General features: G+C 66.4%; 47 protein-coding genes and 3 pseudogenes (1 of these 50 running past the window's edge). 27 read left to right on the top strand and 23 right to left on the bottom strand.

Going from position 1 to position 51,930, the window contains the following annotated elements:
- Positions 1-637: 637 nt before the first annotated feature.
- Positions 638-1,006 carry a hypothetical protein gene (locus AC0Z36_RS04400; RefSeq protein ID WP_485461321.1) on the bottom strand — a complete coding sequence of 123 codons (369 nt, stop codon included), beginning with the start codon at positions 1,004-1,006 and terminating at the stop codon, positions 638-640.
- Positions 1,007-1,386: 380 nt separating this feature from the next.
- Positions 1,387-1,680, bottom strand: coding sequence for a hypothetical protein (locus AC0Z36_RS04395; protein WP_485461320.1), 294 nt, complete (start codon positions 1,678-1,680; stop codon positions 1,387-1,389).
- 1,854 nt (positions 1,681-3,534) lie between these two features.
- On the opposite strand from AC0Z36_RS04395, the gene AC0Z36_RS04390 reads away from it, so the two are divergent.
- Positions 3,535-4,911, top strand: coding sequence for a DNA primase family protein (locus tag AC0Z36_RS04390; RefSeq protein WP_485461319.1), 1,377 nt, complete (start codon positions 3,535-3,537; stop codon positions 4,909-4,911).
- Positions 4,908-5,354 (top strand): DUF6009 family protein, encoded by a 447-nt coding sequence (locus AC0Z36_RS04385; RefSeq protein WP_485461318.1) that lies wholly within the window; start codon positions 4,908-4,910, stop codon positions 5,352-5,354. Before AC0Z36_RS04390 ends, AC0Z36_RS04385 begins: the two co-directional genes overlap by 4 nt.
- A 1,120-nt stretch (positions 5,355-6,474) precedes the next feature.
- Here AC0Z36_RS04385 and AC0Z36_RS04380 read toward each other — a convergent pair.
- The 3 genes from AC0Z36_RS04380 to AC0Z36_RS04370 form a co-directional block, all read right to left on the bottom strand.
- The gene (locus tag AC0Z36_RS04380; protein ID WP_485461317.1) at positions 6,475-8,061 is read right to left on the bottom strand and encodes a DUF2637 domain-containing protein; all 1,587 of its coding nucleotides are present in this window, start codon (positions 8,059-8,061) and stop codon (positions 6,475-6,477) included.
- 266 nt (positions 8,062-8,327) lie between these two features.
- Positions 8,328-9,209, bottom strand: coding sequence for a hypothetical protein (locus AC0Z36_RS04375; protein WP_485461316.1), 882 nt, complete (start codon positions 9,207-9,209; stop codon positions 8,328-8,330).
- Positions 9,206-10,306, bottom strand: coding sequence for a ParA family protein (locus AC0Z36_RS04370; protein ID WP_485461315.1), 1,101 nt, complete (start codon positions 10,304-10,306; stop codon positions 9,206-9,208). Before AC0Z36_RS04370 ends, AC0Z36_RS04375 begins: the two co-directional genes overlap by 4 nt.
- A 548-nt stretch (positions 10,307-10,854) precedes the next feature.
- Between AC0Z36_RS04370 and AC0Z36_RS04365 the strand changes: the two genes are divergently transcribed.
- Positions 10,855-11,805, top strand: coding sequence for an NADP-dependent oxidoreductase (locus AC0Z36_RS04365; protein ID WP_485461314.1), 951 nt, complete (start codon positions 10,855-10,857; stop codon positions 11,803-11,805).
- Between the two features lie 34 nt (positions 11,806-11,839).
- Here the strand turns inward: AC0Z36_RS04365 and AC0Z36_RS04360 are convergent, their stop codons facing one another.
- Positions 11,840-12,229 (bottom strand): RNA-binding S4 domain-containing protein, encoded by a 390-nt coding sequence (locus AC0Z36_RS04360; RefSeq protein WP_485461313.1) that lies wholly within the window; start codon positions 12,227-12,229, stop codon positions 11,840-11,842.
- Positions 12,230-12,422: 193 nt separating this feature from the next.
- A complete protein-coding gene (locus AC0Z36_RS04355) occupies positions 12,423-12,671 on the bottom strand; it encodes a dsRNA-binding motif domain-containing protein (RefSeq protein WP_485461312.1) in 249 nt (82 codons plus the stop codon).
- A gap of 967 nt (positions 12,672-13,638) precedes the next feature.
- Between AC0Z36_RS04355 and AC0Z36_RS04350 the strand changes: the two are divergent.
- Positions 13,639-14,244: pseudogene (locus AC0Z36_RS04350) on the top strand (maleylpyruvate isomerase mycothiol-dependent enzyme family protein); the annotation flags it as partial.
- Here the strand turns inward: AC0Z36_RS04350 and AC0Z36_RS04345 are convergent.
- Both AC0Z36_RS04345 and AC0Z36_RS04340 read right to left on the bottom strand, forming a co-directional pair.
- Positions 14,241-14,807, bottom strand: coding sequence for a GNAT family N-acetyltransferase (locus AC0Z36_RS04345; protein WP_485461311.1), 567 nt, complete (start codon positions 14,805-14,807; stop codon positions 14,241-14,243). The pseudogene AC0Z36_RS04350 and the gene AC0Z36_RS04345 overlap by 4 nt on opposite strands.
- A 659-nt stretch (positions 14,808-15,466) precedes the next feature.
- A complete protein-coding gene (locus AC0Z36_RS04340) occupies positions 15,467-16,297 on the bottom strand; it encodes a TrmB family transcriptional regulator (RefSeq protein ID WP_485461310.1) in 831 nt (276 codons plus the stop codon).
- Positions 16,298-16,544: 247 nt separating this feature from the next.
- Between AC0Z36_RS04340 and AC0Z36_RS04335 the strand changes: the two genes are divergently transcribed.
- Positions 16,545-18,563 (top strand): putative Ig domain-containing protein, encoded by a 2,019-nt coding sequence (locus tag AC0Z36_RS04335; protein ID WP_485461309.1) that lies wholly within the window; start codon positions 16,545-16,547, stop codon positions 18,561-18,563.
- 318 nt (positions 18,564-18,881) lie between these two features.
- Here AC0Z36_RS04335 and AC0Z36_RS04330 read toward each other — a convergent pair whose 3' ends face one another.
- Positions 18,882-19,475: a TIGR03086 family metal-binding protein gene (locus AC0Z36_RS04330; protein ID WP_485461308.1), complete on the bottom strand. Its 594-nt coding sequence runs from the start codon at positions 19,473-19,475 to the stop codon at positions 18,882-18,884.
- A 349-nt stretch (positions 19,476-19,824) separates the two neighbouring features.
- On the opposite strand from AC0Z36_RS04330, the gene AC0Z36_RS04325 reads away from it, so the two are divergent.
- The 5 genes from AC0Z36_RS04325 (at position 19,825) to AC0Z36_RS04305 (ending at position 24,414) form a co-directional block, all read left to right on the top strand.
- Positions 19,825-21,891, top strand: coding sequence for a TerD family protein (locus tag AC0Z36_RS04325; RefSeq protein ID WP_485461307.1), 2,067 nt, complete (start codon positions 19,825-19,827; stop codon positions 21,889-21,891).
- Between the two features lie 104 nt (positions 21,892-21,995).
- Positions 21,996-22,784, top strand: a complete 789-nt coding sequence (locus AC0Z36_RS04320; RefSeq protein ID WP_485461306.1) for a DUF5984 family protein — start codon at positions 21,996-21,998, stop codon at positions 22,782-22,784.
- Between the two features lie 11 nt (positions 22,785-22,795).
- Positions 22,796-23,038, top strand: coding sequence for a GNAT family N-acetyltransferase (locus AC0Z36_RS04315; protein WP_485461305.1), 243 nt, complete (start codon positions 22,796-22,798; stop codon positions 23,036-23,038).
- A 7-nt stretch (positions 23,039-23,045) separates the two neighbouring features.
- Positions 23,046-23,450 carry a hypothetical protein gene (locus AC0Z36_RS04310; protein WP_485461304.1) on the top strand — a complete coding sequence of 135 codons (405 nt, stop codon included), beginning with the start codon at positions 23,046-23,048 and terminating at the stop codon, positions 23,448-23,450.
- A gap of 109 nt (positions 23,451-23,559) precedes the next feature.
- The gene (locus AC0Z36_RS04305) at positions 23,560-24,414 is read left to right on the top strand and encodes an MOSC domain-containing protein (protein ID WP_485461303.1); all 855 of its coding nucleotides are present in this window, start codon (positions 23,560-23,562) and stop codon (positions 24,412-24,414) included.
- Between the two features lie 55 nt (positions 24,415-24,469).
- Here the strand turns inward: AC0Z36_RS04305 and AC0Z36_RS04300 are convergent, their stop codons facing one another.
- On the bottom strand, positions 24,470-25,411 hold the full coding sequence (locus AC0Z36_RS04300) for a beta-ketoacyl-ACP synthase III (protein ID WP_485461302.1): 942 nt from the start codon (positions 25,409-25,411) through the stop codon (positions 24,470-24,472).
- 125 nt (positions 25,412-25,536) lie between these two features.
- Here AC0Z36_RS04300 and AC0Z36_RS04295 point away from each other — a divergent pair, with 125 nt between their 5' ends.
- Positions 25,537-26,145 (top strand): TetR/AcrR family transcriptional regulator, encoded by a 609-nt coding sequence (locus AC0Z36_RS04295; protein WP_485461301.1) that lies wholly within the window; start codon positions 25,537-25,539, stop codon positions 26,143-26,145.
- Positions 26,146-26,303: 158 nt separating this feature from the next.
- Here the strand turns inward: AC0Z36_RS04295 and AC0Z36_RS04290 are convergent, their stop codons facing one another.
- The 3 genes from AC0Z36_RS04290 to AC0Z36_RS04280 form a co-directional block, all read right to left on the bottom strand.
- Positions 26,304-27,518 (bottom strand): NsdA family TPR-like regulatory protein, encoded by a 1,215-nt coding sequence (locus tag AC0Z36_RS04290; protein ID WP_485461300.1) that lies wholly within the window; start codon positions 27,516-27,518, stop codon positions 26,304-26,306.
- 140 nt (positions 27,519-27,658) lie between these two features.
- Positions 27,659-28,090 carry a hypothetical protein gene (locus AC0Z36_RS04285; RefSeq protein ID WP_485461299.1) on the bottom strand — a complete coding sequence of 144 codons (432 nt, stop codon included), beginning with the start codon at positions 28,088-28,090 and terminating at the stop codon, positions 27,659-27,661.
- Positions 28,091-28,146: 56 nt separating this feature from the next.
- Complete coding sequence (locus tag AC0Z36_RS04280; protein WP_485461298.1) at positions 28,147-28,884, bottom strand: SAM-dependent methyltransferase; 738 nt, start codon at positions 28,882-28,884, stop codon at positions 28,147-28,149.
- 422 nt (positions 28,885-29,306) lie between these two features.
- Here AC0Z36_RS04280 and AC0Z36_RS04275 point away from each other — a divergent pair, with 422 nt between their 5' ends.
- The 7 genes and pseudogenes from AC0Z36_RS04275 to AC0Z36_RS04245 form a co-directional block, all read left to right on the top strand.
- The gene (locus tag AC0Z36_RS04275) at positions 29,307-30,698 is read left to right on the top strand and encodes an ATP-binding protein (RefSeq protein ID WP_485461297.1); all 1,392 of its coding nucleotides are present in this window, start codon (positions 29,307-29,309) and stop codon (positions 30,696-30,698) included.
- Positions 30,695-31,135, top strand: coding sequence for a roadblock/LC7 domain-containing protein (locus tag AC0Z36_RS04270; RefSeq protein WP_485461296.1), 441 nt, complete (start codon positions 30,695-30,697; stop codon positions 31,133-31,135). The genes AC0Z36_RS04275 and AC0Z36_RS04270 overlap by 4 nt, the downstream gene beginning before the upstream one ends.
- Positions 31,132-31,491 (top strand): DUF742 domain-containing protein, encoded by a 360-nt coding sequence (locus AC0Z36_RS04265; RefSeq protein WP_485461295.1) that lies wholly within the window; start codon positions 31,132-31,134, stop codon positions 31,489-31,491. The genes AC0Z36_RS04270 and AC0Z36_RS04265 overlap by 4 nt, the downstream gene beginning before the upstream one ends.
- Complete coding sequence (locus tag AC0Z36_RS04260; protein ID WP_485461294.1) at positions 31,472-32,095, top strand: GTP-binding protein; 624 nt, start codon at positions 31,472-31,474, stop codon at positions 32,093-32,095. Before AC0Z36_RS04265 ends, AC0Z36_RS04260 begins: the two co-directional genes overlap by 20 nt.
- Positions 32,095-33,285 (top strand): cytochrome P450 family protein, encoded by a 1,191-nt coding sequence (locus AC0Z36_RS04255; RefSeq protein WP_485461293.1) that lies wholly within the window; start codon positions 32,095-32,097, stop codon positions 33,283-33,285. Before AC0Z36_RS04260 ends, AC0Z36_RS04255 begins: the two co-directional genes overlap by 1 nt.
- A gap of 51 nt (positions 33,286-33,336) precedes the next feature.
- Entirely contained in the window at positions 33,337-34,578 is a 1,242-nt protein-coding gene (locus AC0Z36_RS04250; RefSeq protein WP_485461292.1) for a cytochrome P450 family protein, read from the top strand.
- Between the two features lie 251 nt (positions 34,579-34,829).
- A pseudogene (locus AC0Z36_RS04245) lies at positions 34,830-34,940 on the top strand (SDR family NAD(P)-dependent oxidoreductase); the annotation flags it as partial.
- Between the two features lie 102 nt (positions 34,941-35,042).
- Here the strand turns inward: AC0Z36_RS04245 and AC0Z36_RS04240 are convergent.
- Together AC0Z36_RS04240 and AC0Z36_RS04235 are read right to left on the bottom strand one after the other, a co-directional pair.
- Positions 35,043-36,005 (bottom strand): annotated as a pseudogene (locus AC0Z36_RS04240) (amidohydrolase); the annotation flags it as partial.
- 153 nt (positions 36,006-36,158) lie between these two features.
- On the bottom strand, positions 36,159-36,563 hold the full coding sequence (locus tag AC0Z36_RS04235) for a hypothetical protein (RefSeq protein ID WP_485461291.1): 405 nt from the start codon (positions 36,561-36,563) through the stop codon (positions 36,159-36,161).
- A gap of 157 nt (positions 36,564-36,720) precedes the next feature.
- On the opposite strand from AC0Z36_RS04235, the gene AC0Z36_RS04230 reads away from it, so the two are divergent.
- Positions 36,721-37,449, top strand: coding sequence for a tyrosine-protein phosphatase (locus AC0Z36_RS04230; protein ID WP_485461290.1), 729 nt, complete (start codon positions 36,721-36,723; stop codon positions 37,447-37,449).
- A 30-nt stretch (positions 37,450-37,479) separates the two neighbouring features.
- Here AC0Z36_RS04230 and AC0Z36_RS04225 read toward each other — a convergent pair whose 3' ends face one another.
- Positions 37,480-37,704 carry a helix-turn-helix domain-containing protein gene (locus tag AC0Z36_RS04225; RefSeq protein WP_485461329.1) on the bottom strand — a complete coding sequence of 75 codons (225 nt, stop codon included), beginning with the start codon at positions 37,702-37,704 and terminating at the stop codon, positions 37,480-37,482.
- 612 nt (positions 37,705-38,316) lie between these two features.
- Here AC0Z36_RS04225 and AC0Z36_RS04220 point away from each other — a divergent pair.
- From AC0Z36_RS04220 to AC0Z36_RS04200, 5 genes are all read left to right on the top strand, one after another.
- Positions 38,317-39,348, top strand: a complete 1,032-nt coding sequence (locus AC0Z36_RS04220; RefSeq protein WP_485461289.1) for a glycosyltransferase family 2 protein — start codon at positions 38,317-38,319, stop codon at positions 39,346-39,348.
- Positions 39,349-39,655: 307 nt separating this feature from the next.
- Positions 39,656-40,750 carry a non-hydrolyzing UDP-N-acetylglucosamine 2-epimerase gene (gene wecB / locus AC0Z36_RS04215; RefSeq protein WP_485461288.1) on the top strand — a complete coding sequence of 365 codons (1,095 nt, stop codon included), beginning with the start codon at positions 39,656-39,658 and terminating at the stop codon, positions 40,748-40,750.
- Positions 40,751-41,238: 488 nt separating this feature from the next.
- Complete coding sequence (locus AC0Z36_RS04210; protein ID WP_485461287.1) at positions 41,239-42,015, top strand: alpha/beta fold hydrolase; 777 nt, start codon at positions 41,239-41,241, stop codon at positions 42,013-42,015.
- Between the two features lie 285 nt (positions 42,016-42,300).
- Entirely contained in the window at positions 42,301-43,491 is a 1,191-nt protein-coding gene (locus AC0Z36_RS04205) for an NAD(P)/FAD-dependent oxidoreductase (RefSeq protein ID WP_485461286.1), read from the top strand.
- 10 nt (positions 43,492-43,501) lie between these two features.
- Positions 43,502-44,440, top strand: coding sequence for a sigma-70 family RNA polymerase sigma factor (locus AC0Z36_RS04200; protein ID WP_485461285.1), 939 nt, complete (start codon positions 43,502-43,504; stop codon positions 44,438-44,440).
- 116 nt (positions 44,441-44,556) lie between these two features.
- Here the strand turns inward: AC0Z36_RS04200 and AC0Z36_RS04195 are convergent, their stop codons facing one another.
- The 4 genes from AC0Z36_RS04195 to AC0Z36_RS04180 all read right to left on the bottom strand — a co-directional run bounded on the left by AC0Z36_RS04195 (position 44,557) and on the right by AC0Z36_RS04180 (position 49,275).
- Positions 44,557-45,051 carry a hypothetical protein gene (locus AC0Z36_RS04195; RefSeq protein ID WP_485461284.1) on the bottom strand — a complete coding sequence of 165 codons (495 nt, stop codon included), beginning with the start codon at positions 45,049-45,051 and terminating at the stop codon, positions 44,557-44,559.
- 180 nt (positions 45,052-45,231) lie between these two features.
- Positions 45,232-45,915 (bottom strand): response regulator transcription factor, encoded by a 684-nt coding sequence (locus tag AC0Z36_RS04190; protein ID WP_485461283.1) that lies wholly within the window; start codon positions 45,913-45,915, stop codon positions 45,232-45,234.
- Positions 45,912-47,090, bottom strand: coding sequence for a sensor histidine kinase (locus tag AC0Z36_RS04185; protein WP_485461282.1), 1,179 nt, complete (start codon positions 47,088-47,090; stop codon positions 45,912-45,914). Before AC0Z36_RS04185 ends, AC0Z36_RS04190 begins: the two co-directional genes overlap by 4 nt.
- A 106-nt stretch (positions 47,091-47,196) precedes the next feature.
- A complete protein-coding gene (locus tag AC0Z36_RS04180; protein WP_485461281.1) occupies positions 47,197-49,275 on the bottom strand; it encodes an MMPL family transporter in 2,079 nt (692 codons plus the stop codon).
- A 223-nt stretch (positions 49,276-49,498) separates the two neighbouring features.
- On the opposite strand from AC0Z36_RS04180, the gene AC0Z36_RS04175 reads away from it, so the two are divergent.
- Positions 49,499-49,660 carry an HAD-IA family hydrolase gene (locus tag AC0Z36_RS04175; RefSeq protein WP_485461328.1) on the top strand — a complete coding sequence of 54 codons (162 nt, stop codon included), beginning with the start codon at positions 49,499-49,501 and terminating at the stop codon, positions 49,658-49,660.
- 36 nt (positions 49,661-49,696) lie between these two features.
- Here AC0Z36_RS04175 and AC0Z36_RS04170 read toward each other — a convergent pair whose 3' ends face one another.
- Positions 49,697-50,074, bottom strand: a complete 378-nt coding sequence (locus AC0Z36_RS04170; protein WP_485461280.1) for a DUF6210 family protein — start codon at positions 50,072-50,074, stop codon at positions 49,697-49,699.
- A 248-nt stretch (positions 50,075-50,322) separates the two neighbouring features.
- Here AC0Z36_RS04170 and AC0Z36_RS04165 point away from each other — a divergent pair, with 248 nt between their 5' ends.
- Complete coding sequence (locus tag AC0Z36_RS04165; RefSeq protein ID WP_485461279.1) at positions 50,323-50,706, top strand: STAS domain-containing protein; 384 nt, start codon at positions 50,323-50,325, stop codon at positions 50,704-50,706.
- Here the strand turns inward: AC0Z36_RS04165 and AC0Z36_RS04160 are convergent.
- A complete protein-coding gene (locus AC0Z36_RS04160) occupies positions 50,617-51,591 on the bottom strand; it encodes a sigma-70 family RNA polymerase sigma factor (RefSeq protein ID WP_485461278.1) in 975 nt (324 codons plus the stop codon). The two genes, AC0Z36_RS04165 and AC0Z36_RS04160, sit on opposite strands and share 90 nt — an antisense overlap.
- Positions 51,592-51,794: 203 nt before the next feature.
- Between AC0Z36_RS04160 and AC0Z36_RS04155 the strand changes: the two genes are divergently transcribed.
- A protein-coding gene (locus AC0Z36_RS04155) for a DoxX family protein (RefSeq protein WP_485461277.1) crosses the window boundary here: on the top strand, positions 51,795-51,930 show its start. Its footprint extends 308 nt past the window's final position; only the first 136 of its 444 coding nucleotides appear in the window; the start codon lies at positions 51,795-51,797; its stop codon lies off the right edge, out of view.

Here is a 51,930-nt window from a genome sequence, read left to right as displayed (position 1 = left end):
TGCTGAATGCTTTCTCGACAATCGCATCCTGGCAGGTCAGGGGCACCTTTTCAGTTCAACTTGACGGTTGGTCAACTTCCGTTGAATAGGCGAGGTCAGCTTCTCGGCTGGAGGATCAGACAGCTGCTCGACACGGTGAACAGCAGACGCCCGTCGTCGTCGGTCACTCTGCCTTCGCAGATCACGACCTGACGCCCGCGGTGCATGACCTCAACCTCCGCTCCCAGCCGGGATTCCCCTGACCGGCGGACCTGGAAGCGCTGGCCGACAGGCTTGCGTGATCCGGTCCCTCGCCACCGAAGGACACCGATTCGGGTGCCCCGTGTTTGCCCGAGAATTTCACGGAGGACGGCAGCAGCACGATCGTCGAGGGTCGCGCCGAAATGGTGTAGTTGAGCACGTCGCTCCGCGTCGCCTCGCTCGACCAGGGCCGTGGCCCACAAGCACATTTGCTCGTCGGTAACTCCCCCGTCGCATGGAACAACGCCTACAGGGCGTACCAGCGCACATCGTTGCTATCGTCCTCGGACAGCCGCAGGAGGGCCTCGACGACCCGGTCCTGCGTACGGTCGGGATCGGCCAGGCAGGGAAGCGCGGCAGCGACCGCGAAACGTACGGGCTGCGCCGCATGAGCCTGCTAGCCCAGCACCAGGTCGAGGGTTTCCCGGGCATTGTGGTAGCCGAGGACAGAGATCACGCACCCGAGGACCCAGGAGTCCGGCTCAGTATGCATCGCCGCCACGATGACATCGATCGTCTCCCTGGCGAACGGCCGACGGCCCTCATCGTCACGGGGACCCAGCTCGCGCAGAATCGGTGCCCCTAGCTCCCGCTCCACCGGCTCTTCGCACACCAACAGGGATGCGGCACGCTCAAAGACGTGGCGGGTCGGGCGGCCGTGCAGAGCAACCAGACAAGGAGCGGAACCGTCATCGTCCCCACGGATCTCACCCAGCGCCCCCACAAACAAGCAGTCCGTGGCTGCACCAACCTCATCGATTCCCACGCTGCTCCCTCAGTTTCCCGACGCCCAGTATCGCCTCCAGCAGCCGCTGACGACGCTGCTCAGGTAGGCATCCGGGCCCCGCATGGTCGAGATCCAACTCCTTTGCCAGCAAAGCGAATCCGACACTGGTGTTGCAACGATCACTTGAATCCGCCAGCCACTTTTGCCGAAGTTCCGGGCAACGACATCGCAGGGTTGCAGCAAACCCAGAAACCTTCTTCCAGCGTGCGGGCGGTCCTGGAGATCTCCGCTCCCGTCGACCAGTAGCGCACCAGATCAGAGCAGCTCGACGTACAGTTTCTTGAACCTTCGGAAGAAGGTCCTGATGTGCCGTACACGGCTCCGACCCGATGCCGTCCTCCTGCCACGCGATACGCCACTCACTTGAACGAGACGTACCTCGAGTACGGGTCGAACTTACGCGGCACGTCCACAAACGCCTCAATCGCTGAGTACCGGGTCGTGAACGCGAAGTCCTTCTTCCCGTCAGCACATTGCCGGGCCGCCTCAGTACCACCTGTGATGCTGCCGAAGCGTGGATTCCCGACCCACACGGCAGCGCACCCCTCGGCCGAGGGATCTCGGTCGATGGTGCCGTCCACGTGCCAGACGCCCTTCTCCTTGTGTGCGGAGAAAGTCACCCAAGCCCAGGTACCGACAGGCACGTCGACCACGAGTCGGTCGCTCTGTGCTTGTGCAGTACCACCTGTAGCGACCACCAGGCCGCCGGCCAGTAGTGCGGCGGTCAAACCGCGCGCCCAATTCTTGATCATGTCTGGATTTTGTGCTGAGCCGAATGCCCGAAGACACCACTCGCGTACCAGACCACCCGATCGTCCGTATGAAGTCGCCCTAACAGCCCATCAGAGCCCGCTGTAGCACTGGGATTTGATCTATCAATCATACGAAGCTGATTCTTGACGGTGGATCACTGTGCCGGAGAGGTCAACTGCCGGGGTCTGCCCCGAAGACAGGCGACCTGGTGCCCTCTCCTCTGAGGCTCCGTCAAGCACCAGTCAAACTGTCTCGACCGAATGGGTGGCCGAGTGCTGGGACCGTAGACCATCCTGGACGTCACTGCGTAGAGTCGCATCTGCATCCCTGCTGTCTTTTCGCAGAGCGAGTGAGTCCGGTCTCTACTTCAGTCCATAACAAATCCCCAGGTCAGAGGCCTGCATGGAGTGTTATAGCGACTGATGGACCGAAGTTCAGTAGTTATTCGCATGTACTGCACTCTCAAGTGCACCTCAATATGCGAAGTTCGGTCCTTCAGTCGCTCGTTCTGTCAGATCATGCCTCTGACCTGCGTTTTTATCAGGGACTGAGGCAGAGACCCACGCTTGGAACCTGACTGGCCTTACGGTCATGCCGGCAAGCCTGCCCTGTGCAAGTAGAACCCCGTGCTCTGTGAAGACAAAAATCAGAGTCGCTCAGCTGTCTCGTTCTGACAGTCGGCCCCAGTCACAAGTCAGCTGATCTCCAGAAGGTCAAAACACGGCACCAACGACAAACCCCCACCCGGCGACCCGATGCAGCGGGTGCTCCAGCGCCAACGCGCTTCACCCCGTGCAGAACAGGTGGCGTTGGAGTGCCCGCTGCGTGGGGCGCGAACCCGAGGTGACCAGCGACTCAGTCATTGCGTCCAGATAGGCGAAGGACCAGGTCAGACCGTGCGCAGAGCTCCCGCCAACGGCGGGAAGGGACTGAGGCACCGCAGTACGGTCGCTCAGGAATGACTGGACCGAACCGGTGATTGGCTTCGGTCCAGCGCTTCAGTCCAGGGACAAAACCGCAGGTCAGAGGTCTGGTCTTGAAACTTGAGGGACCAATGGACTGAACTTGAGCTTTTCCAGTGGGGAAGCGTGCGTGCGTGCGCGCGCGTAGGAGAGGAACATAGAGATTACAGTCCATCAGTCTCTGTTTTTAGTTCTTTAGGCTTTTGACCTGCGGTTTTGTCCCTGGACTGAAGCGCTGGACCGAAGGGCTTCAGTCCACCTTCAGTCCAGAGTTTCCGTCCAATGGTTGGTCAGTAGGGTCGCTCAATAGGTATAACTGCAGGTCAGCTGGCTGGTCTAGGCCGATCAGGCAATCCGATAGGCCAAACGTTGGCTTCTGGGCAACATCGGCCGACACGCCGAGAGCGACCGAAGGAAGTCCCTGATGGGATGAAAGACAGTCGCTATCCTGTCTGTGCGCACCAACCACATCAGCGGGACAACGGCTCAGGAGACCCACCGGTGACGAGCATTCACGAGCCGCCTCCCCCTCTGCCTGGAGCAACCCAGGGGGCGCAGGCAGCAGCCGACCCTCTGTCGGCTCTTGGTACTCTGCTGCCCAACATCGACCAGGCGGCGCTCTCCGATCCTGCGGTGCTCCAGGCGCTGAGCCAACTGGCATCGGCCCTGAGCGCCAGCAAGCCTCCGGAGCCCGCGGCTGTCGTTCCGCCGGCGAGGCCCCGGCAGAAGACCCGGCGGGCAAAACCTGTACCACAGGCGCGGGTTACTAAGTCCGATGATGCGATTGTCCCAGTGAGCCTTGACGACCAGGGCAATGCTCTGGCACTGGCAGAGCACTACTCGGACCGCTTCCGCTACATCCCGGGCATCGGCTGGTACCGCTGGCAAGGACATCGTTGGACCTACGACAACGAGGCTCTGACGGTCCAACATGCAGTGATGCAACTGGCGGACAACCTGGCCACCACAGACCCTGGCCGCCAGCACACGGACACGGTCTTGTGGCGGCACCGGACCCGCACCCGGTCCCTGTCCGGCCGTAACGCGACCATCGCCATGGCACAGTCACTGCCGTCGTTCATCCTGCATGCGGACGGCCTCGACGCGGACCCGTACAGCCTGTGCACCCCCGGCGGGATCGTCGACCTCCGGACTGGCGAAGTCTCGCCCCCGCACCCGGAGAAGGCGCACTCCCGCTCTACCACCCTCGCGCCAGACCCGGGGATGGCAACTCCTTTGTGGCACCGGTATCTCACCGACACCTTCGGCGACGACGCCGAAGGCCGGGCGATGATCGACTACATCCAGTTGATGGCGGGTTACTCCATCACCGGAGACGTCGGTGGCCACGTCCTGCCGTTCCTCTACGGCGCCGGCCAGAACGGCAAGAGCGTTCTCCTGGACCTCCTCCTGCTCCTCCTCGGCGACTACGCCCACGCAGCCCCACGCGGCTTCCTGATGGCCCAGAATTACAGCTCACACCCGACTGAGCTCACAGATCTTCACGGCCGACGCATTGTCATGTGCAACGAAGTCGGTCCGAACGACAAGTTCGACACAGGAAAAATCCAAGAACTCACCGGCAACAACCGCATCACCGCACGCCGGATGCGCCAGGACAACTACACCTTCAACCCAACACACCACCTGTGGTTGATCGGTAACCACAAACCACTGGTCGACTCCGCCAAGCACGCCTTCTGGCGTCGGCTCCGTCTGGTCCCCTTTCAGCGTGCCGTGCCGGAACACGCGAAGATCCAGAACCTGTCTGACCGCCTCTGCGACGAAGAAGGTCCTGGCATCCTGGCCTGGCTGATCCAGGGCTCCCGCCGATACCTCGCAGGCGAACGCGATTTGGGCGGACCAGGGAGGGTACGGATTGCCACCAGGGCCTACGCCACCGAGGAGGACACCATCGGACGGTTCCTCGACGAAATGTGCCTGCTCAAGCCCGGGGACACCTCGATCCGCTGCGAACAGGCGACTTTGTACGCCGCCTACGAACAGTGGTCGCTTGCCGAAAGTGTGCGTCCTACATCGTCCCGGGCATTTGCGGCCCGCATCCGTGAGACTGTAAATATCGCTTCGCCCGCTCAGATGCTCCGTTCGAACGCGCGCAAGTTCTACCCGGGCATCTGCCTGACGACCTCAGAGGAGGAGGAGAAGTGAGCGCACTCATCACTCCCGATGCGATCGCCTACGAAGCTGAGATCGTCTGGCTTGAGCCTGTGGACGACTTCGACTACATCAGGCAGAGCCTCGAAGCACTGCCCGACCGAAGGCGGAAACCGCACTACTACCCAGGTCGGATGCTGGGTTACGCGATCCTCCACCCCGGAACCCGCAGCTCGATGGCGTCCGGCCGTTTCCGTCGTAGGGTCTTCTGGCTCAAGGACAACGACCGCGCTCTGGTCCCTGACGGGCTGTACGCCTACGGTGCCCCCAGCGAAGCCGTCGACCCTCGCACGATCTCCCCCGGAGTCACCGGAGTTGTCACCGACCGGGCTTGGGGCGGCCCACCATCGGAGGCCGAGCAGAAGCTGGGAATAACCCGTCAACCGGGAACTCCAGTATCCGTTGTAGCTGAACAGGGTGAACTTTTCGCTTCGTGACAGTCGTCTCTGAGCAAACGGTAGGCCCGGGAGCCGGCCCGCGGCGGGGGACGCTGGGTTCCGAATTGCTGGCCCTCTGGTTGGATTTCGAGTGTGTCTCCCAACTGGGAGACACCAACTCCAGTCTCCATCTAAGGGAGTTCGGGTACAGGGCGGCCCTGAGGCCACTCAGGAGGCCCCAGCAGCCTCTGTGCATGTCCGGCTAATGCGCGAGCCTCGGGAGGGTGTCCTGTGGGCCTGTGAGGGTCCAGGAGGCCGGGTGTCCACTCCCCCGGACTCCTCTGGATTTTTCTTGGACTTCAGGACGAACCGGCTTGCGATCTCTCCGCCGAGTCCCGCCAAACTGTGGCCGTGCTTGAAAACTCCTTCGTGATCGTGAGTGGCCTGCCCGGAAGCGGCAAGAGCACCTTGGCCCGCAGCCTTGCCGGGAGCCTGGGCCCACCAGTGAGTGTCGCCGTCGAAGTCTTCTGTGTGCGTGATCCTGCGCTCACTGCCGAGAAATTCTAGAATCGAGTGCGGCACCCAGGGCATCTGGAGAAACAGCTGTCGAACGAGGAAATCGCACAGAGGGGCAGTGGACACCCAGGCGACCTGCCCGATGCTGCTCCGCCTCGATGAGCAGCTGCTGATGGTTGATACCAGCAGCCCGATCGATGCCCAACGGCTCGTGGATCGGGTCACCCCATTCCGGTCCCCGCTGTCCAGCTGTCCCACTTCTGCTGCCCCGTCAGCACTTTCTACCTGCGCTACAAGGCTGCTGACAGTGTGAATGTACGGACGAAACCGTGCTGCCCGGTGGCGGCACGAACCATGTCGTCCGTGCGGGGCCGCTCAGTCGGCGGTGGCCTTCGTCGACTGAGACTTGGCTAACCCGGGCAAGCACGTCCACGATGTTGCCTCCATGCGCTGGCAGTACCCGGACCTCGGGCTAGGTGTGACGGACCTACCTGACGTCGCCATCAATGCGAGTTCGCTGAAATCACACGGTGGCTGTCTCCCAATTGGGAGACAGCTTGAGTGGACCATCGCGTAGGAAGCAGCGCAGCGGTGTCTCCCAATTGGGAGACACCGCTGCGAAGGTTCTCACTGCCGCGTGACGCCAGATTCCTAGGGAGTTGGCCTAGCTGGTCCAGAACTCACTCAGTGAGTCCGATTGATCGCGTTGGCCTCCGATGGCCGGGGTGGTGAAGTCGGGCGAGCTTGCGTCCCGGACTGCTTCGAGCGCAGGCAACAGCTCCTTGATGTAGTTCCGCACGACGGTCGCTGTCAGTAGGTTTCCCAGCTGCTCGTTGGCGGCGTACGCAGCTGCGTTCCGCACACGTTCGTCGGTGGAGAAGACCCGCAGGTCGCCCTGCTCCACGGCGAGGCGTATCTCGGCTAGCAGCCGATCCTTCTTCGAGGTGCGCCGGGTAGTCGACCGGTCAGGGGTCTCTCCAGTATCCGAAGGTGCACTTGCAGCGGTTTGCTTTGCACGTGCACTTCTCGCGTGCACCTCAGGCTGTGGGAAGTGCACTTCTGCACGTGCAGTTTCTGCACCTTCGAAGTGCACCTCTGCACGTGCACCATCCGCATGTTCAAGGTGCACTTCCGGGGCGGACTGCACGTGCACTTCCCGAAGTGCACGTGCAGTTTCTGCACCTTTGGAGTGCACCTCGGGGGAGAGGTGCACCCGCACCTCGGGCACAGACTCCTCAGCCACCTCAGGAAGTGCACGTGCACTTCCGGCCCGACGTGCGGAGGATGCACCCGCATCTTCGAAGTGCACCTCTTCGGAGGGTTCCTCAGGTGCACTTCCATCCGCGGGGTGCACTTCCGCGGGGTGCACTTCCGCACGTGCACTTCCAAGGTGCACTTCCTCAGTAGGTGCACTTTCTGAGTGCACCTCAAGAAAGTGCAGTGCTGCCGTCGGCTGGGCAGTGGCTGTACTGCCGGCGACTGTCTCCCAGCCGACGGCTGTACCACCGGGAGACATCTCCACCCGTGGTTTCATCGATCCCGGCGCCCGCACGTTCGGGATCGTGCTCAGCAGATCCGCCCGCCAGGCCCGCCACATTCTGACCGGTGACCCGATCGGCCAGGGCACCCACAGCAGCAGGCTGTGGCCGCGCTGGAACTCCTTAGCCTTCTTCCGCTTGGGGTGCTGCCCGAGAACCAACTGCTCGACCTTCTTGAGCAGGGTCTCCAGGAAGATGGCGTACACCAGTGGGGGGATGACAGCGACGAGTCGACTGCCGACCGAAACGGGTTCCCCCAACTCGTGCGGGGCGTGGAGGAGGTTCATTGTTGCCGACGCCACGATGAAGCCGGCGAGGTAGAAGCGGGTCAACTGCGAGGACCGAGCGGTGAGCGCCTCGAAGAGACGCATCAACGACAAGCCCAGGGCGCCTGCGTCGAGCAGTATCGCGAACCCAGTCGCTGCATCCCACGAACCACCGTTGCGGTCGAAGGCGTACTGCCGCTGGGCGCCGAAGGACAGCCACGCAGCGATGGCCGCGATGCAGAAGATGACGATGAAGGCGATGGCGAGCGCAATGGCTCCCAGTCGCCGCCGCAATATCCTGCGGCGCTCTTCGGCGAGCTTGCCGCGTTCCTCGGCATTGAGCTGGTCCTGAGCGCGGCCTCGCCTGGAGCGCAGGAGCAGGGCGACGGTCACGACTATGGCTAGGCCGGCGGTCCCGATGCCGACTGGCAAGACGAGCGGGTTCATCGTCCGACCTCCCTCAAGGGCACCGAATGCGACGCGGGGCGGAACATGTGTTCTCCGGACTGTCTCCCAATTGGGAGACACGGTTGTTCAGGGACGTGTTCAGGAGAGTTCTCAGGGGATGTTTCCGAAACAGAGACTGGGAGTAGGGGAGAGGGAGCAATGAGGGCTGGCGATGTCTCCCAATTGGGAGACATCGCCAGCCCTCAGTACGGCGCAGAGCTGACCGGTCGCGCGGACTTCCCTTGGAGCGGAGTGCGATGCTCTGGTCAGCCCTCGATCTCTTTCTCAATCGTGTCCAGCAGCACCCTCAGGCCCGACACGATGCGCCTGACCTCAGTCGGGTTCTCGCCAGCGGCTGTACGGATCGTGTCGGCGTCCAGTTGCTTCCACGCCCGCTGCAGTATCGCTACCGACGTCCCGGTGCGCGGGGCCGGCTCCTCCCCCTTCTCGGGCGCTGCCTCAACTCCGTAGCCGAGCATGGCGCGAGCTTCCTCCAGTCCTGCGCCTGACGTCCGTCCGCGTCGCTCAGCTTCCTCCCAGACTTCCTGTACGGCCTGGTCCCCGTACTTCTGGACCACCGGGACCAAGGCTCGCATCTGGCGTTCCTTGAGCTCCGTGCGGACCATGCCGAGTAGGGCGCGCACGACGGGGACGGCGTCGATGAGACGGTACGCATGGGCCCGCTGGAACTTCCAGCGCTCCTGGACGTACGCCTCGAACGAGGTGTAGCCCTTCTGCCGGAACAACTGCTCGTCGCGGATCTCCTGAAGAGACTGCCCCGCCGACAGCACCCACTGCTCATGTGCGGTCTGGAGTGCCGCCTGCACGGCGACGTGTGCGTCGGCGATCGTCCGCTCGTAGTGCGCGAGTTTCTCGGAGGCTGTGCCATCTTCGAGGCGCTGGAACCCGACGCCCTCACCGCGCTTGATGACTGCGGTGGGCTGGGCTACGACGACGGCCACCGGCGCCGTAACGGGGGCCTGGGCCGGAACCGCAGCCACCGGCGCAGTCGGAGTCGCAGTCTCGTCTTCCTGCTGCTGCTGGCGATCGAGCATGCGGCGTCGCATCTCGCCCCGGGTCAGCCGCTCCTTCTCGTCGGCGTCGGCGCTGAACCCGGCCGACACGTTTCTGCGGTTGTTCTGACTCATGCAGCCAGCTCCTTGGCGAGCTCACGCATGACGGCCGCGTGCTCGGACGTGGGTGCGTACTCGAGCAGGGGAGTGGTGGCCGCCGCAGACTCGGTGGCCTCTTTGAGCGCCTTGATGACGATCAGCACACCCGGGTCGATGAACTCCAACCAGGAGTCCCGGCTGCGTTGGACGGCCTGCCCGCGCCGTCCGTCGAACTCGTTGAGGACCAGGCCCAGGTAGTCGATGTCGGCCTTGGCGTCGATGCCCAGGTCGTCGATCTGCTGACGGAGCATCTTGTACGCGTTGTACGAGTGGATGTCCGCGTTGACCGGGATCAGCACACCGGACCGCTGGGTGCGCTCGCCGTCGCGTCGTTGGCAGTAGAACAGTGCGGCGTCCAGTGCGAGGCCGAGCGACGGCGGGCCGTCGAACACGATTACGTCGTAGTCGCCCTCAAGGGGTGTCAGGGCCCGTTCGACTGTGTTGTGACTGACACGCAGCGGACCGAGCGCGGCGTCGGCGAGGTAGGAGTCGATGCACGCCGGAAGCACGTCGAGGCGTCCGCCGAAGCGCTCCTGGGGGAGCGTCACGAGGAGCTCCCGGATGTCGCCCTTCGCGTGCCCGGTCATGTAGTCGAGCAGCGAATCCTCGCCCTCGTCGATCATGGGCAGACCGAGACCCTGGGTGAGGTGGCCCTGCGGGTCGTAGTCGACGAGAAGGACGCGTTGCCCGAGCTCGGCGAGCGCCTGGGCCAGACCGCCGGAGATGAAGGTCTTGCCGACGCCGCCCTTCTGATTGCAGACCATGATGCGGATCACCGGCTGTGGCACGGGGGATTCAGTGGGGGAGGGCTTCTCCTCCAGCCAGCCGCTCACGGCCTGGGAGAGACCCTGGATGTAGGTGACTCCGCGGTCGCTGCAGGCTTCCTTGAAAACCCCGGGCATTCCCGTGGGGAGGTACGTCCCCCACGGCCGGTGCTCGTCCGGCTTGATGTCGACCAGGGCGTTGCCGGGCGTCTCGAGCCAGTTTCGGATCGCCTGCTCGGCTGCGTCCTGCACAGCCAGACCGAGTTCGGAAGCGCGGGTCTTGAGCAGGCGCCGCTGCTGGGGCGCCATGGCGCTGATTAGTTTTTCACGCTCTATCGGGTTTGCCGTCGTCATGTTGGTAGACATTACTAAACGACCGTCAGAGACTGACGGATCGGGAGGTCGGATGGCGTGTCGTGAGGTCATCTCCCCGCAGGTGGAGGGGCCGCGCCTGACGGAACAAAAGTTCGCAGCTTTCCGTCAAAACGGGCAAAAATCGACCGCCAGAATGGCGCCCCAGAGCGCCTTTCATGATCAACCTGGGATGGGAGGCTCCGGGTGGTCAGTAGAGGCCGTCAGGCGGCGTTCTGCGGCTTTTTGATCGGGTCTGAAGCCTGCTGAGCGAGCCGGTAGTGACTGAAGAGCGGATTCAGGGGCCGATGGACCGAAAGTCGCGCATCAACGGCTTTTGCAGTGGAGCTGAGTCCGCGACGGACGGAACCTTGCCGCTGAACATGAGTCCGCCCGCAGACGGCTGGCCGGATCCTGTCGAATGGTGACCATCCGGCCGATACTGAAACTGGCGTCCCTCGACCAAGCTGGTTCCTGCACCGCACGACACCGGCATAGGAGAACTGATGAGCTACAACACCCGTATGCGTGTGATGAGTCCACTGACTTGGGGAGGTCCCGAAGTCCTCGCCGAGATCGAGGTGGACCGTCCCGTTCCCGGCCCGACGGAGATCCTCGTCCGGGTCCACGCTGCCGGGGTCAACCCGACAGACTGGAAGTCACGGGCGACCGGCGGCTTTCGTCAGTGGAACGACCCTGTTGTCCTGGGCTTCGACGTATCCGGCATGGTTGAGGCGGTAGGGCGCGGTGTGACGCTGTTCCAGCCTGGCGAGGAAGTTTTCGGCATGCCGCGATTCCCGCATCAGGCAGGTGGCTACGGGCAGTTCGTGACTGCTCCCGCGCGGCACTTCGTGCGAAAGCCTGCCGGCATCGACCATGTCCAGGCGGCAGCACTGCCGTTGGCCGCGCTGACTGCCTGGCAGGCCTTGGTCGACACTGCGGATCTGCAGGCCGGGCAGCGGGTGCTGATCCATGCGGCGGCCGGTGGAGTCGGTCACCTGGCCGTACAGATCGCCAAGTCCCGTGGTGCGTATGTGATCGGCACGGCGAGCGCGGCCAAGCACGCCCTGCTACGGAAGCTCGGCGCTGATGAACTGATCGACTACACAGCAGTGGACTTCACCGAAGCCGTCCGCGATGTCGACGTTGTTCTCGACGGCATCGGTGGAGATTACGTGCAGCGCTCCCTGAAGGTCCTGCGCAAGGGCGGCACGCTCATCACACTGCCTTCACCGGCGGAGGCACTGCCGTCCGAAGTAACGTCAGGCGTACGCGCCACGTTCATGCTCGTCGAGCCGGACCACGCCGGGATGCAGGCCGTGGCCGGGCTCGTGGCGGCTGGGAAGCTGCGTGCCGAGATCGACAGCGTGTTCCCGCTGGAACAAGCGACCCAGGCACATGAACGAGGGGAAACGGGCCGTACGACAGGCAAGATCGTACTGACGGTCACGCACTGAGGGCTGTTCTGCTCCTGGCGGGGCTGGACGTCGGTTACGGTGCCCCGAGCCCGTGGTACTGCAGCCGTTCCAGGTCGCGTCGGTCGCGCTTGGTCGGGCGTCCGGTCCCACGGTCACGAACGGCAACCGCCGGAATGTCCTCCCGGGCAGGCGGCGGCGGACTGTTGTCGATGAAGCACTCCGCTGCGACGGCCGGCCCGACCCGCTTCTGCACGATCCTCGAGACGACAACGATCCGCTCGCGTCCGGCGTGGAAGAGCCGGACCTCGTCTCCGGACCGAACTGTCTGAGCGGGTTTCGCGCGGTCCCCATTGACGCGTACGTGCCCCGCGCGGCAGGCCGTAGCTGCCAGCGTCCGTGTCTTGGTGAGCCGTACGGACCAGATCCAACTGTCGACCCGTGCGCTGCCCTCGTCTGAAGCCATGGCACGACCTTACGGCCAGAGCTTCGTACGGTGTCGGGCTGTGTGCCGCTGAGTCGGTTGCCGAACCCGTACGGCACCCGATCGGGGCGCTACAGCGACAAGCGCTGTCTCCCAATTGGGGGACAGCGCTTGATCAAGGCGGTACGTGTTCGGATTCGGCCTTGGCGTGCCCGCCGCCGCTCCGATGGCCGTTCTAGAGCCCTGCGTCGATCAGTTGCTTGACCAGGGCCTCGATCGCCTTCCGCTTGGCCAAGGCCTTGCTCCGGCCCTTGGCGGTCGCGCTGACCTGCTGGTCGGTGGCGATGGTCCGGATGCTGAGGGTGCAGGTGATGGCCTTGCCTGACGTGTCGTACTGCTCTGTCACGTCGGTGATCCACTGCTTCTGCACCGCTTTGTTCAAGAGGCTGTGCGGCGGCGTCCCCGAGTCGGCGGAGGCCCTCAAGTGGCCTCCGCTGTTGAGGGGGGCAGATTTGGCGGCGGCAGGTTTGCGCGCAGGTGCCGACGCCGGGCGGCGGTTGCCGGTGGAGGCGTTGGTCTGCGTCGGAATCTTCGGCGCCGCCGGTGCTTCGGGCCGCGGTGGTGCTTCCGAGCCTGTGCGGGTGTTCGGCCGCGGTGGTGCCTTGCCGCTGTCGGAGAAGAGAGGGTGGAACAGGCTGTTCGAAACCACGGTGAACCTCCGCTTTCCTGGGCCTTGCCTCCCGCAAGCCCTGCCTCGGCCCATCAGCCGCTATCTGAAGTTGATCCTGCCGCACACAGAGGTTCGGGCGCAGTCTGTTGCCGGACAATGAAGCCTTGCCTGCGAACGATCACCTGATCGAGTGATAGTAAATAAATGTATGCGCATGCAAAATAAACTGAAGTGGCCCCGCTAGCCCACCTGGGCCTGGAAATGTTTCACGTGAAACATTTTGGGGGTACCGCGCGTGGTGTTCCGGGGCTGGCGGGAGCATCGAGCGTCCCCGGGGGGGCAAGCGCGGCGCGTACGGCCTGATTCGGGTCCGTTGTCGCCGCAGTCACTGGAAACTGACGCCGGAAAAGTATCCCGGGAAGTTTTCAGGACCCTGGAAGTGCTCCGGTTCGCAGCAGAACCATGTCATTCCCTTCCCACTCCTCGCGACTGTGCGGCGGTGGCAGTTCAACTCCGGCGAGGCCCGCGGGCGCGGACGTGCAGGGAGAAGGCCGGGCTGTCGGGTTCCGGCCCGTCCCGTTCGGCAGAGAGCGGATCAGCATGCTGCAGAAGCGATATTCTGCGCTATCCCACCCTGACCCGAGGCGCCGCGAGCTTGCCGCCGCAGATTCGACGTTGAAACTCCCGCCAGGTCAAGGAAGATCGCTGATACTGTCCCGCCATGCCTGAAGCGAGTGAAATCTTGAGCGGTCACGCAATTGCCGCCGACCTTGAAGCAACTGTTTGGTTGTCGGTTGATGTGTTGAGCTCGGCACCTACCGCGGACTGGAGCGTCAAGGCCGGTTCCTTGGAGTGGGACTGCTGGGAGACTGTCGAACACCTCAGCGACGATCTGTTCGCGTACGCGGTCCAGTTGGGCCCACGAAAGCCTCCGCTGGAGAGTGAAGTCCCCTACTTGTGGGCCCCGCAGCGGCCGGGCGGGCCATGGAACGCGGTCATTGCGGACCGTAAGGCAGGGGTGCCCGGTTTGCTACAGACGCTGGAAGCCAGCGGAGCTTTGCTGGTGGCGATAACCCGTACTGCGTCTTCTGACACCCGGGCGTACCACGGTTACGGGGTGTCGGACCCTGAAGGTTTTGCCGCGATGGGCATCGTTGAGGTTCTTGTGCACACGTACGATCTCGCCGAGGGTCTCGGGATCTCCTGGATGCCGCCCGAAGATGTATGCGCTCGGGTGTTGACCCGGCTGTTCCCCGATGCGCCGGTGGACACCGATCGGTGGCGCACCCTGCTCTGGGCTACGGGGCGTGGGGAACTGACGGGGCATCAGCGGGTGACGTCCTGGCGTTGGCATGGGGCTCCTCGGGGGGATGCCGAGAAGGCTTAGCCAACGCTCCCATCGGTTCTGGAACGCCGGGTGTTGTCCGCCAAGGCTGCACCGGTCCGGCGCAGATCCTTCGTCAGGAGGTCGAGCAGCAGCCCGTCGCGCCAGATCCCGTCCGGATCCTTCCAGTACTCCCGAAGTACACCGACCCGCTGGAAGCCGACTTTTTCGAACGTTGCGACCGACGCGGAGTTGTGGGCCGCGGGGTCGGTTGTCACGCGGTGGTGGCCGCCGGGGCCGAGGAGCCAGGTCGCGAGGGTCCGGACGCTGTCCGTACCGAAGCCCTTCCTGTGCTGGGCGGGGTCGAGGAACAGGTCGATGCCCACGTGCCGGAACTCTGGGGAGTCGCTCTCCCACCACTCGATCATGCCGACTACCAGGTCGTCCTTCACAGTGATGGCGAAGTGCTTGTGATCGGGTGTGGCGAGGTCGCCGGCCGGGTCCTGCCAGCCGTTGTCGCCCCACCAACGACGCACTTCTTCAGTGGCGAGCATGCGCTGGAATTCGGGCAGGTCGTCGAGGGTAGCGGCGCGGAGGACGACGAGATCCCCAGGCAGACGAGTCATAGCGGACATTCTCGCAAAGCCTCAAACGGCTCGGATTCCGGCTCCGTGCCTGTGGTTTCGCCTCTGGTCCGGGCCGAAAATTCAACAGATCAGGGCGTACGGTCCGCTCCCACCAACAGGACCGCACACACCTCGTGGTCGACGAGAAACCGTGTCGCTGGGCCGAGGCTGTGCGGCCCCGGGCGGTCGCTGCCCCGGGGCACAGACGAGAAGGCCGGCGTCTTGAGCAGACCGTACGACTTCATGCCCGACACGGCCGTGCGGCCACAGACACATCGCCGCGGGGCGGTCCAGGCGGTGCACCACCCGCAAGGGCGCGGTCAAGGTGGTCATCGCCTGGCGGGCCTGCCTGCGCCACACGTCTTCCATTCGCACGGCTCCGGCCGCCCACTCCGGTAGTGCCTGCCCCACCTGGCTACCGAGTTTCCTGTTCCCGGTGGGCTTGAAAAAAGGTTCTGAGGACGCAGGTAAGCGCAGGGCGGCCGAACACGTTCGGGATCTCCGATCAGCCAGCGCGGAGCACAACGGGCGCCAGCCCAGGGACCGAACTGCTGTTGTCCGCCGGAGTGGGGCAAAGGGAATCCGCGTGAGCGGTTTCCGGGATGTCCGCGAGTGAGCAGTCTCCGGGGTGTCCTGCCCGCGTCCACCCCTGAGATCGCTCAGGAGGTGTTCAGCGGCGGGCGCGGGTCGGACAGCGTCTCGGCCTGGTCCCAGACGGTCAGGAACGCGAGTCGCAAACAGGCGGCGAGCGCCGGGTGTTCGATGTAGAGCGCGGTGGTGGCCCGGGTGCCGGCGACCGGGTCGGGCATGTCGCACATGACCAGTGCGGCATCGGCGATGATCAGCTTCAACGGCAGCTCCGCGACGACGCGGGCCTCCTCGCCGGCTTCGGTGAACCGGCGGATGTTCTCCAGCACATGCAGGTCGTCGAGTGATTCATGGGTGTAGAGGGCGCGGGCTGTACCCCCGGCCCGGCGCAGCCTGCGGACAGCTTTGTTGCCTTCGTCGTTGGCCGCGGGGGCCACGAAGGGGGGTTTGCAGAAGCTGAGTAGTTCGTGTGCGGCCTGCTCTTGGATGCTCGCGAACCGCTCTGCGATCACTTTGGGGTCGCGCAGCACTTCGATGTAGTCGAGTGGATCGGTGCGTGTCCGCCCGTCGGACCAGACCGGGAGCAGCACCGCGGCGAGTGTGGCTGAAACCTGGTCCAGCTTTTCCAGTGACTCCCGCTGAAGGGCCATCAGCCGGGCGAGGGCCAGTTCGGGTGCCACGGCGGAGAACATGGCGACCCGTCCGGGGCGCAGGATGGTGAGTCGCCGACGCACCAGCGCGTCGAGTACGTCGTACACCCGCTGGCGTGGGACGTCCGCGGCGCGGGCCACCTCCGCCGCGGTGTACGAATCGCGTCTGACCAACGTGAGATAGACCCGTGCCTCGTACCGGGAAAGTCCCAGCGAGACAAGGTCGTTGACCGGACCGTCGTCCAATTCCATGCCAGTACAAGCTACACCCAGACATCACGCACCGAAGGCAAGGTTTTGCCTGAAGTAGGTATTCCCATGGGCCAGCTCTCACTACGTTCAGCGGTGGCCACCACTGAACGTGGTGACAGTCAGCACCAATGAACGTGTGCCACGTCTATACCTGCGGCGTTCCTTCCGGTCTGGCATGTCATGAGCCTGTCCTACCTGGAGACGACCCCACGCCGCGGGGAGCCGATCCACTATGGAGGGCAGTTCATTGCAATCGAAAATTCCCAACCGGGCCGACCGGGCCCGACGGCTGACGCGCCGCGGCGCGACCGCCGTGCTTTCGGCGGCGGCACTGATATCCGGCGGCCTGCTCGCCGGCGTCGCCCCGTCCGTGGCCTCGGCCGCGCCCGCCGCTCCGGGCGCGTCCACCACCGCACACGCCGAACGGCTCTGCTCGGAGCCGACGAAAGCCGACTACATGGCCTGCCACGCGCTGGCCCGCACCGACCTCAAGCAGCACCTCAGTCTCGCGCCCAACGCCGTCCCGTCCGGGTACGGACCCACTGACCTGCAGAGCGCGTACGCCCTTCCGTCCTCGGCCGGCGCCGGCGCGACGGTCGCCATCATCGATGCCTACGACAACCCGAACGCCGAGTCCGACCTGGCGGCGTACCGCTCCCAGTACGGCCTGCCGCCCTGCACCACGGCCAACGGCTGCTTCAAGAAGGTCGACCAGAACGGCGGCACCAACTACCCGACCCCGGACGCCGGTTGGGCCGGTGAGATCGCCCTCGACGTGGACATGGTCAGCGCCGTCTGCCCGCAGTGCCACATCCTGCTCGTCGAGGCGAACCAGCCGTCCATGGCCGACCTTGGCGCAGCCGTGAACCGTGCGGTGACCATGGGGGCGAAGTACGTCTCCAACAGCTACGGCGGTGGTGAGGACTCCTCCAACGGGAGCAACGACGCCGCGTACTTCAACCACCCGGGCGTCGCGATCACCGTCAGCTCCGGCGACAGTGGCTACGGAGTGGAGTACCCGGCGGCCTCGCAGTACGTCACCTCGGTCGGCGGCACCGCCCTGAACCGCGCGAGCGGTACCCCCCGCGGCTGGTCCGAGAAGGTCTGGGGCACCACCGCCGGGGGCAACGGCGCGGGCTCCGGCTGCTCGGGCTTCACCACCAAGCCGTCCTGGCAGACCGACAGCGGTTGCGCCAAGCGCACCGTCTCCGACGTCTCGGCGGTCGCCGACCCGGCCACCGGTGTCGCGGTCTACAACAGCTACCAGGCCAATGGTTGGAACGTCTACGGCGGCACCAGCGCCTCCGCGCCGATCATCGCCTCCGTCTACGCCCTGGCGGGCACCCCGGCCGCGGGCACCTACCCGGCGTCGTACCCCTACGCCCACGCCGCGTCGCTCAACGACGTGACCACCGGCGCCAACGGCTCCTGCGGCAGTAGCTACCTGTGCACCGCGAAAGCCGGTTACGACGGCCCGACCGGTCTCGGCACACCCAACGGCACCGCCGCCTTCACCAACGGCTCCACCGGCGGAAACACCGTCACGGTGACGAACCCGGGGAACAAGTCCACCGTCGTCAACACGGCCACCTCACTGCAGATCCAGGCCACCGACTCCGCCAGTGGACAGACCCTCACCTACAGTGCCACCGGACTTCCGCCGGGCCTGTCGATCAACGCCTCCACCGGCCTGATCAGTGGCACTCCGACCTCCGCGGGCACCTACAACGTGGCGGTGACCGCCAAGGACAGCACCAACGCCAGCGGCAGTGCTTCGTTCACCTGGACCGTCACTCCGGTCGGGGGCGGCTGCACCGCCGCACAGCTCTTCGGCAACCCGGGCTTCGAAACCGGTAGCGCCGCTCCCTGGGCCGCCACCGCCGGTGTGATCGACAACAGCGCCAGCGAGGCCGCCCACGCCGGTTCCTGGAAGTCCTGGCTCAACGGCTACGGCGCCACCCACAGCGATTCGCTCTCCCAGTCGGTGACCATTCCGGCCGGTTGCCACGCCACCCTCAGCTACTTCCTGCACATCGACACCGATGAGACGACCGCCACCACCGCCTACGACAAACTGACGGTGCAGGCCGGTTCCACCACCCTGGCCAGCTACTCCAACCTCAACAAGAACACCGGCTACGCGCAGAAGTCCTTCGACCTGTCCTCGTTCGCGGGACAGACGGTGACCGTCAAGTTCACCGGCACCGAGGACGCCAGCCTGCAGACATCGTTCGTGATCGACGACACCGCGCTCAACATCAGCTGATCCGCGTACGTCGCGCGTATCGCCTGAACTGAGGACGGGCCCGGACCGCTGGAATCGGTCCGGGCCCGTCGCGCACAGCGGCACCGATCACTGCCGCGACCCCAGCCGTACGGCACGCTTCCGCGACGGACCCCAGGCACGAGGCTCCGCCGTCGGTGACCGCGTAGCGCAGTGGGCCGGAGCCGATCAATGCCGGCTCATACCCGGTGAGATCGGTACGGTTCGCCATGATCGCGATCAAAATCGCGTACGGTGACCAGTCGGTCGGCGGAAGACTCCCGTGCGCCCGGCCCGAAGATCTTCCAGTACAGCTGATCGTCAGTTCGGCCAGTTCGGTGAACGTCCGAGCATCGTGAGGATCTGATCGAGCGTGGACCCGCCTGCGCGCGGACCCACTCCAGGCTGGAACTGGGACTCCGGAAGCAGACGGCGCTCCCCCTCGGGGACCGCCTCAGCGATCGGCAGTGCCGCTGCGAGCAGCTCGTTGTCGAAGTTGGTCGGGACTCCGATCGCGGCGGCGACGTCCCAGCCGTGGACCACATAGTCGATGACGTGGAAACTGATGGCCTGCGGTGCGGGGAACTTGTGGCTTACATGGATCTCCGGCAGCCAGAACTCCCGTTCCAGTATGTCGGATTCACTGAAGGCGGCAGTGACGGCTGCCACCGAGGCGGTGAAAGCACCTGCCGGATCGTCGCCGACGGGAAGCTCGGTCCACGCGGTGCGTTCGTTGATCTCACCGCGGGCCGCCGCTGCGAAGCCGTAGTTCTGCGCGGTCATATGGGAGAGCAACTGCCCCAGGTTCCACTCCGCGCACGGGGTCGGCTGGTCAAGTTGGTTGATTCTGACTCGGCGAACGATCGACTCGGTGACCTGCAAGGCACGCTGATCCAGCTCAACAATGGTGGCCATGTCTTCGACCATAGCCGCCGGCAGGGCAGTCGGATTCCGAAGTGCCGCCCTGATCAAATCGGTTGACAGATTTTGCTTGCATACGTGCAGGGCGAACGCACTCCCACCACTTGCCAGCGCTATGCACGAAACCTACGCTGGAGGCCGTTTCGTTCCAATTGTCGGATGACTGGTGGAGTGCGGCGGTTGGGCACGAAGAGGATCGTGTGCCTGTTTTCCGTCAGCGCAGATCTGACAAGGCGAAATAACATTTACCTCTGGGTAGTTGCCCCGCGGAAAGCTACGGTGTGACCGGCTCCGCGTCCTCACGGCGCGTCCGAAACTTCAGCAAAGCGTTCCTGGGGGACCCGTGCAGCAGTTGACCAAGGGTGCAAACGTCACTTTGTCCGATCTGAGCGAGGACGTGAAGAGCGTAACCCTCGCGCTGAGTTGGACCGATCCCACAGGCGAGGGCGGGGCTGACGCCTCGGTGCTCCTGCTCGGTCCGGACGGCAAAGTCGGACGCCAGGAGGATTTCTACTTCTACAACAACAAGGAGAGCGAAGACGGTTCCGTCCAACTGCTGGGGGAAATCGCAACCGGGGGCGGTAGCGAGAACAGGATCGTCGTCGATCTGACGGTGCTCCCAGAACGGGTTGAGCGGGTCCTCATCGCGGCCAGCCGATACGGGGGCGACCAATTCGGGGACCTGGACGACCTGCACTTGAGTCTTGTCGACGGGACTGGCGAATCTTTCCTCCAGTTCGACATCGATGACGCGAGTGTGGAGACGGCTTTTGTCTTCGGCGAGCTTTACCGGCGGAACGGGGTATGGAAGTTCCGCGCGATCGGTCAGGGATACAAGACTGGGCTCGCCGGGCTGGCCACCGACTACGGCATCGACGTTGAGACTGAAGAAGCGGCCACGGCTGACGACGAAACCTCGACAGAGGGAGAGCACACAGAGGGAGAACCCACGTCTGCATCCGGCGGGGTTCTGGAACAGACGGAAGCCGACGATACCGCTGTCATGCAGGACGGTGGCGCAGTCGGCGCACAGACGGGTGACACCGCTGTCACACAGGAAGCGGACGCCAAAGTCGCCGATCCGAAGCCCCGGCGCGTCCGCATGGCCAAGAAGAAAATCACTCTGCCGAAGAAGCAGAAGGTCAATCTGGCCGACCACGACTCCTGGCAGCACGCACGGCTATTCTCCGTCGCGGGTCTGAAGAACGACAACGAGCGCGAGGTCCGGGCGACTTCGACCCTGCTGTCGGTCATGGCGCAGATCCCTGAGCTGGGACGTCGGCTCACAGCGCGGTTCAACGCGCCAGCTGGTGAGGTCCAGACTTTTGCCGAGGCGTCCTTCAAACACGGTGAGACCACGCTCCGTCCCGACGGCGTTATCCGTGTCGCCCGGGCTGGACGGATCTGGACGGCATTGGTCGAAACCAAGACTGGCGGTAACGCGCTCCGCCCGGAGCAGGTGACGGCGTACATCGACATCGCCCGCAAACACGGCTACGACGCGGTGATCACTCTCTCCAATGAGGTTGCACTGGATGGTGAACACCCAGTCGCGGTGGACAAGCGGAAGCTGGGTACGAAGGTCGCACTCCGGCACCTGTCGTGGGCCGAAGTGGCGCATGAGATCCATCTGCTGTGCCACCACGATGGCGTAGGCAATCCCGTACACCTGTGGATGCTGGATGAACTCCTCCACTACCTGCGGCATGACAATGCCGGGTGTCAGGGGTTCCAGAACATGGGGGCTACCTGGGTGCCGGTTCGTACGGCCATCAGTGAGTCCACTCTTCGTGCCGCGGATAAAAAGGCGATGCAGGTTGCTGAGAACTGGGAACGGCTCATCCGGCAACTCTGCCTGCGTCTTGGTGGCGAACTCGGCGTGGCCGTATCCCCCGTCCTGCGGGGAAAACGCGCTTCCGAGCCGGTGGTACGGCGCACTGAGACGGTGGATTCCCTCGTCGCAAACGGCAGGATGGGCGCGGAGATCCGGATCCCCGGAGCGGTTGGCACAGTCACTGTTACCGCCGATTTGCGGACCAGCAGGATCGAAACAGCAATCGAGATCGAATCCGCCGGCCAGTCCAGGTCGTTGAGCCGGGTGAAGTGGCTGCTCCAGCAGCTGGACAGCGCGCCTGCGGATCTGCGGATCGAGGCGTTGACTGCGAACCAGGCTTCGAGCACCTGCGAACTACTGAAGGACCTGCGGTCCGAGCCTGGACTTCTAGTTCCGGAAGGCAGCCTGGAGATCACCTCGTTCCGGCTGGCGAAGACTATCGCGATGGGCAGCAAGCGGGGTGCTGAGGAATCGGGCTTCATCCGAAGTGTGGATGCGGCTGTTGATGCCTTCTACCGCGATGTCGTGCAGAACCTGAAACCGGCCGCTGCGCGGGTGCGGAAGACACAGCCGTGATGCCGTGTTGATCATGGGAATCCCGTGGGACGAACCAGACAATTCTGGACGTGTGAATAGCATGATCCTCATGATCAACACGGCGAGTCTGACATGGTTGCGCCATGCCCCACCTGCGTTTTCCTTTCATCCTGCGCCCCATCGACAAGGTTGCGCCCTGGGGAAGTGAGACACCCTGCCTGCACTGGTTCGGCCTGACGGACGGCTGGTACGGGATTGAAGTCGGCGACCACGAACTCCTGCGCTACTCCGAACAGGCTTTGCAACGTTTGCGCGTGGAGGATCCCGGCGGCAGGGAACACCCGTACGTCGATTACTACGTCGTCCGCCTCTGGGAAGACATGCTCGAACTGCTCCCGACGGCGCTGGAAGTGGTGCCGGGTGACCTTGTCGATTTCATCGCCGACGACGAGTCGTTCACGTGGCCGGAGGACAGTCCGGCCGCTGATGCCGCGCTGAGCTGGCGTAGTGGCCACGTCCTGAACGGGAGCTACCTGAACGCGGCGCAGCACATCCGTTGCTGGCGTACAGTCCGCGCGGCTTCGGACGTGCTTACTGCGGACGTGATTACTGTCGCGTGGGAGAACCCGGCTGACAAAAAGTTCGAGTACGCCGCTCCGCAGACTGGCCAAGTCACCTTGCCGACACATGAATTCATCGATGCTGTACGGGAGTTCGATCGAACGCTGATCGCCGCAATGGGGGAGCGGGTCAAGGACCTGGAACGCACCGGCGGGCCGCCCGGTGTCGAACTTGATCTGCATCAGCTCGCGGCGGAGCATCGCGTACGGTCGACATCGCTGCAAAGTGCGTGGGACTTCACGCCGACGACCAATTGGGACGCTGTACGAGCCGGGGTTCATGAACTGAGGGCCCAGTCGACCGCACGCTAAGGAGCTGACCCATGGACTACATGATCGAATCCCCAGCCCAAGGCCAGGGCGCTGGAAGCCGAATGATGAGCGAGTTCATGAGGTGGGCGGGAGCCACACCGATGCGCCTGTGGGTAACGGCCTACAACGAGCAGGCCCTCCGCTTCTACCAGCGCCACGGTTTCCGGCCCACCGGTGAACAGGAGCTGTGGCGGGGCAGGTTGCCGAACGTACGTATGGCTCGTGATTCCTTGCGCGCCGAGGGTGCTGGATGATCGACTCATGCAGGTCAAACTCAAGAAGATCATGAAGCTCGCCGACGACTTCCACCTGGCCCTGGTCCGGACCCAGGACGGGGAGATCACTGTGCGCTGGTGCGGCGATCCGGAAGCCCCGCCCGGTTCGTACTTCATCGAATGGACAATCGACGACGACCTCCGCTGGGGTGAGAACACCAAGCCGGCCGCTGTCGAGGAGTCGGGAGCGTACGAAGCGGACGACCGCATCATCCTGCGGGGACGGCTCGACCTGGAACCTGACATGGCGTTCCTGGAGCTGTACGGCAAGATCATCCCGCTGGACATCGCCGTCGCCCCGCCCGAGAGCATCAGCGGCACCTGGGTCGAACTCACCGTCGAGCGGGAGAAGGCCGCGCTCTACCCGTACGATCTCGAACCAGAGGCCTGATGAGAAGCGTCGGTCTGAGTTCTGAAACGGGTGCCGAAACAGGCCCTGATCAGCGCGGCAGCGGATAATTCGAACGCCAGACCGGCGGGCACCGGTACGCTCACCCCTCATGGGAATTACCGTGCACGCGCTCGCCTACTATCCGATCAAGGGCTGTGCCCGTACCGAAGTCGAATCCGCGCAGGTCGGCGTGATGGGTCTGGCGCATGACCGGACGTTCATGGTCGTCGACGCGGCCGACGGGAGCTTCCGCAGTCAGCGGAAGCTGCCCGCGATGGCCGTGATCCGCCCCGAAGTCCTCGACGGCGGTACGGCGCTGCGCTTGTCCGCACCCGGTGTTGAGAGCCTCCGGGTCGAGGTCGATCCAGCCGGCGAGCGGCGTCCCGTCAGCATGTTCGACCGGCCGCTGGGGGACGCCGTCGACCAGGGCGGTGCCGCCGCCGAGTGGTTCTCCGACGTACTCGGCGCGCAGTCCCGGCTGGTCCGCGTGCCGTCGGACTTCGACCGGGACGGGTGGGGCGAAACCCCCGGCAAGGTCGCCTTCGCGGACGGGCACGCCGTACTCGTAACGTCATTGGCCGCGTTGGACGAACTCAACAAGCGCATCGGCGATGCGGCGGACCTCCACAGTGACCGCATCGGCGACGCCGCGGTCCCCATGGAGCGTTTCCGGCCCAACATCGTCCTGACCGGCAGTGACGAACCGCACTTCGAGGACCGCATCCGCAGCATGACCATCGGCGGCGTCGAACTCGCGTACGCGACCAAGGCCATCCGCTGCAACGTCACCCTGGTCGACCAGCCCACCGGGCGTCGCGCCGGTCCGGAGCCGATCCGTACGCTCGCGACCTACCGACGCGAACCCGAGTTCAAGAACGGCGTCAGTTTCGGGGCGAAGAACGCGGTCGTACGCAATGGCTCCCTCGCCGTCGGCGACGAGGTTCACGTGGGTGTCTGGGCCTGAGCTTTGTTCACTGGCTGAGCATTGAGCGGATGGACGTCCACGGCGAACAGTGGCGTCACGGGCAGGTGACAACCTGTGCCGCCCACGACAGTCCGCCACCGAAGCCGAGCAGCAGCACCCGGCCGCCGGACGGGATTTCGCCGCGTTCGACCAGCTTGGCCAGCGCGAGCGGCACGGACGCGGCCGACGTATTGCCGGACTCTACGACGTCCCGGCCGACGACCACGCTCTCCGGCAGACCGAGTTGGCGCACCACGGACTCGATGATGCGCAGGTTCGCCTGGTGGGTGACGACTCCGGCCAGGTCGGCGAGCTCAACACCGGCGCGGGCACACGCTTCCCGGGCTACCGGGGCGAGCTCGGTGGTGACCCAGCGGAAGACCGTCTGGCCTTCCTGGGCGAAGCGGGGTTGCCATTCGTCGACGAGGCGTACGGCGTTGGAGCGGGTGGGGTCGGAGCCCCAGACCACGGGGCCGATCCCGGCCGTCTCCGCGGCGCTGATCACCGCGGCGCCCGCACCGTCGCCGAGTAGGACGCAGGTGTTGCGGTCGGTCCAGTCGGTGATGTGCGACATCTTCTCGGCACCGATGACCAGGGCGTGCCGGGCTGCTCCCGCGCGCACCGTGTGGTCGGCGGTGGCGAGTGCGGTGGTGAATCCGGCGCAGCCGTTGTTCAGGTCGTAGGCCACCGCGCACGGGATGCCGAGACGGCCGGCGACCTGGGCGGCGGTCGACGGAATGCGGTCGATGGCGGTGCAGGTCGCCACGGTGACCAGGCCGATGTCGGCGGGGTCCAGGCCGGATGCGGCGAGCGCTTTGGCGCCGGCACCGGTCGCCAGGTCGGTCACTGACTCGTCTTTGGCGATGTGGCGGGTGGTGATCCCGGTGCGCTGGCGAATCCACTCGTCACTGGTGTCCACCATGGTGGCCAGCTCGTCGTTGGTCAGGATATACGACGGCTGATAGTGGCCCAGAGCGGTGATGCGGGATCCCGACACGGTTTGTCTCCTTGGTGCGGTCGCGGCAGTGCGGGTTGAGACCGCCCTGGTAGAGGCGCTGCGGGGGAATATAGCAACCGACCGATCGGAAGGTAAACAGCGCGTGTATGGCTACGATAGCGATCATGAGCCCACGCAGGTCCGCCGCCGAAGCCCGCTTGACCCGCGATCGGATCATCGATCGCAGTGTCGCGATCGCTTCAGTCGACGGGCTGGACGGGCTGACTATAGGGCGGCTCGCAGCCGACGTGGGCATGAGCAAGGCGGGAGTGCTCGGGCACTTCGGCACCAAGGAGGCGCTCCAACTCGCTGCTTTGGAGCGGGGATCGGAGATCTTCACCCGCGCGGTGTGGGAGCCCGCCGTGCACACGAGACCCGGTCTGACGCGGCTCCGCGCTGCTTGTGAGGCTTGGATCACTTACTTGGAGCGCGAAGGCGGTGCTTTCCCCGGCGGCTGCCTCTTCACCACCGTCTCGGTGGAGTTCGACGCGCGCGGCGGCCCCCTCCACGATGTGGTGGCCCATCTCTTCTCGCTCTGGCGCCGCCGCTTGATCAACGAGCTGCAGATCGCCGTCGACACCGGCGAGATCGCGCCGGAGACCGATCCCGAACAGGTCGCTTTTGAACTTGTCGGGCTCTACATGGGCCTCAACCAGGCGATCCAGCTGTTCGCCGACACGTCGGCCCCTGACCGCACGAGACGGGCACTCGTCCGACTGTTCGCGACAAGCTAATCGCGTACGGATTTGTCGGGTACGGGGTTATCGGGTACGGGGTTATCGGGTACGGGGTTATCGGGTACGGATTTGAGCCACGGGCAACGCCGGCTGTCCATGGCGTGGAGGACAGCCCGTCGCCCGACCTCACCAGCGCCACGTCGATCAGGTTGGTGTCAGACCCGCGCAAGCGCGACCGACAACCCTGAGCGGAACTTCGCCACCTCCGCGGGCGGCCGGGGTCCGGTGGTGAGGCGGCGGTCGAGCATCCGCAGTGAGCGGAGGGTGCGTACGGATCCGACGCTCGACGTCAGCGCCAATGCGGCGGAACCCTCCACGGCGGCTTCGACCGGCCGTCCGTCTGCGGCGTAGGCCAACGCCAGCCAGCTGCGGGAGAGTTGCTCATCCTGGCGGTAGTCCGCCGGCCAGGCCGCGAGCGCTTCGGTGAGCAGTCCGGCGGCGCGGGTCGGGTTTCCGAGGTGGAACAGGCAGTACGCCTCATGGGCTTGGACGTAAGTAGGGGTGCAGTGGTGTCCCACTGTCTCCGCGTCGTTGGCCGCTCCGGCCCCGTCGGCCTGTTCGACAAGCCGGTAGGCGGTCCGGAGGGCTGCGGCGCAGGCCCGGGAGTCACCGGCGAGCGCGTGGCTCTGGGCGCTGCGTACCGCGGACAGCGCACGGTCCCGGTCGCCCGCGGCGGAGGTGGACCACGCGGCGTCGGCCAGGTCGCGTGCGGTGTGGGCGTCGTGCCGGTCCACGGCACGGTGTGCCTGGCGCATCAGTACGTACGCTTCTAAAGATTTGTTGCCCGTCGCCCGGGTGAGATCGAGGGCCCGGCTCAACCAGTAGTCGGCGTCTTGGGCGTTGCCGAGGTTTTCCGCGGTCCAGCCGGCGAATTCCGCCCAGCGGGCCTCGACGTCCAGGAGGCCGATCCTCGTGCCGTCGTCGGCGTGCCGCTGGAATGTGCGGATCACGTCCATCTCCCGCGTCACCGACTCGTGGATCCGCAGCGGGCCGAGGGCGTTGTGCGCGATCGACAAGGTGTGGAGCAGGTTGTTCCAGTGCGGGACGAGCGCGGGGTCGACATCCGTCGCGCGTAAGGGTTCCGGTGTTGGTGCCACGGCGTCCTGCGGCAGCGTCCGGAACAGCGTTGTGGCCGGGATTTCGAACAGGTGCTCAAGGACGCGTCGGGTGTCCCGCTGCGGAGTTCTGACCAAGTCCCCGCGCATCCACCGGTCGAAGCTGCGTCGTGACACGAGCACATCCGCCAAACGCCGCTCGCCCGTACGGCCCGCGAGTTCGCGGGCGGCCCGCCCGAAGTGGACGCTGAAAGTCTCGACGGTGGTCCAGTCGCGTTCCTGCACCAGTCGCCGGAAGAGGGTGGTCTGTGTCATCGTCGCCCCTCTCCCCACCGTGTTGATCAGCCTACGCACTGTAGGACCTCATGATCTGGCGCAGCATACCGAGATCACCTAGTGGGCAGTGCTGCGCTGGTGAGTGCCTGCGGATCTCCGCCCCGTCTTTCCCAGGCAGACTAGACGCGGGGGTCCGCGAGGAGGGCCGTGCGGTTGGTTGCGACGTCGAACCCGAGGACCGGATGACCGAAGTCGTGCTCCGGGGTCATGAGTACGGGTTTGCCCAGTCCGTGGCCGATCGCCCGGAAGAATCCGCACAGGGTGTCGAGGCGCTCCTGGCCCTGCAACTCCCGCAGGTCGACGTCGAAGTCGATCGTGTCCGCCGACCGGGGCCGGAAGATCGCCAGGACTCCCGGTGCGGGCCACACCTTCAACTCGACTGAGTCCATCCCGGCGGTACGCGACAGCACCTCCGTCGCTGGGGGGAGCGGCACGGCCACGTAACCCTCGGCGTACTCCCACACCCACCCGCTCGACCGGACCAGGTCGAAGACCGCCTGCCAGTCGTCGACTGACGCGTCAGGGACGCACACATCAGCCAGCGAACCCATCGGATCAGGGTCGAAGAATTTCCGGACGTCATTCCACTGGAGATCCGGTGTCCCAGTCACTCGGCGCTCCGGCGCAGGACCAGAGTCACAAAGCCAAAGGTGTCCCGGTAGCCCCGCAACCATTCGGTGCGATGGTTGGCCGCGGCCGCGAGTGCGTCGCCGCTGTCCGGGCTCTGCGGGTGGTCCAGGCCCCACGCGGCGAGCGAACCGGTCCAGGACCACTCGTAGTCGTCCAACTCGTGGCGTGTGCTGACGTGCCCGTACACCGGTGTCCACCCGTCGGCGACGACCCGGTCCACGGTGGTGGCCAAGTCGGCGAAGTCGCCGAGCATGTCGATGGATTCCTGATCCGGTTCACGTGCCCAGAATCCGTCGCCGACGACGACACGCCCGCCGGGGGCCAGGTGCTTGGCCGCTGCCGCGAGGGTGGGGATCAGGCCGCCGAAAGCATGCGTGGCGCCCACGCTGAGCACGACATCGAAGGGGTGGGGGGAGGCGAACCCGGCGGCGTCCTGCTGGTGGAGGACGAGCCGTTCCTGAGCGCCGGCGGCCGTGGCTGCGGCACGGGCGTGTTCCAGGGCGACTACGGAGGTGTCGACTCCCTCCGCCAGCACCCGCGGACGGGCCGCCAGGGTGCGCAGCAGCCATTCCCCGCCGCCGCAGCCGAGGTCGAGTACACGTTCGTCGCCGTGCTGGACGGTTCGATCCAGTAGGCGACGCACCGACTCGTCGCTGAGCGGAGCGGGGATGGGGTGGTCGGTGTGCGTGAGCCTGGAGATTCGGTGGCGATCCATGCGCGCAGCGTGCCAGGGGCGGTCGTCGGTCGCATCTGCTTTTCGGCAGCGGCGGCGGGCTGTCACCGGTGCCGCCCGATTCGATCATGCGCGGAATGCTGTGGAATCCGGCCTTGGCGTCAATCGGTGAGTGCAAGGTCGCTGTCGGCCCGCACCAATCGGCGGTGAGTGCAAGGTCGCTGTCGGCCCGCACCAATCGGCGGTGAGTGCAAGGTCGCTGTCGGCCCGCACCAACTGGAGCTCCCGGCCAAAGTGGCCACAAAGTGGCCCTACTTCGGCGTACCTCCGCCACCTGGAACCGAGGACGCTGGAGGACGGTCAGGTGCCGGAACCCTGACCACCTGTTCGCGCCCTCCACTTCCGAACCATTGCGCCCGCGTCCGAGGCTTTGCGCCGCAGTCGCTGCGTGCTTGAGGTACTGAATGACATCCATACCCGACTCGGCGGCCTGGCTCCTCCTGCTGCCGACGGTTCCCGCAGGGCTTGCCGCGTGGCGGTACCGGCGGTCCGCCGTGGCGAACGAGGGCCGCGTCCGGGTCCTGGAAGACGCGGCACGGCTCCATGACCAGGCAGTACGGGTGCGGGACGAGGAACTGCGGTATCTCGCCGAGCACCGGGTGCCCGCACTCATGAACGGGCTGTGGCGGGGGCGGCAGGAGGAAGCCCCCGGGCTGTTGCACCCCCAAGAACTGGCGGGGACGCCGTTCGCCGAATCCCAGGAAGCGGTGCTCGCACAGTTCCGGGATGTGCGGGTGCAGGCGGTCGAGCGGGCCGAGGGCGCGGCGCAGACCGCGGTCAAGACTGTGACCCGGTCGATGCAGGGGCTGCTCAACGAGCAGCAGGGCGCGATCATCGACATGATCAACCGTCATGATGACGAGCGTGTCCTGGCCGACGCGAACGCGATCGACCACGCAGGGAACCAACTGGCCCGCCGCGCACAGGTCTTCGCCGTACTCACCGGTTCCTGGCCGGGCCGTCAGCGCGTCGCCTCCCCGATCCTCGACGTCGCCCGCGGCGGCGTGTCCCGGATCCGGGACTACCACCGCGTCAAGATAACCGGCGACCCGGGTGTCTCAGTCGTCAGCCGGGCCGTCGAGCCGGTGGTCCTGGCCGTCGCCGAACTCCTCGACAACGCAGCCCGGCACTCCGAGCCCGGCGCGGACGTCCACGTGTGGTTCGTCCAGGCCCACAACGGTGTGAGCATCGTCATCGACGACGCCGGAGTCGGCCTGAAGCCGGAGGACCGCGACCAGGCCGCCCGGCTGCTGACCGGCGAGAAGCCCGTACGGCTCACAGAGTTGCGCAACCCACCGAAGCTTGGATTCGCGGCGGTGGGCGTGCTCGCCGCGCGGTACGGCTTCCGGGTGAGCGTGGAGCAGGAATCGGACTACGGCGGCGTCCGGGCGGTTGTGTACCTGCCGCGGAACCTGCTGACGGCTGTTCCGGGGTTGCCCGCGGTCGCACCGCAGGTCGTCGAACCGCCGTTCGAGTTTGAATCTTTGAGTACGGTCGACCAAGCGGCACCTGAGGCGACTCGTGCGGTCGCTGAACCCCAGCCCGAGCTTGACCCGGACCCGGGTCCGGACCTGGACCTGGACCCGGGTCCGGACCTGGACCTGGACCTGGACCTGGACCGCCGCCCCGACGGGCTCCCGCAGCGCCGCCGGCACCAGCCGAAACCAATCTCCGCCCAGGACCACCCGGGCATGCAGACTCCCACCGCCCCGGGCCGCAGCCTGGGTGCGTTCGTCCGGGGACGCGAGGCCGCCCTGCGGTCGCAGACGTCCGATGAGAGGACCCCTGAGCAATGACGACCACCCCCGGCGCCGATCTCAGCGGGCTCGGCTGGATCCTCGACGAGCACCTGCTCCGCCTGCCGCACACCCTGCGCGCCATCCTCCTGTCCGCGGACGGTCTGACCGTCGCGACCTGCCGGGACATGGACCGCGACATGGCTGACCGACTGGCCGCCGCGGTCTCCGGCATGCAGGCGCTCAGCCGCGAGGCCGCGGAGTTCGCCGACTGCCAGGACACCCCGTGGGAACTGACGATGATTCAGTACGGGGGAGGTTATTTGTTCTTCATGGCAGCGGGACCCGGCACCTACCTGGCGCTGTCCGCAGGATCCGGCGCGGACGTCGAGGCCGTGTCCTACGCGATGGAGAAGACCATCGACCGCCTCGGGCAGGAGATGGCCTTGGCCGTACGGCCCACACCTGGACAAACTGGCCCGAACGCCGGGTCATGAGCCCGGCCCGGCGCGGCCGGGACAGCGGACTCGTCCGACCGTACGTCGTCACCGGCGGCCGGTCGGCCCCCAGCCGCAACCACTTCGACGCGATCACCCTGGTCAAGGTCCACAACGATCTCCCGCGCACTGGACTCACCCCCGAACAGAACCGCGTCCTGGACCTGTGCCTGCCCGGGGCCCTCTCGGTGGCGGAGATCGGCGCGCACCTGGACCTGGCACTCAGCGTCCTGCGCATCATCCTCGCCGACCTCATGGAGAGCGGCCAGATAACCACCCGGGCCACGATCCTGGCCGCCCGGAAGCCAGACCGACAGCTCCTGGAGGCACTCCTCAATGGACTCCGCGCCCTCTAGCCCGGCGATGTCCAGGCAGACCAACCCCGCGGCCGGAACCCACCTGCGAGGCGACGAGACCGCCGTCAAAATCGTCATCGCGGGCCACTTCGGCGTCGGCAAAACAACCTACGTCGGCACGCTGTCGCAGATCCGGCCGCTGAGCACCGAAGAGGTCATGACCGCGGCGAGCGTCGACACCGACGACCTGCGGGACGTCCCGGCGAAGACCCGCACCACGGTCGCGATGGACTTCGGACGGCTGCACCTCACGGACAATCTGGTGCTCTATCTCTTCGGTGCCCCCGGCCAGCCGCGCTTCCTCCCCGTACTCACCGATCTGACCCGGGGTGCCCTCGGGGCACTGGTCCTGGCCGACACGCGTCGACTCGGCGAGAGTTATCCGGTGATCGGGCGGCTCGAAGAGCTCGACCTTCCGTACGCCGTCGCCGTCAACGTCTTCCCCGGCGCTCCGGTCTACGGCCTTGAACAACTGCGCGAAGCGATGGACCTTGAACCGCACACACCGCTCGTCGTCTGCGACGCCCGGGACCGGGACAGCGCCAAGGCCGCCCTCATCCACCTCGTTGAGTACCTGCTGACCTTGCACCCGGAGCCTGTGTGATGACCCTTGTCCCTTTGTACGGCCCGGTGTTCAGCACGAACCCCCGCGCCGTGTACGCACAACTGCGCGCCCTCGGCCCGATCGCGCCGGTTGAGATCTCTCCAGGAGTCGCCGGACAGATCACCACCACCTACCGGTCCGCGCTGCACCTGCTGCGCAACACCCCCACCGTCTTCGCCAAGGACCCCCGTAACTGGGCGGCGCTGCGCGCCGGACAGGTGCCCGCGGACAGCCCGGCGCTGGCGATGATGCAACCCCGCGACAACGCGCTGTGGCTGGACGGCGAGGCGCACGCACGACTGCGCGGGTCCATCACCGGCAGTCTCGAACTGGTGGACACCCACGCCCTGGCCACGACCGTCACCCGCGTCGCGGACGCCCTCATCGACGGCATAGCCGGGCAGGGGCACGGTGACCTGGTCGCCGACTTCGCCGGGCCGCTGCCCATGCAGGTGCTGATCGAGATGTTCGGCAGTCCGCCGGACGTCGGCCGCCGCATCGTCCAGGCCATCGCGAAACTGTTCGACACGGCGGCGGACGCCGCGCAGGCCAACTCCGAGTTGGAGGCAGCGTGCCTGGAGCTGTGCCGGCTGAAACGCCGCCAACCCGGGGCGGACGTCACCTCCTGGCTGATCGCCCACCCCGCCCGGCTGACGGACGCCGAGATGATCCAGCAGATCCTGCTGGTGGTGGGCGCTGGAACCGAGCCGAGCTCCAACCTGATCGCCAACGCACTGCTGCTGATGATCGCCGACAAGCGGTTCGGCGGAAACGTCCACACTGGAGTCCAGCCCGTCGGCGAAGCCCTCGACCACGTGCTGTGGGAGGACCCGCCGATCTCGAACTACAGTCCCCTGTACGCCCGGGAGCCGCAGACATACGCTGGAGTCCGCCTTGAGCCCGGTGTGCCGATCCTTGTCTCCTTTGCTGCCGCGAACAGCGATCCCGCGCTCGCCGCGACCGCCGACCGCCGCGCTGGAAACCGCGCGCACCTGGCGTTCAGCGCGGGTGTTCACGGGTGCCCCGCACCGGACTTGGCCCGGGTCATCACGGAGACCGCCGTCGAACGCATACTCGACCGACTGCCGGACCTGACCTTGGCCTGCCGCCATGACCAACTCGTCCGGCGGCCGGGGACGTTCCACTCGGGCTGGACCGCAGTGCCGGTGACGTTCCCGACCACTGGCTAGAAGGCCAAGTACCTACCCGACCTCCACCTCATAACCAGAAAGCGAAAAACCATGACTGCTGAGACGCCGACCGCAGGCTGCCCCTTCCGCATAGACCCCACTGCGTCCGACATCCACGGCGAGGCCGACCAACTGCGCGCCGCCGGCCCCGCCACCCTGGTGGAACTGCCCGGCGGGGTCGTCGCCTGGTCGGTCACCGACTCCGGGCTCGCCAAACGCTTCCTGACGGACAAGCGCATCTCCAAGGACGCACACCAGCACTGGCCCGCATACAGCAACGGCGACATGCCGGAGAAGTGGCCGCTGCGGATCTGGGTCGACGTACGGAATGCCCTTACCGCGTACGGCACTGAGCACACCCGCCTCCGCCGGCTCATCGGCACCGCGTTCAGCGCTCGCCGCGTCCGCGAGCTCATTCCGGTGATCGAGCAGATCACCAACGACCTCCTCGACAAGATCGAGGCCGGCGAGGACCAGGTCGACCTGCGCGCGGAGTTCGCCTGGGTGCTCCCGCTCCTGGTCGTCAACAGGCTGCTCGGTGTGCCCGAGGACATGCACAACGGGTTCCGCAGCGCGATCAACGGCCTGTTCGCCACCGACCTCACCGAAGAGCAGGCGCTGACGAACGGCATGGCCGCGTACAAGCTGCTCGGCGAGCTTGTCGCGGTCAAGCGCGCGACCCCCGGCGACGACGTCACCAGCGGACTCATCGAAGCCCGCGACGAGGAGACCGGTGCCGGCCTGTCCGAGCAGGAACTGCTCGACAGCCTCATGCTGCTGATCGGCGCCGGGCACGAGACCACCGTGAACCTGCTCGACCACGCTGTGGTCAACCTCCTCGACAACCCCGGGCAGTTGGCGCTCATCCGCGCGGACAAGGCGGAGTGGGCCGACGTGGTCGAGGAGTCGCTGCGCCATCAGGCGTCGATCGCCAACATCCTGATGCGCTTCGCGGTCGAGGACATCACCGACGAGGAGACCGGCCTGACGTTCAAGCAGGGCGACGCGTTTGTCATCAACTACGCGGCGATCGGCCGCGACCCGGGCGTACACGGTGAGAACGCGGCCGACTTCGAGATCACCCGCGAGACCCGCCGTGACCACCTGGCCTTCGGCTTCGGCACGCACTTCTGCCTCGGGGCGGAACTGGCCCGCATCGAGGCGCGGATCGCGTTGTCGGCGCTGTTCGACCGTTTCCCGGAACTGACGCTGGCCGCGCCTTCGGACACGTTGCGCCCGGTGGAGTCGTTCATCTCGAACGGGCACCAGACGTTGCCGGTGGTACTGCGGTAGTCGGAGGGTGAGCGGGGGTTCCCCCGCTTGCCCGTGTCGACCAGGCTTCGGTCGACCAGGCTCCGGTCGACCAGGCTCCGGTCGACCAGGCTCCGGTCGATCATGCTCCACATGCTGTGGAATCGAGCGCAGGACAGCATTCCGAGCATGATCGACGCGGATCCCGGGGCACCAAGCGCCGTGGCAGCCCGCGAAACGCGCTGACTGATTCCCGCCAGCACATGTTCCCCGACGCAACATTGCTGGTGCACATGAACGAACTCGCAGGAAGAGTAGCCCTCATCACCGGTGGCAGCCGCGGCATCGGTGCGGCAACCGCCCGCAGGCTCGCCGAGTGCGGAGCCGACGTCGTCTTCACCTACCGGCCCCACCGGCACGGGCGTGTCGAGCACGCTCGGAATGTCGTGGAATTCCCTATTCTCCGCGCCGAACTGTTCGGCAGGCGCAGCGAGGGTACGGAGCGTCGCGTCCGCGTCGTTCACCAAGATCGGGAACGACTCCAGCGGCGTGATGTCAGGCTCTCTTTCGGCACCGGATGCGGCGGCTTCCGCCCGTACGATCCGCTCGACCGCACTGAGCAAGCGGGTCCTGACCGGCTCGTTGTAGGCCCGGATGTTCACCTTCAACTCGGCCTCGCCCGGGATGATGTTGCCCTTCGTGCCCGCGTGGAGCGAGCCGACGGACACCACTGCCGTATCCATGGGGGAGACCTCACGGGACACGATGCTCTGGAGGCGCAGCACTGTCGCGGCGGCCATGACCACCGGGTCGATGGACGACTGCGGCATCGATCCGTGGCCTCCGCGTCCGTACAGTTGTACGCGCAATCCGTCGGCGGACGAGAACGTCGGACCGGCGTGGCAGGCGAGCATTTCGGCGGCCATCGGGATGACGTGCTGGCCCAGGACGACGTCCGGCGTCCCGAAGCGCTCGAACAGGTTGTCGTCCACCATCGCCTGCGCGCCGTGCCCGATTTCCTCAGCGGGTTGGAAGACGGCCAGCACGGTGCCCGACCACTGGTCGCGGTTGTCCGCGAGCAGGCTGAGCGCGCCAAGCAGACACGTGACATGCATGTCGTGGCCGCACGCGTGCATCACCGGGACTTCGTTGCCGTCGGGGTCGACGCCGGTGTCCGTTGACGCGTACGGCAACCCGGTGTGTTCCCGTACGGGAAGGGCATCGAAGTCCGCGCGCAACAGCACCGTCGGGCCCTCGTTGTTGTGCAGCGTCGCGACGACGCCCGTCCGGCCGACGCCGGTGGTCACCTGGTAGCCGAGGGTTTCGGCACGGCGGGCCACTTCGGCAGCCGTACGGTGCTCAGCGAAGGACAGTTCGGGATGCGCGTGGAGGTCGCGGTAGAGATCGGTCAGGTCGTCGCGTATCGCGTCGAGCCCGGCGAGGATCTGCTTGCGTGCGGTGGCTGCCATGGGTCTGACCCCATAACTTCGGTGTGTCCTGGCCAAGGAGGCCGCTTTTGCATGACACGTGCAAGTTAGGACCACCTGCTCGGGTGACGGGAAGTCAGCCGGTGGGGAGTGCCGGCCCCGGGACTCCGGTGAACCTGAGTTTTCGAGGATCTTTCAACTCTTGACCTCCACCGGGACCGCGCGACCCCGCAGTGCCGCAGCCACGAGCTCCATCTCCACGAGAGTGCCGGTCAGGCCGTTTGCCTTCAGCTCGGCGGCCATCCCGCGCGCCTGAACCATGGACAGGTCGTGAACCTCACGGAGAGCCCTGTGTACGGAGATCAAGTTCGACTCCGTCTCAGCGAGGTGCAGCCGGGCCGTGCCGTGCGCGCTCAGGATGGCCTGCCGGATCTCCTCCGGAGTGGCCCCGCTGTCGTCCCAGCGGCTGGGGCAGCCTCCGCAGGCGTCCTCGGCGCTCCATTGAAGCTTGCCGTCGTCGATGAACTGACGGACGTCGAGGACCTGCACGTCTCCGCAGCCGGGGCATTGGGAAGCGAGCTTTGCGCCTTGGGATATCACGTGGACTCCTGGTAACGAGGTGAGCCGGTTCGAGGGTCTCAGCCGCCCACAGACGGCGGACACGATCAGTGGACCAACGGTAACCATGAGGGCAGCCGAACTACGCACACACGCACTTACGGCCACCCCGAAACGATGTCGCTCTAGAGTGCAGCCTATGAAAAGGCACCTCGAGTTCGCACGTCTGCACAACTTCCGCGACTTGGGCGGCTACCGCACCACCGACGGCCAGACGGTGCGCTGGGGCATCCTCTACCGGTCCGATTCGCTCGCCAAGCTTCAAGGTGACGACTGGGACCGCTTCCGCAGCCTCGGCGTGCGTACGGTGATCGACCTGCGCTATCCCTGGGAGATAGCCGCGAAGGGCCGCGTGCCCGAGCACGAGGACCTCGCGTTCTACAACCTCAGCGTGGAGCACCGCCCGTACGACCAGGCGGAGATCGACCCGACCCTGGACCCCTGGCGTTACCTCGCGGACCGATACGCGGAGGTCGCACTCGACGGTGCCAAGGAACTCCGGCAAGCCCTCGACCTCGTGGCCGCCGGGAGTGACCCGTTGGTCTTCCACTGCGCATCAGGCAAGGACCGTACGGGCCTGCTCGCCGCGTTGATCCTCACGCTGCTCGGGGTGCCGGAAGACGACATCATCGCGGACTTCGCCCTTACCGGACTGGCCACGGACCGCCTGCTCGCCGACTGGCAGGCCGCCAACCCCGACCGGACGATGAACTGGCCCGGCTACGGACGGGCACCGGCGGAGGTCATGCAGCTGGTGCTGGCGGACCTGACGACGACATACGGCTCCGTGCACGAGTACGCGGCGCGGCATCTCGGGGTCGACGAGGAGCTGATCACGCAGCTGCGTGCCCGGCTTCTCGAGGATTAGCATCTGCGGGATCTTCGTAGTGAGCCATTCTCAGGCGGTCTCAGCCTTCAGCTTCCCCACCGCAGACCTCCGACCGCCGTCGACTTCGTCATCAGTCGTCCGGAGCTCGCCGTTCCGGGCGCCGGTCTCCCACGCCTGATGCCACTGATGGACCGCCTGCCGGCTCACCCCCAGCAACCGCGCGACCTTCGCCTGCCCGACCCCCTGCCTGAAACAGGCCGGCGGCCTGGAGCCGCCGTACCTCCCGCTCCGCACGGTCCGGTTGCGCCCCACGTCCAGATCCCATACCTCCGGCACAGCAGAACCTGACGGAACGTCAAGGGTGCAGGCGAAGGTCAGTAGTTACTAATAAAGGTCGTAAATATTAACAAATAGGCTCTTTGGGTATTTTAGGAATTGCTGCGGACGTCAGGAGACCGCAACGGAATTTCTTGTGCTGAAGTGTGAACTGCGCGGCACGGACATACACGTGACGGCGTCGCCTGGTTCGGATGCTTGGTGCGAAACGCCCTGACATACCGGCGTCTGCTCGCCCACTGAACGGCCTGATGGATTATGCAGGGCGATCCGAGCGAATTATGGTTTTTGTTCGAGTTAACTGAAGTGAGGTGTGAATTCCATGTACCCCGGCCCCGCAATTCTGGCGTATACCGGATTGGAAAGTTTCACTGTTGGAGGAGTAGCGGCAGGAACGATTTTCCTGGGTCTGTCGCTGCTCCGACTGTCTCGGCTCTCCTGGGCTCGCTCGGCCGCGTCGTGTGACAGGAAGTAGACCGCTCATGCCGCGCGCCCGATGGCGACGTATGTCCTCAGGCTGGTGCGCATCGCTCCAGTGGAACGTGACGCCGGTGCGGGTGGTCTCCGCCGGTGCGGCAGCAGCACGAGCGCGTTCTGGTGGGGGTCATGGACGCCGACGGCCATCTGTCCGACGGCGCGGTGGCGCACGTGGCGCGCCGCTTCGCGGACCCGGCGGTCGGCGGGGTCCAACTGGCGGTGCGCATCCGCGACCGGGACAGCTACCTGACCAGGATCCAGGACTTCTATCTCTGGGCGGTGGCTGCGGTCACCCAGTTCGGCCGGGTCTCGACCGGCACGGTCAGCCTGGGCGGCAACGGGCAGTTCTCGCGGCTCACCGCTTTGGACATGGTCGGCGAGCGACCCTGGTCGGCCTGTCTGACGGAAGACCTGGACCTGACAATCACCATGGTGCTCTCCGGGTGGAAGCTGTCGACCACCCCGTTCGCAGCGGTCTCCCAGCAGGGTGTGCACCAGCTCCGGAGGCTGGTCAGACAGCGCACCCGCTGGTATCAGGGGCACACGTCCTGCGGGCGGCGGCTTCCGGAGATCTGGCACTCCCCGCGCCTGACCCACGTCCAAGCCACCGAACTGTCGCTCTACCTGTTGGTGCCCCGGGTGCTGGACCTGCCGTGGTCGATCCTGTGGCATGTCGCCCTGTTCAACTTCATCGCCCACTGCCAGGACTACTTCCTCTCCGACGCCAGCCTGCTGATGACCACGCTCAGCGTGGTGCTCTGGTACCTGATCAGTTTCGGGCCCGCCCTGGTCGCCACCGTCCTGCAAAAGCGCCGCGCCCCGGAGACGAACTGGCCTCGCGCGCTGCTGCACGGGCACTCGTTCCTGCTGATGAACTACCTGTTCTTCCTCTGCGCTTGGAAGGCGCTGTTCGCCATCGCCAACGGCCGCACCGAGTGGGCAAAAACCGCCCGCGAGCACGAAGCCGAGGCGGATCTTCCCCGTCCCAGGCGTGCCACCCAGGAGCAGCCTGTAATCACACCGACACCACTGGTGGACCCGACCGTCGCGGGCACAACCCTGTCCGTGGCGCTCGCCGGTGGATTCATCTTGTACCGCCGACGCAATCGCATGGGTGTGTCATGAATGAGGTGGCCTCGCCGAGCGAGAAGACGTCGGACGTCCCGCTCCCCGATTCGTAGACGGGCTGTCCGTGACCAGACGCAGGGCCGGACGGCGGGTCCACCGAGGGGTACCCGGGCGCTGCGGAACTGAGGCGCTCCGGCCCCGTGCGGGCGCTGGACCGGGCCCGCCCCGGCCCGACTGGCCGCAGACCATTCCCACGCGCCCATATCCGGGCCGGTACAGCACCCACAGACCGCCTACCGGCTTCCGGCTTCCGAGCTCTGAGCCCAGGCAAGATACCGACTCCGTTCAAGGAAGGCAGCCCGTGATGACCCACTCCCGCTCCCCCCGCATCGCCGTGGTCATCGGCACCCGTCCCGAGATCGTCAAAATGGCCCACATCGTCCGGCTGCTGGGCCCGCAGGCCTACCTGGTCCACACCGGACAGCACTACGACCACGACATGTCCGCCACCTTCCTGAACGAGCTTCCCGCACCCGAGGTCGTCCTCACCGATGTGGGCGCGCAGCCGCGCGGCCGACAGTTCGCCGCCGTCATCGACGCGCTGGGCGCGCACCTCACCGCGCAGCCTGCCGCCGCGGTGCTGGTCCAGGGCGACACCAACACGGCGGCGGCCGCGGCCCAGGCCGCCCACTTCCTCGGCATCCCGGTGATCCATGTGGAAGCCGGGCTGCGCTCGCGCGACCGCGCCATGCCAGAGGAGATCAACCGTCAGTTGGTGGGCGTACTCGCAGACTGGCACTGCGCGCCCACCCCCGAGGATGTGGAGAACCTCAAACGCGAGGGCGTCGGCAGCGAACGGATCGCCCTGACCGGCAACACCATTGTCGAAGCCACCAGGGATGCCGTTCCTCCGGCCGACGAGAGGGCAGCCCTGCTGGCACAGTTCGGCTTTGACCCCGACCGCTACATCCTGGCCACCATCCACCGGCCGGAGAACACCGACGACCCCGAGCGGCTAGCCGCGATCCTCCGCCAGTTGGCCAAACTGCCCCTGCCAGTGCTCTTCGCAGCCCACCCGCGCACCCGGGCCGCCGCCGCCCGCCACAACCTCCAGGCCGACTTCGACCGGCTCAGCCCGACCGGACCGCTGGATCACCGCACCTATCTGGCCCTGGCCAGCAGTGCCCGGCTGCTGGTGTCCGACTCCGGAGGCCTCCAGGAGGAGACCACTGTGCTGAAGAAACCGCTGATCGTGGTCCGCAACTCCACCGAGCGCCCGCAGTCCATCACCGCTGGTTTCGCCCACCTGGTCGCCCCGGGCCCCCGAATCGCCGAGGTGGCGCGCGCCCTGCTCGCCGACACCGGCCTGCCTCAACGCCTCGCCGCCACCCCCAGCCCCTACGGCGACGGCTACGCCTCCACCCGGATCGCCGCCCTCGCCCGCACCTACCTCGCCTGACCGGACCCATCCGACCTGGGCATCGCGCCCGGGCCAGGGACGAGCAGCTGCGCATCCAGGACGGCAGCTCGGAACTCCTCGCCGAGCGCACCGGTCGAGGACGCGTACAAAGCCTCCGCGGAGTTGTTGGTCGTCGGTTCCCCCGGACCGCCGAAGTTCGCCTGGCCGCCGACTGAGAGCGGGTGAATTCCTTATAGGTGTCTGCGAGTTGCACACTGCCGCCTGGGGCGGTGGTCGCCGCCAGCTCCAGCTCACTGGTGTGCCGGCCGCCGCGCGGACCTGCACGCCCAGCGCCACTCTGTGATCCACCGGGAACCGGACGTCCCGCCGGGTGATCCGCTCACCTTTGACCCTTGATGTCTGCGGGAAATGTCAGAGCCCGGCTCTACTTTGGACGAGACGGGGTCGGACTCGCGCCGATGGCAGCGGGGAACGGGCGGCGAAGCGCCACCAGTGACACCGGCCGATCACGAAGGAGAGGCAATCCCATGGACAAGGCACGTTCCAGTGACGGCACTGAGATCGCGTACGACCGGATCGGCGCGGGCAAGCCGGTCGTCCTGGTCGGCGGCGCATCGTGTGCGCGGGGGATCCACACGCCGCTGGCCGAGCTCCTGGCCGCGGACTTCACGGTGTTCAACTACGACCGCCGGGGCCGCGGCGACAGCGGGGACACACTGCCCTACGTGGTCGAGCGGGAAATCGAGGACCTCGGCGCGGTGATCGCCGCAGCCGGTGGAGCAGCGGCGGTCTTCGGCAACTCCTCGGGTGCCGTCCTGGCCCTGCGCGCTGCCGCCGCCGACCTGCCCATCACCGAACTGGCCGTGTGGGACCCGCCGTTCATGGTCGACCCGGACGCTCCGCGTCGGCAGCGTGCGTACGCCACCCAGCTCACCGCCCTGCTCGACGCCGACCGTCGTGGTGACGCCATGGCGCTGTTCATGACCAGCGTCGGACTGCCCCAGGAGATGATTTCGGGGATGCGCCAGGCACCGATGTGGCCGGGTATGGAGGCCGTGGCGCACACGCTCGCCTACGACGCCGCCGTGATGGGTGACAGCACTCTGCCGGACGACCTGGCCGCTTCCGTCAAGATTCCCACCTTCATCCTGACCGGCGGTGACAGCGGAGCCTGGGCAGATGCCGCAGCGCAGGCGCTCATTGGCGCACTGCCCGCCGCGCGGCACCGCACTCTGGACGGCCAGAATCACGCGGTGGCCTGGGACGTCCTCGCTCCTGTGGTCACGGAATACCTCAGCCGCTGAAACATGAGCTTCGGTGCCGAGGGCGGCACCGACGACTGGCTGGACGTGGTCGAGCGTTCCAGTCGCGCCCCGGACGCTGAAGTCCGGTGTGACACCGACCGGTAGTTGGCCAGCCCGATCAGTAGGTGGCCATCGCTCCGTTTCGACTGCCCAAGGTAGCCCTAAGCGCCTGTCGGAGTCTCAACTGCTCAGCGCAGTTCTGTGACCCGCGTCACATCCGACTCCTGTCAGCAATCGGAGCGCCGTCTCGTTCAAGGGGCACACGAACGAGACAGGAGCAACGTCATGAAGCACCGCATAGTCGTACTCGGCGCCGGATACGCCGGGGCCTTCGCCGCCGGAAACCTGGCCCGGCGGCTCTCCCCCGCCGACACCGAGATCACCGTCGTCAACGCCGTGCCCGACTTCGTCGAGCGGATGCGGCTCCACCAGCTCGCGATCGGCCAGGACTTCGCGGTCCGCAAGCTCGCCGACGTATTCGCGGGCACCGGGGTGCGGCTGCGCCTGGCATGCGTCACCGGCGTCGATCCCGAGCGCAGGACCGTCGCTGTCACCGGCGAGGACTGCGACGGCGAGCTCGCGTACGACACGCTTCTCTACGCGCTCGGCAGCTCCGTCGCCCACCATGGCGTCCCCGGCGTGGCCGAGTACGCCTTCGACGTGACCGGCCGGTCCTCGGCGCTGCGACTGCGCGAGCGCTTGGCCGGCCTGGGCGAGCGCGGCACCGTGCTCGTCGTCGGGGAGGGGCTGACCGGCATCGAGACCGCCACCGAGTTCGCCGAGTCCCGGCCTGACCTCTCGGTCGCACTCGCCGCCCGCGGCGAACTGGGCGCCTGGCTCTCCCCGAAGGCCCGCCGCCACCTGCGCCAGGCCTTCGACCGGCTCGGCATCACCGTCCACGAGCACACCGGAATCGAAGCCGTCGAGCCGACGAGGGCGATCGCTGCCGACGGTGCGTCCATCCCGGCCGACGTGACCGTGTGGTCGGCCGGGTTCGCCGTGCACCCCATCGCGGCCGCCAGCGGCCTGGAGGTCGCCGGGACCGGCCAGATCGTCGTCGACCGCACCATGCGCTCGGTCTCGCACCCGGACGTCTACGCCGCCGGTGACTGCGCCTACGCGATCGGCGAGAACGGCCGGCCGCTGCCGATGTCCTGCGCCTCGGCCGGCTTCACCAACATGCAGGCGACCGCCGCGATCATCGCGCGCCTGACGGGTAGCGAGGTCCCGACCACCGGGCTGAAGTACTACGGCAACCACATCAGCCTCGGGCGGCGGGACGCGATCTTCCAGCTGGTGGACGGGGACGTCCGATCGAAGTCCTGGTACCTGGGCGGCCGGACCGCCGCGCGGCTCAAGTCGAGTGTGCTCAAGGGGGCCGGGTGGGGCATCGCCCACCCGACCTTCGGCATGCCGAAGCGCAAGCGCCGCCTGGCCACCGCACCGGACCGGACCGGTGTACGGGTCGCCGCATAGCGTGTCCCGCATGGATACCGTCGCCGTCGATCGATTCGAGGCCGGCCGGGGCCGGCTGGCCTCGCTCGCGTACCGTCTGCTCGGCTCGGCCGCCGACGCCGAGGACGCTGTGCAGGACACGTTCCTGCGCTGGCACGCTGCAGACCACGAACGGGTCGAGGTGCCGGAGGCGTGGCTGACCAAGGTCGTCACGAATCTCTGCCTCGACCGGCTCCGCTCGGCGCACGCGCGCCACGAGCGTGCGGCCGGTGAATGGCTGCCCGAGCCACTCCTCGAGGGTGACCCGATGCTAGGCCCGGCCGACACCTTCGAACAGCGCGAATCGGTGTCCTTGGCTGTACTGACCCTCATGGAGCGCCTCTCGCCGGTCGAACGGGCCGCATACGTCCTGCGTGAGGCCTTCTCATACCCCCACGCCGAGATCGCCGGGATCCTCGGCATCACCGAGTCCGCGAGCCAACAGCATGTCCACCGGGCCCGACGCCGGGTCACCGCCGAGCGCCGCGGGGGCGACGAGGTGGACCCCGCGTCCGCGCGCCGGATCGTCGAGGAGTTCCTCGCCGCCGCCACGTCGGGGCGCACCGAACGGCTGGTGGCGCTGCTCACCGACGACGTGACGGCGGTCTCGGACGGCGCCGGACTGGCCAGGCGGCTGCTGCGGTACAAGACGCGCGAGCGCGTCGCCTCCTACGTGCGGGCCGGCTTCAAGGCCACGCCGGCGAAGCGGCGGCTGGCCGGCGGCTCCCTCGCGTTCCACATCGCGCTGGTCAACGGCTCCCCGGCCGTCCTCGGCGTGATCGAGGACCGGGTCGTGGGCGCCGTGGTGATCGAGGTCAGTGCCGGCAAGGTCGCGTCCCTGCGCGGCATCGCCGCCGCGGACCGGCTCGCTCGCCTCAACGAAGCCTGGCGGCAGCACGAACCTGACGCGCCGGTCATCAACGCATGGTGACCAGAGCTACCCGAGTCGGGTGACCTGAGTCGGCGCGAGGACGGCACCTCTTCGATGCCGATCCCAAGGTCGTCAGCGCGGCGGTCAACAATCCTGCCCGCTCACGCTGCCGGTCATCAGCCGAACCAAGAGCCGGCAAGTCGAACCATCCGGTCGGCATCGACCTCATAGCCGATCAACGGGTATCCCGGATCGTCGCCTTCTGCTGTCATCAGCACCGGCTTGCCCAGCTCACGACCTACGCTACGCATGAAAGCGCACAAAACATCAAGACGTTGCTGGCCTTGCAAATCCACGAGAAAGACGTCGCAACAGATCTCCTCGACCGTGAACGGCCGGAAGAGAACTTCGAAGTCAGGGGCGGGCCAGACTCTGACCGTTGCGAAGCTGTGGTCTGTACGGGCGAAGAGGTCCTCGGCTCGGTCCGGCAACGGAAAGGTAGTCGCTGCATCGTCCAGTGAGTACTCGACAGGCCAGCCGCGCAGACGCACGAGGTCAAGGAGAGCCTGCCAGTCGGCCATCGAGGTCTCTGACACGCACACGTCCGGCACCGTCCCGTTCTCGTACGGGTCGAACCACTCCTTGATGTCATCCCACAGCAGCTCCGGCATCGCACCATGCTGCACGTCGGCCCGGGTTGCCGCATGCGAGTTTCCATCGCGACGCCGTGTGCTCAACAAGCCGCGGTGCTGAAGCACTCCGCCAGGAACTCGCGCAACCCGTACGGCGAAACTGTGGCCGAAGCCCCGAAGCCCCGAAGCCCCGAAGCCCCGAAGCCCCGAAGCCGGAGTTCACACTCCACTGTCGACAGGACCCCCGCTGCGTGGCGTCACCAGTCCCGACTCATAGGCAGCGATGACAAGCTGCGCCCGGTCGCGGGTGCGCAGTTTCCGCATGATCCGGCTGACGTGCGTCTTCGCGGTGAGCGGGCTCAGCCCGAGGTTCTCCGCGATCTCCGTGTTGTTGAACCCCCGGCCGACGAGGGTGACGACTTCGCATTCGCGCGCGGAGAGCCCGTCAAGACTGGCGGTCACCGGCGGTTCCGGGGGAGCGCTCAGCACCCGGGAGATCAACCGGGCGGTGGGGCCGGGGGACAGTAGTGCCTCCCCGGCGGACACCGTACGCACCGCAACGAGCAGATCGGCCGGGATGGTGTCCTTCACCAGGAATCCGGACGCCCCCGCGCGTAGTGCCTCCACGATGTTCTCGTCGGTGTCGTATGTGGTGAGGACGAGGACCTTCAATCCGGCGAGGGCGGGGTTCTCCGCGATCAGCCGGGTCGCTTCGATGCCGTCCAGCTCAGGCATCCGGATGTCCATGATGATGACGTCGGCCGGGGTGGCACAGGCCAGGTCGACGGCCTCCTGGCCGTTTCCCGCCTCGCCGACGACGTCCATGTCCGGGGCCGATCTGATGAGCATCGCGAAAGCGCTGCGGACCAGGGTCTGGTCGTCGGCGAGCAGTACCCGGATCATGCGGAGTCCTCTCGGATGCTGCGTGCTGACAACGGCAGTGCCGCCGTCACTTCGAATCCGCCCAGCTGGAGCGGACCCGCCCGGAGGGTGCCGCCGACACTGCGGGCGCGTTCGTGCATGCCCACCAGTCCGAAGCCGGAACCCGAAGTGCCGCCGGGCGGCTTGCCGTTGTCAGTGACGCTGACGTGCAACAGGCCCGTACGGGATTCGACTTTGACGGTGGCCCGGGCACCGGCGCCGGCGTGCCTGGACACGTTGGTCAGCGCTTCTTGCACGATGCGATAAGCCGCTGCTGCGACCGCCGGTCTGACCTGCGCGGATTCGGTGTCCAGCGTCAACTGGGCCCCGGCGCGGCGGGCGAGGGCGGGCAGCGCGGCGAGATCGGGGAGGGGGCCGTCGATGCCCGGCGAGTCGCCGTGGCGCAGGACTTCCAGTGTGGTCCGTACTTCGGCACGCGCGGTCCGGCACGTGTCGGAGATCCCGTTGAGGACCTCGGCGATCGCTGCCCGGTCGAGCTGCGTGGGATCGGTGTTCAGCACATGGGAGGCGACTGAGGCCTGCACGCCGATCAGCGTGATGGAGTGGGCCAGCAGGTCGTGCAGGTCGCGGGCGATGCGCAGGCGCTCCTCGGTGACCTGACGGTCAGTCAGTTCCGCGTGGGCCAATTTCGCGCGTACGGCGCGCTGGCGCTGGATGCGGACGTTGATCCCGAAGATGAGCACGGCGGCGATCCAGCCGGAGACACGCAACGTCTCCAGGGCACTTCCGGCATTGGAGATCCAGTTCGCGCCCACCGTGCTGCCGATGACCGTGAACCCGCTGAGCACAGCGCGCCGGGGTGGGACGGAGACCGCATAGCTGTAGAGCACGGCCATCGATCCCATCACCGCTGCGGTGTGGGTGTTTCCCAGGGCGTGGTAAGGCCCGATGCAGGCGACCATGACCACCAGTGCCACCGCCGGATGCGACCGCCGCCACACCAGAGGCAGCTGTCCGCCGAGCAGCAACGCCCAGCCCAGTGCGTCCGGTCGGCCGCCGTCGCCGGGGATCACCGCCATCAGTACGGAGGAGGTCATGATCGCCAGGGTGAGCAGCGCGTCGTTGCGCAGGACGTGCTGTGCGTCCGCCGGGTTCCGGCGGATCGCGGCGGTGATGCGCTTGCCCAGGGTGGTCACGTACACATCCTCGTGGAAATCGCTGCGTCGATCATGTACAGAAGTCCCTTGTGGAGATCGTCAAGGGGCATTCTGTACATGATCGACGCGATTGGCATCGACGTGATCAGTTTCGAGGTGATCGGCTGAGCGGGCCGGGCCACCACACCTTGCGGCGCAACAGCAGCGACGCCGCGGTGACCAGGAACGTCCGTACGATAAAGGTGTCCAGAAGGACGCCCACCGCGATGACAAAGCCGAGTTCGGCCAACGGCACCAACGGCATGTTCATCAGTACGGAGAAGGTCGCGGCCAGGACGACACCCGCCGAGGTGATGACCCCGCCGGTGGAACGCAGTGCGCTCAGTGTCGCAACCTCAGGTTCCGCCCCCGCCAAGGCTTCCTCCCGCATCCGGTGCATCAGGAAGATGCCGTAGTCGACGCCGAGGGCGACAAGGAAGACGAAGGACAGCAGTGCGAGTCCCGGATCGGTGCCGTTGAAACCGAAGAGCGATCCGAAGACCAGCCCGCCGATGCCCAGCGCCGCGCCCCACACCGCCACCACCGCGACGACGAGGATCAGCGGGGCGACGAGGCTGCGCAGCAACAGGATCAGGATCAGCGTCACCGCGACAAGCACGATGGGGATGACAACTTTCCTGTCCCGGCTGTTGGTGTCCCGCAGGTCGATTTGCTGCGCACTGGGGCCACCGACGTAGGAACCGTCGAGTGTGGAGCGCAACGCCTTGATGGTGTTGGTTTCGCCTTCGGATTCCGGCGGGCTGATGGTGGTGACGAAGAATTCGGTCCAGCCGTCTCCACTGCGGCCGGTTTCCACCTTCGTGACGCCCTGGGTGGACCGGGCTGCTGCCTGGGCCTTATCTGCCTTGCCGGTCGGCGAGATCACGGTGACGGGCCGGCTGCTCTGCTCCGGGAACGCCTTGCCGAGGGTTTCCATCGCGGAGATCGACTCGGGCCTGGTGCTGAAACTGTCCTCCTGCTTGAGACCGCCCGGTAGTTGGAGGACACCCAGGGCGAGAGCTCCGAGCAGCACCACACCACCTACCAGGACTGCGGTGGGCCTGCGGCGCACTGAGTTGCCGGTCGCGGCGAAGATGCCTTTTCTCCTGGGTTCGCTGCCGAACTTCGGGACCAGCGGCCAGAACACCCGGCGGCCGAGGAGCACCAGCACCGCGGGCAGCAGCGTCATCATGGCGAACAGCGCACACAGCACACCCACCGCGGCGATCGGACCCATGCCCCGGCTGCTGTTGAGGTCCGCTGCCAGCAGGCACAGCATGCCGAGGGCCACCGTGCCGGCTGAGGCGAGGACCGCGGGCCCGCACTTGCGCAGCGCGGTGAGCATCGCCTCGTACGGGTGCTCGGTCCGGCGGAGCTCCTCGCGGTAGCGGGCGATGAGCAGCAGGGCGTAGTCGGTTCCCACCCCGAACACGAGGATGGTCATCACGCCGGTGCTCTGCCCGCTGACCGAGACGCCGAAGGCCCGGTTGAGGCCGTAGGTGATGCCCAGGGCCAATGTGTCCGCCGCACCCGCCGCCAGGAGTGGCAGCAGCCACAGCGTCGGGCTGCGGTAGATGACGATCAGCAGGACGGCGACGACGATGACGGTCGTGTAGAGCAGTGGTCCACCGAGTGCGGAGTACACCTCGGTTGCGTCAGTGTCGAACGCGCCGGGACCGCCGACCTGGACACTCAGCCCGTTGATGTCAGTGGCGATGTCGCGGATGCCTTTGACGAAAGTGGTCCGCGCCTTTGAGTCGTTGCCGGGCCCGGTGCTGGAGAGGGGATACATCAGCGTCGTACCGTCGGTGGACGGGACGCCCTGCGGGGGCTTTCCACCGGAGAGCGGGTAGGCGGCCGCGATTTTGGTGACCTGCTGCTGCGCCGTGCCCCGGTCGGCGTCGGTGAGCCCGCCGTCGCGGTGGTAGACGATCACGAGGTCGGTGGACTCGCCGCCCGGGAGCTTGTCCTGGATCGCGGCGACCTGGGTGGAGTCGGCGTTCGCCGGGAGGTAGGAGGCGACGCTGTCCTTCTGCACGTCACCGAGTTTGCCGGAAAGGGGGCCGACGACGGCGATTACGGCGATCCAGAGGACGAGCACGAGCCAGGGGAGTTTGCGGCGGGTGCGTGAGGTGCTGCTTGGTGGCTTGGTGTTTTTCGGAGTCTCCAGCGTTGTGGCCCTCATGTGCGGGGTCCCCCTCTTTGGACGGTGGTTGATTGCATCTATCGTCCGGGGGCTGAGCGGGGGATCTGTCGGGCTTGGGGGCGAGATGTGGGTTACTCCCGGAGGGGGCACGGGGGGACTGTTACTCCCGGGGGAGTAGTGGGGGGATTTGGGATTGCCCGGCACGCCGTCGAAGTCGCCTCATTTGAAGGCCTCAACGGACTCAGCATCGGCCGGCTGGCCAGTGATCTCGGGCTCAGCAAATGCCGAACGGGCCGGCGTCCCGGTTGGCCGGTGCCTGTTCATCGACGACAGTTACGCCAACGTCACAGCGGCTCGTGAAATCGGGATGGCCGCCGTCCACTACCGCCGAGTCGAAGATCTCCGCAGTGCCTTGCGGTGCTGATCCCCTGACTGAGGGCCTACGGGTGACCAACATGGCTCAGTCCGAGTTGCACCACACCAACACCCCGGGGCCGTCCGGAGCGTTCACCGGTACCCATGCTTCGTGGTCCTCGTGGATCCGGCTTTCGTCCAGCCGCCTGGCAAGGGCGGCGATCCGGTCCGTGCGGGGACGGCGGCATTCCAGGGCGATGGCGACGTGTCCGTCGACGGGAGTTGAGGCGCCGGGATGACGGGTGCGGTCGGCACTACAGCCCAAGCGTGTTGACGCAGTCCTTGCAGCGGTCAGTCGCCGCGCGGCTGGTACTCCCTTCGGTCGCCTGCGCTGGATGGTGCCTGTTGATCCGTCCCAGCCGGCATCGTGAACATCCGGGGCTGTGCTCGGCAGGGCTACCCGAAGAGAACGGACCAACTGCATAGACCGGAGAGATGTGGTGGTCAAAACCTACGGATGACCACCACATCTCTCCGGTCTGTTCAGTTGGCGCAGCGGCGCTACAGGTCGCCTGTCGGCGACTCCGCCGAGGGTGCCGCCTGGAACTCAGCGGTCCTGCGGGAAGAACTTTTTCCGACAGTGACCGGCAGGCGATCCTCGCCCGGACCGATGAGTTCAGCGCGCCGGCCCGGTCTACCCCTGATGAGCACCACAAACTCGAAAGGCCGACCATGACCGACGGACAACTGCTGCCCCAAGCAAGGCGAACACCCGTACTCACCCTGACCCCGCCGCTCACCCGCGCCGACGTGCCGCGACTCTGCGGTCGACTGAGCGCACTACCCCCAGGCGGCGCCGTACTCATCGACGTCAGCGCGGTCACCGCACCCGACGCGGACACCATCGAGGTCCTGGCCCGGCTTCAGCTCACCGCACGCCGTGCCGGACACCGTATTCACCTGCGCGGCGTAGGCCGCCGGCTCGACGGCCTCCTCACCGTCACCGGCCTGGCCGAAACCGTGGGACTACCCGTTGATCCGCGCGGGCAGGCCGAACACCGGGAACAGCGAGGCAGTGTCGAGGAAGGAGTTCAGCCCGGCGATCCGGCCGTCTGAAATCTCCAGGACCTGCAACGCCCACGGCTCGTGGCCGCCGTCGGGACTCGGGCGGTACTGACCGAAGGCCGGGCAGCCGTTGGCCATCGTCGCGACCAGCCGCGAACCGCGGCAGCCGACTCCCACCCCGAGCATCCAGGCGCGGATGTCGGCATGGCCCCGGAACCACAGGTCGTACGGCGGCATCGACAGCGTCGCGTCCTCGTGCAGCAACGCGGCGAGGGAGTCCATGTCGTACGCCTCGAAGGCGCTGACGTAACGGGCGAGGAGCGCGCGGTGCTCCTCGTCCAGCGGCTTCCCGGCACCCTCACTTGCGGCGAGCGTCGAACGCGCCCGCTGCAACGCGCTGTTGACCGAGGGCACCGAAGTCTCAAGCAGCTCCGCGACCTCGTCGGCCTTCCAGCCGAGCACCTCACGCAGGATCAGCACCGCCCGCTGCTTCGGCGCCAGGCGCTGTAGCGCGGATATCAGCGCGAGCCGTACGGACTCCCGCCCGACGGCCACTTCCGCTGGGTCACTCGTCTCCGGCAGCACCCGGCCGTCGGGCACAGGACCGATCCAGGTGACCTCGGGCAGCTCCGGGGTGAGCGGCGAGGACGCAGTCGCCGCGCTGGTCAGGTCCATCGGGCGGGCCCGGCGGTTGGTGCCCTTCAGCGCGTCGAGGCACACGTTGTTCGCGATCCGGTACAGCCACGTGCGCCACGAGGACCGGCCTTCGAAGCGGTTGTGGCTGCGCCACGCGCGGATCATGGTCTCCTGTACGGCGTCCTCGGCCTCGAACAGTGAACCGAGCATGCGATAGCAGTAGCCGGTCAGTTCGATGCGGTGCTGCTCAAGGCGCTGTTCCAGCTCGTCTGGCGCGAACGTCACTGTCGAATCACCCATGGCGACCCCCCGTAGACCATCGGCGCGGACCGCCGTGGAGCGAATCATAAATTTAGGGCCCGGCACCGACACAACCGCCCAGTGGGCCGCGGAGCGGGCGGTTTCGCAGAGGTTCAAAAGAAGTTCCCGCCGGACCGATGAGTTCCACCGCCCATGCCGGTCCACCTCCTTGAAAGCAGGAAACCCCGCACAAGGAGACCCGGATGACCCAGCTCACCGCACCCACCGCCGGCCGCCCCGCCCAGCAGGTCCCCGGGCGTCGGCTTGAGATCACCCTGCGCGTAGTCCAGACCGTACTGGCGCTGTTCTTCGGGTTCAGCGCCTACGCCAAACTCATCG

It is taken from the genome of Kitasatospora sp. UYEF31 (genome assembly GCF_057291755.1).
This window is presented reverse-complemented; position numbering and strand designations above follow the sequence as displayed.

Coding starts and splice junctions, on each gene's coding strand:
- AC0Z36_RS04250 (WP_485461292.1), top strand. CDS start 33,337: ATGACTGCTGAGACGCCGACCGCAGGCTGCCCCTTCCGCATAGACCCC.
- AC0Z36_RS04255 (WP_485461293.1), top strand. CDS start 32,095: ATGACCCTTGTCCCTTTGTACGGCCCGGTGTTCAGCACGAACCCCCGC.
- AC0Z36_RS04290 (WP_485461300.1), bottom strand. CDS start 27,518: ATGACACAGACCACCCTCTTCCGGCGACTGGTGCAGGAACGCGACTGG.
- AC0Z36_RS04190 (WP_485461283.1), bottom strand. CDS start 45,915: ATGATCCGGGTACTGCTCGCCGACGACCAGACCCTGGTCCGCAGCGCT.
- AC0Z36_RS04340 (WP_485461310.1), bottom strand. CDS start 16,297: ATGGAATTGGACGACGGTCCGGTCAACGACCTTGTCTCGCTGGGACTT.
- AC0Z36_RS04310 (WP_485461304.1), top strand. CDS start 23,046: ATGCAGGTCAAACTCAAGAAGATCATGAAGCTCGCCGACGACTTCCAC.
- AC0Z36_RS04260 (WP_485461294.1), top strand. CDS start 31,472: ATGGACTCCGCGCCCTCTAGCCCGGCGATGTCCAGGCAGACCAACCCC.
- AC0Z36_RS04315 (WP_485461305.1), top strand. CDS start 22,796: ATGGACTACATGATCGAATCCCCAGCCCAAGGCCAGGGCGCTGGAAGC.
- AC0Z36_RS04330 (WP_485461308.1), bottom strand. CDS start 19,475: ATGGCCACCATTGTTGAGCTGGATCAGCGTGCCTTGCAGGTCACCGAG.
- AC0Z36_RS04165 (WP_485461279.1), top strand. CDS start 50,323: ATGACCGACGGACAACTGCTGCCCCAAGCAAGGCGAACACCCGTACTC.
- wecB (WP_485461288.1), top strand. CDS start 39,656: ATGACCCACTCCCGCTCCCCCCGCATCGCCGTGGTCATCGGCACCCGT.
- AC0Z36_RS04195 (WP_485461284.1), bottom strand. CDS start 45,051: ATGCCGGAGCTGCTGTGGGATGACATCAAGGAGTGGTTCGACCCGTAC.
- AC0Z36_RS04200 (WP_485461285.1), top strand. CDS start 43,502: ATGGATACCGTCGCCGTCGATCGATTCGAGGCCGGCCGGGGCCGGCTG.
- AC0Z36_RS04210 (WP_485461287.1), top strand. CDS start 41,239: ATGGACAAGGCACGTTCCAGTGACGGCACTGAGATCGCGTACGACCGG.
- AC0Z36_RS04265 (WP_485461295.1), top strand. CDS start 31,132: ATGAGCCCGGCCCGGCGCGGCCGGGACAGCGGACTCGTCCGACCGTAC.
- AC0Z36_RS04360 (WP_485461313.1), bottom strand. CDS start 12,229: ATGGCTTCAGACGAGGGCAGCGCACGGGTCGACAGTTGGATCTGGTCC.
- AC0Z36_RS04205 (WP_485461286.1), top strand. CDS start 42,301: ATGAAGCACCGCATAGTCGTACTCGGCGCCGGATACGCCGGGGCCTTC.
- AC0Z36_RS04375 (WP_485461316.1), bottom strand. CDS start 9,209: ATGAGTCAGAACAACCGCAGAAACGTGTCGGCCGGGTTCAGCGCCGAC.
- AC0Z36_RS04370 (WP_485461315.1), bottom strand. CDS start 10,306: ATGGCGCCCCAGCAGCGGCGCCTGCTCAAGACCCGCGCTTCCGAACTC.
- AC0Z36_RS04365 (WP_485461314.1), top strand. CDS start 10,855: ATGAGCTACAACACCCGTATGCGTGTGATGAGTCCACTGACTTGGGGA.
- AC0Z36_RS04285 (WP_485461299.1), bottom strand. CDS start 28,090: ATGGGTTCGCTGGCTGATGTGTGCGTCCCTGACGCGTCAGTCGACGAC.
- AC0Z36_RS04280 (WP_485461298.1), bottom strand. CDS start 28,884: ATGGATCGCCACCGAATCTCCAGGCTCACGCACACCGACCACCCCATC.
- AC0Z36_RS04380 (WP_485461317.1), bottom strand. CDS start 8,061: ATGAACCCGCTCGTCTTGCCAGTCGGCATCGGGACCGCCGGCCTAGCC.
- AC0Z36_RS04295 (WP_485461301.1), top strand. CDS start 25,537: ATGAGCCCACGCAGGTCCGCCGCCGAAGCCCGCTTGACCCGCGATCGG.
- AC0Z36_RS04180 (WP_485461281.1), bottom strand. CDS start 49,275: ATGAGGGCCACAACGCTGGAGACTCCGAAAAACACCAAGCCACCAAGC.
- AC0Z36_RS04270 (WP_485461296.1), top strand. CDS start 30,695: ATGACGACCACCCCCGGCGCCGATCTCAGCGGGCTCGGCTGGATCCTC.
- AC0Z36_RS04305 (WP_485461303.1), top strand. CDS start 23,560: ATGGGAATTACCGTGCACGCGCTCGCCTACTATCCGATCAAGGGCTGT.
- AC0Z36_RS04160 (WP_485461278.1), bottom strand. CDS start 51,591: ATGGGTGATTCGACAGTGACGTTCGCGCCAGACGAGCTGGAACAGCGC.
- AC0Z36_RS04230 (WP_485461290.1), top strand. CDS start 36,721: ATGAAAAGGCACCTCGAGTTCGCACGTCTGCACAACTTCCGCGACTTG.
- AC0Z36_RS04275 (WP_485461297.1), top strand. CDS start 29,307: ATGACATCCATACCCGACTCGGCGGCCTGGCTCCTCCTGCTGCCGACG.
- AC0Z36_RS04345 (WP_485461311.1), bottom strand. CDS start 14,807: ATGACTCGTCTGCCTGGGGATCTCGTCGTCCTCCGCGCCGCTACCCTC.
- AC0Z36_RS04320 (WP_485461306.1), top strand. CDS start 21,996: ATGCCCCACCTGCGTTTTCCTTTCATCCTGCGCCCCATCGACAAGGTT.
- AC0Z36_RS04170 (WP_485461280.1), bottom strand. CDS start 50,074: ATGCAGTTGGTCCGTTCTCTTCGGGTAGCCCTGCCGAGCACAGCCCCG.